General features: G+C 72.7%; 46 protein-coding genes and 5 pseudogenes. 26 read left to right on the top strand and 25 right to left on the bottom strand.

What is annotated here, in order from left to right; genetic code table 11:
* Positions 1-445: 445 nt before the first annotated feature.
* The 4 genes from QMZ92_RS21495 to QMZ92_RS21480 are packed head-to-tail and all read left to right on the top strand — an operon-like array spanning position 446 to position 6,678.
* Positions 446-1,030: an SseB family protein gene (locus QMZ92_RS21495; RefSeq protein ID WP_283299012.1), complete on the top strand. Its 585-nt coding sequence runs from the start codon at positions 446-448 to the stop codon at positions 1,028-1,030.
* Positions 1,011-1,658 (top strand): hypothetical protein, encoded by a 648-nt coding sequence (locus QMZ92_RS21490; protein ID WP_283299011.1) that lies wholly within the window; start codon positions 1,011-1,013, stop codon positions 1,656-1,658. Before QMZ92_RS21495 ends, QMZ92_RS21490 begins: the two co-directional genes overlap by 20 nt.
* Positions 1,658-6,295, top strand: coding sequence for a putative T7SS-secreted protein (locus tag QMZ92_RS21485; RefSeq protein ID WP_283299010.1), 4,638 nt, complete (start codon positions 1,658-1,660; stop codon positions 6,293-6,295). Before QMZ92_RS21490 ends, QMZ92_RS21485 begins: the two co-directional genes overlap by 1 nt.
* Positions 6,296-6,297: 2 nt before the next feature.
* Positions 6,298-6,678: a hypothetical protein gene (locus QMZ92_RS21480; protein ID WP_283299047.1), complete on the top strand. Its 381-nt coding sequence runs from the start codon at positions 6,298-6,300 to the stop codon at positions 6,676-6,678.
* Positions 6,679-6,760: 82 nt separating this feature from the next.
* Here QMZ92_RS21480 and QMZ92_RS21475 read toward each other — a convergent pair.
* Positions 6,761-7,066, bottom strand: a pseudogene (locus QMZ92_RS21475) (ATP-binding protein); the annotation flags it as partial.
* A 305-nt stretch (positions 7,067-7,371) separates the two neighbouring features.
* Here QMZ92_RS21475 and QMZ92_RS21470 point away from each other — a divergent pair.
* Both QMZ92_RS21470 and QMZ92_RS36465 read left to right on the top strand, forming a co-directional pair.
* Positions 7,372-7,593: pseudogene (locus QMZ92_RS21470) on the top strand (transcriptional regulator); the annotation flags it as partial.
* The gene (locus QMZ92_RS36465) at positions 7,509-7,769 is read left to right on the top strand and encodes a DUF397 domain-containing protein (RefSeq protein ID WP_502962105.1); all 261 of its coding nucleotides are present in this window, start codon (positions 7,509-7,511) and stop codon (positions 7,767-7,769) included. The pseudogene QMZ92_RS21470 and the gene QMZ92_RS36465, both read left to right, overlap by 85 nt.
* Before the next feature lie 107 nt (positions 7,770-7,876).
* On the opposite strand, the gene QMZ92_RS21460 is transcribed toward QMZ92_RS36465, so the two are convergent.
* On the bottom strand, positions 7,877-8,707 hold the full coding sequence (locus QMZ92_RS21460; protein ID WP_283299009.1) for an LLM class F420-dependent oxidoreductase: 831 nt from the start codon (positions 8,705-8,707) through the stop codon (positions 7,877-7,879).
* A 248-nt stretch (positions 8,708-8,955) separates the two neighbouring features.
* On the opposite strand from QMZ92_RS21460, the gene QMZ92_RS21455 reads away from it, so the two are divergent.
* The gene (locus tag QMZ92_RS21455) at positions 8,956-10,476 is read left to right on the top strand and encodes a CehA/McbA family metallohydrolase (protein WP_283299008.1); all 1,521 of its coding nucleotides are present in this window, start codon (positions 8,956-8,958) and stop codon (positions 10,474-10,476) included.
* Between the two features lie 51 nt (positions 10,477-10,527).
* Here QMZ92_RS21455 and QMZ92_RS21450 read toward each other — a convergent pair whose 3' ends face one another.
* Positions 10,528-11,379, bottom strand: coding sequence for an SDR family NAD(P)-dependent oxidoreductase (locus QMZ92_RS21450; protein ID WP_283299007.1), 852 nt, complete (start codon positions 11,377-11,379; stop codon positions 10,528-10,530).
* Positions 11,380-11,485: 106 nt separating this feature from the next.
* Here QMZ92_RS21450 and QMZ92_RS21445 point away from each other — a divergent pair, with 106 nt between their 5' ends.
* Positions 11,486-11,947: a MarR family winged helix-turn-helix transcriptional regulator gene (locus QMZ92_RS21445; RefSeq protein WP_283299006.1), complete on the top strand. Its 462-nt coding sequence runs from the start codon at positions 11,486-11,488 to the stop codon at positions 11,945-11,947.
* 178 nt (positions 11,948-12,125) lie between these two features.
* Entirely contained in the window at positions 12,126-13,142 is a 1,017-nt protein-coding gene (locus QMZ92_RS21440; RefSeq protein ID WP_283299005.1) for an alpha/beta fold hydrolase, read from the top strand.
* Positions 13,143-13,339: 197 nt separating this feature from the next.
* Here the strand turns inward: QMZ92_RS21440 and QMZ92_RS21435 are convergent.
* The 10 genes and pseudogenes from QMZ92_RS21435 to QMZ92_RS21390 all read right to left on the bottom strand — a co-directional run.
* A pseudogene (locus QMZ92_RS21435) lies at positions 13,340-13,495 on the bottom strand (amino acid transporter); the annotation flags it as partial.
* Positions 13,496-13,613: 118 nt separating this feature from the next.
* Positions 13,614-15,119, bottom strand: a complete 1,506-nt coding sequence (locus QMZ92_RS21430; protein WP_283299004.1) for an aldehyde dehydrogenase family protein — start codon at positions 15,117-15,119, stop codon at positions 13,614-13,616.
* A complete protein-coding gene (locus QMZ92_RS21425; protein ID WP_283299003.1) occupies positions 15,116-16,891 on the bottom strand; it encodes an N-acyl-D-amino-acid deacylase family protein in 1,776 nt (591 codons plus the stop codon). The genes QMZ92_RS21430 and QMZ92_RS21425 overlap by 4 nt, the downstream gene beginning before the upstream one ends.
* Before the next feature lie 568 nt (positions 16,892-17,459).
* Entirely contained in the window at positions 17,460-18,578 is a 1,119-nt protein-coding gene (locus QMZ92_RS21420) for an LLM class flavin-dependent oxidoreductase (protein ID WP_283299002.1), read from the bottom strand.
* A 116-nt stretch (positions 18,579-18,694) separates the two neighbouring features.
* The gene (locus QMZ92_RS21415; protein ID WP_283299001.1) at positions 18,695-19,447 is read right to left on the bottom strand and encodes an SDR family NAD(P)-dependent oxidoreductase; all 753 of its coding nucleotides are present in this window, start codon (positions 19,445-19,447) and stop codon (positions 18,695-18,697) included.
* A 9-nt stretch (positions 19,448-19,456) separates the two neighbouring features.
* Complete coding sequence (locus QMZ92_RS21410) at positions 19,457-20,380, bottom strand: LLM class F420-dependent oxidoreductase (protein WP_283299000.1); 924 nt, start codon at positions 20,378-20,380, stop codon at positions 19,457-19,459.
* A gap of 450 nt (positions 20,381-20,830) precedes the next feature.
* Positions 20,831-21,634, bottom strand: coding sequence for a helix-turn-helix domain-containing protein (locus QMZ92_RS21405; RefSeq protein WP_283298999.1), 804 nt, complete (start codon positions 21,632-21,634; stop codon positions 20,831-20,833).
* A gap of 53 nt (positions 21,635-21,687) precedes the next feature.
* Positions 21,688-22,284, bottom strand: coding sequence for a hypothetical protein (locus tag QMZ92_RS21400; protein ID WP_283298998.1), 597 nt, complete (start codon positions 22,282-22,284; stop codon positions 21,688-21,690).
* 303 nt (positions 22,285-22,587) lie between these two features.
* Positions 22,588-22,818 (bottom strand): annotated as a pseudogene (locus tag QMZ92_RS21395) (hotdog fold domain-containing protein); the annotation flags it as partial.
* Between the two features lie 79 nt (positions 22,819-22,897).
* Positions 22,898-24,118, bottom strand: a complete 1,221-nt coding sequence (locus tag QMZ92_RS21390) for an amidohydrolase family protein (RefSeq protein WP_283298997.1) — start codon at positions 24,116-24,118, stop codon at positions 22,898-22,900.
* Between the two features lie 183 nt (positions 24,119-24,301).
* Between QMZ92_RS21390 and afsR the strand changes: the two genes are divergently transcribed.
* Together afsR and QMZ92_RS21380 are read left to right on the top strand one after the other, a co-directional pair.
* Positions 24,302-27,265 carry an SARP-family global regulator AfsR gene (afsR, locus tag QMZ92_RS21385; protein ID WP_283298996.1) on the top strand — a complete coding sequence of 988 codons (2,964 nt, stop codon included), beginning with the start codon at positions 24,302-24,304 and terminating at the stop codon, positions 27,263-27,265.
* Between the two features lie 200 nt (positions 27,266-27,465).
* Positions 27,466-27,705, top strand: coding sequence for a hypothetical protein (locus QMZ92_RS21380; protein WP_283298995.1), 240 nt, complete (start codon positions 27,466-27,468; stop codon positions 27,703-27,705).
* Between the two features lie 64 nt (positions 27,706-27,769).
* Here QMZ92_RS21380 and QMZ92_RS21375 read toward each other — a convergent pair whose 3' ends face one another.
* Complete coding sequence (locus QMZ92_RS21375) at positions 27,770-29,341, bottom strand: FadD3 family acyl-CoA ligase (RefSeq protein ID WP_283298994.1); 1,572 nt, start codon at positions 29,339-29,341, stop codon at positions 27,770-27,772.
* Positions 29,342-29,413: 72 nt separating this feature from the next.
* Between QMZ92_RS21375 and QMZ92_RS21370 the strand changes: the two genes are divergently transcribed.
* The 5 genes from QMZ92_RS21370 (at position 29,414) to QMZ92_RS21350 (ending at position 33,638) form a co-directional block, all read left to right on the top strand.
* Positions 29,414-30,562 (top strand): lipid-transfer protein, encoded by a 1,149-nt coding sequence (locus tag QMZ92_RS21370; protein ID WP_283298993.1) that lies wholly within the window; start codon positions 29,414-29,416, stop codon positions 30,560-30,562.
* Positions 30,563-30,570: 8 nt separating this feature from the next.
* Positions 30,571-31,017, top strand: coding sequence for a Zn-ribbon domain-containing OB-fold protein (locus QMZ92_RS21365; protein WP_283298992.1), 447 nt, complete (start codon positions 30,571-30,573; stop codon positions 31,015-31,017).
* A complete protein-coding gene (locus QMZ92_RS21360; protein WP_283298991.1) occupies positions 31,017-31,796 on the top strand; it encodes an enoyl-CoA hydratase/isomerase family protein in 780 nt (259 codons plus the stop codon). Before QMZ92_RS21365 ends, QMZ92_RS21360 begins: the two co-directional genes overlap by 1 nt.
* 281 nt (positions 31,797-32,077) lie before the next feature.
* Entirely contained in the window at positions 32,078-32,536 is a 459-nt protein-coding gene (locus QMZ92_RS21355; protein ID WP_283298990.1) for a GNAT family N-acetyltransferase, read from the top strand.
* A 397-nt stretch (positions 32,537-32,933) separates the two neighbouring features.
* Entirely contained in the window at positions 32,934-33,638 is a 705-nt protein-coding gene (locus QMZ92_RS21350) for a hypothetical protein (protein WP_283298989.1), read from the top strand.
* A gap of 57 nt (positions 33,639-33,695) precedes the next feature.
* Here the strand turns inward: QMZ92_RS21350 and afsK are convergent, their stop codons facing one another.
* Together afsK and kbpA are read right to left on the bottom strand one after the other, a co-directional pair.
* The gene (gene afsK / locus QMZ92_RS21345; protein ID WP_283298988.1) at positions 33,696-36,086 is read right to left on the bottom strand and encodes a protein serine/threonine kinase AfsK; all 2,391 of its coding nucleotides are present in this window, start codon (positions 36,084-36,086) and stop codon (positions 33,696-33,698) included.
* A 345-nt stretch (positions 36,087-36,431) separates the two neighbouring features.
* Positions 36,432-37,220 (bottom strand): annotated as a pseudogene (kbpA, locus tag QMZ92_RS21340) (AfsK-binding protein KbpA); the annotation flags it as partial.
* A 271-nt stretch (positions 37,221-37,491) separates the two neighbouring features.
* Between kbpA and QMZ92_RS21335 the strand changes: the two are divergent.
* Positions 37,492-38,139: a TetR family transcriptional regulator gene (locus tag QMZ92_RS21335; protein ID WP_283298987.1), complete on the top strand. Its 648-nt coding sequence runs from the start codon at positions 37,492-37,494 to the stop codon at positions 38,137-38,139.
* Positions 38,140-38,539: 400 nt separating this feature from the next.
* Here QMZ92_RS21335 and QMZ92_RS21330 read toward each other — a convergent pair whose 3' ends face one another.
* Positions 38,540-39,031: a nitroreductase family deazaflavin-dependent oxidoreductase gene (locus tag QMZ92_RS21330; protein ID WP_283298986.1), complete on the bottom strand. Its 492-nt coding sequence runs from the start codon at positions 39,029-39,031 to the stop codon at positions 38,540-38,542.
* Entirely contained in the window at positions 39,031-40,317 is a 1,287-nt protein-coding gene (locus tag QMZ92_RS21325) for an acyl-CoA dehydrogenase family protein (protein WP_283299045.1), read from the bottom strand. Before QMZ92_RS21325 ends, QMZ92_RS21330 begins: the two co-directional genes overlap by 1 nt.
* 132 nt (positions 40,318-40,449) lie before the next feature.
* On the opposite strand from QMZ92_RS21325, the gene QMZ92_RS21320 reads away from it, so the two are divergent.
* The 4 genes from QMZ92_RS21320 to QMZ92_RS21305 all read left to right on the top strand — a co-directional run bounded on the left by QMZ92_RS21320 (position 40,450) and on the right by QMZ92_RS21305 (position 44,853).
* The gene (locus tag QMZ92_RS21320; RefSeq protein ID WP_283298985.1) at positions 40,450-41,625 is read left to right on the top strand and encodes a thiolase C-terminal domain-containing protein; all 1,176 of its coding nucleotides are present in this window, start codon (positions 40,450-40,452) and stop codon (positions 41,623-41,625) included.
* 170 nt (positions 41,626-41,795) lie between these two features.
* A complete protein-coding gene (locus tag QMZ92_RS21315; protein WP_283298984.1) occupies positions 41,796-42,224 on the top strand; it encodes a pyridoxamine 5'-phosphate oxidase family protein in 429 nt (142 codons plus the stop codon).
* 10 nt (positions 42,225-42,234) lie between these two features.
* The gene (locus QMZ92_RS21310) at positions 42,235-42,924 is read left to right on the top strand and encodes a pyridoxine/pyridoxamine 5'-phosphate oxidase (RefSeq protein WP_283298983.1); all 690 of its coding nucleotides are present in this window, start codon (positions 42,235-42,237) and stop codon (positions 42,922-42,924) included.
* Positions 42,925-43,245: 321 nt separating this feature from the next.
* Entirely contained in the window at positions 43,246-44,853 is a 1,608-nt protein-coding gene (locus QMZ92_RS21305; RefSeq protein WP_283298982.1) for an alpha/beta hydrolase, read from the top strand.
* Between the two features lie 105 nt (positions 44,854-44,958).
* Here QMZ92_RS21305 and QMZ92_RS21300 read toward each other — a convergent pair whose 3' ends face one another.
* Together QMZ92_RS21300 and QMZ92_RS21295 are read right to left on the bottom strand one after the other, a co-directional pair.
* Entirely contained in the window at positions 44,959-45,771 is an 813-nt protein-coding gene (locus QMZ92_RS21300; RefSeq protein WP_283298981.1) for an endonuclease/exonuclease/phosphatase family protein, read from the bottom strand.
* 8 nt (positions 45,772-45,779) lie between these two features.
* Complete coding sequence (locus tag QMZ92_RS21295) at positions 45,780-46,001, bottom strand: DUF397 domain-containing protein (protein WP_283299044.1); 222 nt, start codon at positions 45,999-46,001, stop codon at positions 45,780-45,782.
* 1,234 nt (positions 46,002-47,235) lie between these two features.
* On the opposite strand from QMZ92_RS21295, the gene QMZ92_RS21290 reads away from it, so the two are divergent.
* Positions 47,236-48,174, top strand: a complete 939-nt coding sequence (locus QMZ92_RS21290; protein ID WP_283298980.1) for a hypothetical protein — start codon at positions 47,236-47,238, stop codon at positions 48,172-48,174.
* Here the strand turns inward: QMZ92_RS21290 and QMZ92_RS21285 are convergent.
* Both QMZ92_RS21285 and QMZ92_RS21280 read right to left on the bottom strand, forming a co-directional pair.
* Positions 48,143-48,592 (bottom strand): Zn-ribbon domain-containing OB-fold protein, encoded by a 450-nt coding sequence (locus QMZ92_RS21285; protein ID WP_283298979.1) that lies wholly within the window; start codon positions 48,590-48,592, stop codon positions 48,143-48,145. The two genes, QMZ92_RS21290 and QMZ92_RS21285, sit on opposite strands and share 32 nt — an antisense overlap.
* Positions 48,593-48,801: 209 nt before the next feature.
* On the bottom strand, positions 48,802-49,254 hold the full coding sequence (locus QMZ92_RS21280) for a DoxX family protein (RefSeq protein WP_283298978.1): 453 nt from the start codon (positions 49,252-49,254) through the stop codon (positions 48,802-48,804).
* 118 nt (positions 49,255-49,372) lie between these two features.
* On the opposite strand from QMZ92_RS21280, the gene QMZ92_RS21275 reads away from it, so the two are divergent.
* The 3 genes from QMZ92_RS21275 (at position 49,373) to QMZ92_RS21265 (ending at position 54,034) form a co-directional block, all read left to right on the top strand.
* A complete protein-coding gene (locus tag QMZ92_RS21275; RefSeq protein ID WP_283298977.1) occupies positions 49,373-50,521 on the top strand; it encodes a flavin-containing monooxygenase in 1,149 nt (382 codons plus the stop codon).
* Between the two features lie 391 nt (positions 50,522-50,912).
* Positions 50,913-53,135 (top strand): acetate--CoA ligase family protein, encoded by a 2,223-nt coding sequence (locus tag QMZ92_RS21270; protein ID WP_283298976.1) that lies wholly within the window; start codon positions 50,913-50,915, stop codon positions 53,133-53,135.
* Between the two features lie 83 nt (positions 53,136-53,218).
* Entirely contained in the window at positions 53,219-54,034 is an 816-nt protein-coding gene (locus tag QMZ92_RS21265) for an enoyl-CoA hydratase/isomerase family protein (protein ID WP_283299043.1), read from the top strand.
* Positions 54,035-54,077: 43 nt separating this feature from the next.
* Here the strand turns inward: QMZ92_RS21265 and QMZ92_RS21260 are convergent, their stop codons facing one another.
* The 3 genes from QMZ92_RS21260 to QMZ92_RS21250 form a co-directional block, all read right to left on the bottom strand.
* The gene (locus QMZ92_RS21260; RefSeq protein WP_283298975.1) at positions 54,078-54,716 is read right to left on the bottom strand and encodes a LysE family translocator; all 639 of its coding nucleotides are present in this window, start codon (positions 54,714-54,716) and stop codon (positions 54,078-54,080) included.
* A 45-nt stretch (positions 54,717-54,761) separates the two neighbouring features.
* On the bottom strand, positions 54,762-55,355 hold the full coding sequence (locus QMZ92_RS21255) for a GNAT family N-acetyltransferase (RefSeq protein WP_283298974.1): 594 nt from the start codon (positions 55,353-55,355) through the stop codon (positions 54,762-54,764).
* A 135-nt stretch (positions 55,356-55,490) separates the two neighbouring features.
* Positions 55,491-56,111, bottom strand: a complete 621-nt coding sequence (locus tag QMZ92_RS21250) for a phosphoribosylanthranilate isomerase (protein ID WP_283298973.1) — start codon at positions 56,109-56,111, stop codon at positions 55,491-55,493.
* Between the two features lie 255 nt (positions 56,112-56,366).
* On the opposite strand from QMZ92_RS21250, the gene QMZ92_RS21245 reads away from it, so the two are divergent.
* Entirely contained in the window at positions 56,367-56,966 is a 600-nt protein-coding gene (locus QMZ92_RS21245; protein WP_283299042.1) for a flavin reductase family protein, read from the top strand.
* Positions 56,967-57,279: the final 313 nt, after the last annotated feature.

The raw sequence follows: 57,279 nt of genomic DNA, 5'->3' as shown, positions 1-57,279 counted from the left end.
GCCGACAGCGGAACGGGGGGTGGGTGCGTATGCACTGAAAAGGGTCGATGGTGAGGGGTGGGCGGGGGCACCGCCCGAAGGGGGTGCGTGCGGGGCGGACGTACCGTCCGGCGATGAACAGTGCACGTAGCCCGCAGCTGCGGGTACTGCGGGTCCGGACACGGCGGGGTCCGGGTGGGGTGATCGATGCCCGATGGCCTTCTCGGACAGGCATCTGCCGCCGGTCGCGGCGGAGGAGGAGTGCGAGTGCCCGGCCCTAGGGTCGACGGGCGCGGGCCGGGAGCTGCTCTCGACGGGAGGACCGGAGCTGCCGCCGACTCCGGTGCCGACACTCCCGCGCCCGCGTTCGCGCCCGCGTGAGGGAATCCCCACGCACCCGAATCACCCCGCTCTGAGCGGGAATTACGCGTTGCATTCGGGAACGAGCCCATGACAGCATTCCCCCGTGAGTCAGCACGGGGACGATGCCGCAGACGGCACCACAGAGCCCGACCGGATCTCGAAACTGGCCGAGTTGGCCAGTTGGACGGCACCCGAACCGTCGGTCGACGACTCCGGCGACCGCACCACGCCCGAACCGCCCGGAGGAATACCGGATCCGGCCGCGGGGGCCGCCACGGCCGTTCTGGCTGCGGACGGCGAACTGGAATTCGCTCGCCGGGAGTTTGCGCGGTTGCTCGGGGAATTCCGGCGCACCGCCGTGCTCGTACCGTTCGACGAGCACGACAGCCTGTGGACCGCCGACGGGAACGGCGTCCGCTGGATCTGCGCGTTCTCGAACGAGGAGGCCCTGGCGCGCTTCGCCCTGGCGCGGGGAGAGACGCGCCGCGAGTGGAAGTACCGGACGGTGCTCGGCGCCCGTCTGCTGGACGTGATGGTGCCCGGTCTGCCCGGACCGGGAGGTGTGGCCCTGGACGCGGGCAGCGCTGACGGCATGTTGTTCCCGCCGGTCAAGGGCATCGTGCCCGACGCAGTGGCGGTGGATCTCGGGGAGACGGGGGAGGGACGCGATGAGCGGGCAGAATCCTGATCTCGAGGCGCCGCCCGCGGCGCTCGCGGCCATCGTGAAGGGCATCGACCTCGCCCATTCCGAGCTCAAGGACCTCGGCATGATCGGCGAGGCGACCACGGGGCGCGGCTTCTCGGAACTCTCCCTGTCGGGAGTGGAGCTCGGCCACGGCGGTCTCGCGGACGAGTTCGGGACCTTCTGCGAGCGCTGGGAGTGGGGCGTCCGGGCGCTGACGCTGAAGGGCAACGGATTCGCGCAGGCCGTGGGCCTGTCGGCGGGCTCGTTCGCCGAGCAGGAGCAGTACGTCAAGGACTCCTTCAAGATCGGCGTGAACGCGCTGAACGGCAACCCGCACCTCAGCGAGGACGAGGTCAAGGGCAAGAGCTGGGACGAGATCAGCACCCAGTCCGCCACCGACGCCCCCGACTGGAGCGCCGAGTCGTTCTCCGAGGCGCACCAGGAGGTCGAGCAGACCTGGAAGAACACCGGCTACGACGTGATGGACGCGCAGCTGGACGCCTTCGAGCGGCAGGGGCTGATAGACCCCGAGCTTCGTGAGGCGACGGACGCCCGGCTGCGCGAGACGCTCGATCCGTCTCAGGAGACGGTCGCGCAGGCCGAGGAGCCGCGTTGGGGGGAGCGCCGCTGATGGTGGATCTGGGCGATCTGGGGAAGGCCCTCGACAAGGGCATCGACGTCGTCGACAGCGGCATCGACAAGGCCAAGGAGAAGGTCGGCGAGGGAGTCGACTGGACGACCGACCGGATCGGCGAGGGCCTGGAACAGGTCGGCGCGGAGGACTGGGCGGACAGCGTCGAGGACTGGGGCGACGAGACCGCCTCCTCGCTCGGCGCGGACGTGGGTGAGCAGCAGCTCGGGCAGACCGAGGAGGCCAACGAGCTCATCCACGGCAACCCGGAGGCGATCGCCTCGGCGGTGCAGAACCTCCGCGACTTCCAGAAGGCGTTCGACCTCGTCGGCGGCGGGATGAAGAAGCTCGACTCGGCCCACTGGAAGGGCGAGGCTGCGGACGCCTTCCGCATGAGGTTCGAGACGCTGCCGACGGACTGGCTGCACGCCGCCGACGCCTTCGAGGCCGCGGCCGAGGCGCTGGAGACCTACTCCAAGGCGGTCGTCGGTGCCCAGGGCAAGGCCCGTGAGGCCATCGCCCTCCACAAGGAGGGCGAAGCGGACTCCAGGACGGCGGCCGACGCTTACAACAAGAAGGTCGACGCCTACAACGCCGCCCGCAACAGCGACAGTCCCCCGCCCAGGCCCGGACCGTTCAGCGACCCCGGCAAGGCCAAGCGGCAGCGGGCCGAGGAGATCCTGAAGGAGGCCCGCAGGCACCGCAACGAGGCCGCGGACACCGCGAAGACGGCGATCACGGCGGCCATGGCCCATGCCCCGAAGGAGCCCACGGGCCGCGACAAGGTGAAGCTGGAGCTGGCTGACTACAGCCTGGCCCAGGGCGTGGAAGTGACCCATCTGGCCGGAGGCGTCGTCAAGGGGGCGGCCGGCCTCGTCAACTTCGTCCGTTCGGTCAACCCGCTCGATCCCTACAACCTGACGCACCCGGCCGAGTACTACAAGGGTCTCAACACGACCCTGGCCGGGCTCGTCTCCACCGCCGCGAACCCCGACCGCGCACTGAAGAACGCCTGGGAGGCGGCGAAGGGCGACCCGTCCGAGTTCCTGGGCCGACTCATCCCGGAGATCGTCGGCAGCAAGGGCGCCGGACTGGTCCGGGGCGGGATCAGGGCCGGGATGAAGGGCGTTCCCGACAGCCCGTCGAAGGTCCGTGACGGGCACACCAAGGATCCCGACGGCAAGGGCAAGCAGTGCAGTGAGACCAAGTGCGACGGGGACCCGGTCGACGTCGCTGGCGGCCGTGTACTGCTGCCGCAGACGGACATCGCCCTCCCCGGCTCGCTGCCGCTGGTGTTCCGGCGCACCTTCGACTCCTCGTACCGGGCGGGACGCTGGTTCGGCCCGACCTGGTCCAGCACCGTGGACCAGCGCCTGGAGATCGACTCCGAGGGCGTCGTCCTCGCCTGCGACGAAGGCAGCCTGCTCGCCTATCCGCACCCCGCGCCGGGGGTTCCCGTGCTGCCCACGCACGGCAGGCGCTGGCCCCTGGACCGTACGGACGACGGCTGGACGGTCACCGACCCCGACACCGGCCGCGTGTGGCACTTCACCGACCACACCGACGAACTGGCGCTGCTGGACCGGATCGACGACCGCAACGGCCGCTGGATCAGCTTCGACCACGACGAGTCCGGCGCACCGACGTCGATCGTGCACCACGGCGGCTACCACCTGAAGCTCACCACGGACGAGGGCAGGGTCACCGCCCTGCACCTCGCGGGCGCGGCCGCCGACGGCTCGGACCAGGAGATCCTCCGCTACGGCTACACGGACGGCCATCTGACCGAGGTCGTCGACTCCACGGGCCTGCCGGTGCGGTTCGGCTACGACGCCCTCGGCCGCATGACGTCGTGGACCGACGCCAACGGCAGCCACTACGACTACGTCTACGACGGCCTCGACCGGTGCGTGTACCAGTCCGGCACGAACGGCCACGTCGAGTCCCACTTCACCTGGGACGGCACGGACCCGGACACCGGTCTGCGCATGACGTCCATGACCGACGGCCTCGGCCACACCAAACGCCATGTGATCAACGAGCGGCAGCAGGTCGTCGCCGAGATCGACCCGAACGGCGCTGTCACACGCTTCGAGTACGACCCGTTCAACCGGCTCCTCGCCACCACCGACCCGCTCGGCCACGTCACGAGCACCACGTACGACGAGGGCGGTCGCCCGGTGACCGTGCGCCGCCCGGACGGCCGGGAACTGTCGGCCGAGTACGACGGCCTGGGACTGCCGGTGCGCGTCCGCGGCGCCGACGGGACGGTGGTGCGCCGGACGTACGACGAACGCGGCAACCGCACCTCCGCCACGGACGCCGCGGGTGCGACCACGCACGTCACGTACGACGGAGCGGGTCATCCGACATCGGTGACGGACGCCCTGGGACACACCACGCGGGTGCGCTGCGACCGGGCCGGGCTGCCGCTGGAGATCACCGACCCGCTGGGTGCGACCACACGTTGCGAACGGGACCCCTTCGGGCGGCCGGTCACGATCACCGACCCGCTCGGCGCGGTGACGCGACTGGAGTGGACGGTCGAGGGCAGGCTGGCACGGCGCGTCGAGGCGGACGGCGGCGTGCAGTCCTGGACGTACGACGGCGAGGGCAACTGCACCTCCCACACCGACGCCCTGGGGGGTGTCACCACCTTCGAGTACACCGACTTCGACCTCTTGGTGGCGCGGACCGGGCCGGACGGGGTGCGGTACGAGTTCGCCCACGACTCCAATCTGCGTCTGACCCGGGTGACCAACCCGCAGGGGCTGACCTGGGACTACGAGTACGACCCGGCCGGCCTGCTCCTGTCCGAGACCGACTTCGACGACCGGACCCTGGCGTACGAGTACGACGCGGCCGGCCGGCCGGTGTCCCGCAGCAACGGCCTCGGCCAGCGCGTGCGGTTCACGCGCAACGCCCTCGGCCAGGTCGTCCGCAAGGACACCGAGGGATCCGTCACCACGTACGAGTACGACGTCTTCGACGAACTCGCGGTGGCGGCGGGCCCGGACGCGACGCTGACGCGGCTGCGCGACCGCTACGGGCGGCTGAGGTCGGAGTCGGTGGACGGGCGCGAGACGACGTTCGCCTACGACGCCCTGGGCAGGCGGACCGGACGGACGACGCCGGGCGGCGCGGTCAGCTCCTGGTCGTACGACGCGGCGGGACGACCCTCGGAACTGACGACGTCGGGCCGCACGATCGGCTTCGACCGGGACGCGGCCGGCCGGGAACTCGCCCGCCGCATCGGCGGCACGGTCACGCTCCACCACACCTTCGACCCGATGGGCCGGCTCACGGACCAGCTCGTCACGGGCGCGAACGGCAGCCTCCAGCGGCGCGGCTACTCCTACCGCGCGGACGGTCACCTCGTCCGCATCGACGACCGGCTCTCCGGGACGAGGACGTTCGACCTGGACACCGACGGACGCGTCACCGCCGTCCACGCCGCGAACTGGACCGAGCGCTACGCCTACGACGCGGCGGGCAACCAGACCGACGCGTCCTGGCCCGCCACGCATCCGGGCCACGAGGCCACCGGCCCCCGCGCCTACACGGGCACCCGCATCACCCGCGCCGGCAACGTCCGCTACGAGCACGACGCCCAGGGCCGCATCGTGCTGCGCCGGAAGACCCGCCTGTCACGCAAGCCGGACACCTGGCGCTACGCATGGGACGCCGAGGACCGGCTCACATCGGTCACCACACCGGACGGCACGGTGTGGCGCTACCGCTACGACGCGTTGGGCCGCCGCATCGCGAAGCAGCGCCTGGGCGACGACGGCGAGACGGTGGCCGAGCAGGTCTCGTTCACATGGGACGGCGCGACGCTGTGCGAGCAGACCACGGAGTCCGTGGACCTGCCCCACCCCGTGGCGCTGACCTGGGACCACGACGGCCTGCACCCGCTCGCCCAGACGGAACGCATCCTCCCGGCGGGCGGGTCGCAGGGCCCGGGCACCCCGCGACTCCCCCAGGAGGTGGTCGACGAGCGCTTCTTCGCCATCGTCACGGACCTGGTGGGCACCCCGAGCGAACTCATCGACGAGTCGGGCGAGGTCGCCTGGCACACACGGAGCACGCTGTGGGGGACGACGGCCTGGGCGACGTCGAGCACGGCGTACACACCGCTGCGCTTCCCGGGGCAGTACTTCGACCCGGAGACGGGGCTGCACTACAACTTCCACCGGCACTACGACCCGGAGACGGCGCGGTACGTCAGCTCCGACCCTCTCGGGCTGGCGCCTGCCCCAAATTCGTTCACGTATGTCGACAACCCTCATGTCTGGGTCGACCCACTCGGCCTGTCACCATGCATTCCACCGGAAACGGTGATCAACACACCAGAGGTCGTCGCCCCGAAGCCCCTGAAGCCGCACCAAGCAATGAGCGAGTGGGAGAATTTCCTCGGCGATGGGCCGTACACAAACATTCACCCTCGCACTGGTCAGCCCGATCCCAACAGACTCGTTTCGGCAGACGGCACACGCAGCATCCGTCTCGGCGATCACGAAATGAATAGCAAGCCCACCAAATTCCATTTCCATAAGGAAACTTGGACCTTCATCGCCCCCTCGAACACTTGGATCGTGGATAACACAATGGTGCGAGTGCCGCTAGGATTGAAATAGACATGAGAATCACAATTACCGAGATCGTGGACGCCCGAGACAGGACTGTCGCATTCACCGGGCCGTGCGGGTCCGCATGGGGGCACTGGCACGGCGCAAGCGATCCAGAGACTGGGGTTTACAACATCGAGTTGGACATCCCAGAGCCTGTCACTGATTGGAGGCTCACCTCCGGACCGGATCGAATTTCGGGAGACTACGCCGAAGGGAAGGTCCGACTGCGCGGAACAGTCCAGTCGGTCGATGACGACGGAGTCGTAGCACTTCGGATCGATACAGACATCGTGCTGATCGAAGCAGGACGGGGTAGCTCAGGAGTGAACATCGGCGATTCAGTTGAGTTCGAAACTCCGGACATGCACCTCTACCCATATGCGCTTTGACGTATGTCCACCCGGGCGAGTCAAGAAACGATCCGAGGCGCCTAGTACTCCAGCCGGATTTTGGTGTCTGACCTGGTCTTTCGCTGGGTGGCGGGAGTGTAGCGGGACTTCGATCGGCGCGGGCGTCGGAGACCTCGATGCGGAGGATCGCCCCCGTGAGCAGCAGACGCAGTTCGAAGTCTCGGCCGAGGACGCGGCCGTGGGTGACCGCGTTCGCCGCGAGTTCGGCGACGATCAGTGCGGGGGAATCGGAGAGTTCGCTGCCGTACGGGATGCCCCAGTCGTCGAGGCGGTGCACGGCGAGGTGCCGGGCGAGGCGGGCGCCTCGACGGGTGGCGCTGAGGCGTTGGGCGAACTCGACCGTGAGGGTGGCGGTTTCGTCTTTCATGTCACTGAACGTGTCCGGTCGTGAGTACCCTGACCAGGAGTGACGACGCGACGGAGCATAGCCGTACGAGTACGGTCGGGGCACTGTACGGGGCGTCGACCGTGGCCAGTGCGGCAGGCGAGGGCGGTACGGGGTATGGCGGACGCGGGACGCGAGGAGCGGCCGGAGCGGCCAGTGGAGGAGGACGGGACCGCGCTGCTCTTCAACTCACGCGGCAGGCAGATCAAGGTGTTGCGCGAGGCACCCGGACTCAGTCAGCGGAGCTGGGGGCGTCGACGCACTGCGGCGAGGCGCTGGTCTCCTCCATGGAGCGCGGGGTACGAACGCCGCAACCGGCGTTCCTGCTGCTTGCGGACGAGGTGCTGGGGGCGCGGGGTGTACTGAAGGCCGCGATCCCGGATGTGGAGAAGGCGCTGGCGAAAGCGCGGACGCGGCATCCGGACTGGTTCCGGGACGACGCGAAGGCCGAGGCGGAGGCTCTCGCGGTGCACGACTACAGCAATCAGGCAGTTCCCGGTCTTCTCCAGACCGAGGAGTACGCGCGGGCCGTCGCATCGAAGTCGCCTACGCCTGGCGCAAGTCCAGCCACAGCGGCGGGGAAGGCGGCGCCTGCGTCGAGATCGCCGCTTGCCCCACCACCGTCCACGTCCGCGACTCCAAGAACACGGACGGCCCCATGCTCGCGTTCGCCCCCGCCTCCTGAGCCTCGTTCGTGTCGTTCACCCAGGACTGACCCGCAGCCGTACCACCCCGTACGCCCGCCCAGGGGGAGGGTGCGGAAGAAGAGGGCCTCGGCGGGCAGGGCCGGTCTCACACGTACTTCCCGTACTCGTCCAGCACCCTCATCACCTCCCCCTCCCCCGCCGGCGGCAACTGCAGGACGACCTCCTCGCAGCCCAGTTCCGCATAGCGCGCGAGCTTGCCCGCAGAGGGGAGGACCGCGTACGGGACGATCTGGAGGGTGCCGGGGTCGCGGCCCGCCTGCTCCCAGGTGTCGCGCAGGACCGGAACGGACTCCGTGAGGCCCCGGCCGCCGATGGGGAGCCAGCCGTCGGCGTAGTCGGCGATGTGGGAGAAGAGCTTCGGGCCGGCCGCGCCGCCGACGAGGGTGCGGGGCGCGGGGCCGCTCGCCGGCTTCGGGTAGGCGTAGGAGGCACGGACGGAGCCGAAGTCGCCCTCGTAGGCGGTTGGTTCCTTGGCCCACAAGGCGCGCATCAGGTGCATGCGGTCGCGGCTGAGGTCACGCCGCGTCGACCACTCCACGCCGTGGTCCGCCGCCTCCTCCCTGTTCCAGCCGAAGCCGACGCCGAGCGTGAAGCGGCCGCCGCTGAGGTGATCGAGGGTCGCGATCTGCTTGGCGAGGGCGATGGGGTCGTGCTGGGCGAGGAGCGTGATGCCCGTGCCGAGGCCGAGGGTGGTGGTGACGGCCGCGGCCTGCCCGAGGGCGACGAAGGGGTCGAGGGTGCGGCCGTACTCGGGCGGCAGGTCGCCGCCCGCCGGGTACGGGGAGGTCCGCTCGACCGGGATGTGGGTGTGCTCGGGCAGATACAGACCGGCGAAGCCGCGTTCCTCCAGTTCTCGCGCCAGCCGAGGCGGGGTGATCGTCTCGTCCGTCAGGAAGATCGTGGTCGAGATCCGCACAGCGGCTCCTCCGCCCTCGTCGGCTGTGGTGGTGGCGGGGCCCAAGCTACGCGCTGCGGCGCGGGATTCCGAGGGCCCGGGACCGGACGGGGGACGGCGCGCGTCCACCGCGGGCGTGAGGACGGAAGGCCATGTCCCGGTCATCGGTCGATCCCCGCCCCTTGCCGAGCCGTTCACGGCCGGGTACGAGGTTGGGGGCACCAGGCATGAGGCCACTCCTGTCCCTCTCACCACCCCGGGGAGCCGACATGGGCAACGAGGACGACGCGGACCTCAGCAGACGCGGACTGTTCGTGACGGGAGCCGCCGCCGCGCTTACGTTGGGCGGTGTGAGCTTCGCCGAGGCAGCGGACACCGCGGCCGGACAGACCACCGAGGTCGTGCGCGGCACCCTGCCGCCCGGCTCCCCCGACTTCGTGTACCTGCCGGTCGAGGTGCCGCGCGGGGTCGCGGAGATCAGGGTGTCGTACACGTACGAGAGGCCGCAGGTCCCGGCCGGGACGCAGGGCAACGCCCTCGACATCGGCATCTTCGACCAGCGCGGCACCGCGCTCGGCGGCGAGGGCTTCCGCGGCTGGTCGGGCGGGGCACGCGGCGAGTTCTTCATCCGGGGCGACGAGGCGACGCCCGGCTACGTCCCCGGGCCGGTCCGGGCGGGCACGTGGCACATCGCCCTCGGCCCGTACACGGTCGCGCCGCAGGGACTCGCGTACACCGTGACCGTCACGCTCACGTACGGAAAGCCGGCGCCCACGCCGAAGCCCGTGTACCCGCCGGAGCGGGCGAAGGGCCGGGGGCGTGACTGGTACCGGGGCGACTGCCATCTGCACTCCTGGTACTCGGACGGACGCCGCACCCCCGGCGAGATCGCGGCGCTCGCCCGCGCCGCCGGGCTGGACTTCGTCAACAGCAGCGAGCACAACACGCACGCGGCGCACGGGGCGTGGGCGGACGCCGCCGGGGACGACCTGCTGGTGCTCCTCGGGGAGGAGGTCACCACCCGCAACGGCCACGTCGTGGCCCTCGGCACCGACCCGGGCACGTTCGTCGACTGGCGCTACCGGGCTCGGGACAACCGTTTCGGCCACTACGCCCGCGTGATCCGCCGCGCCGGCGGCCTCGTCGTGCCCGCGCACCCGCACGCCACCTGTATCGGCTGCAACTGGAAGTTCGGCTTCGGCGATGTGGACGCGGTGGAGGTGTGGAACGGCCCGTACACCCCGGACGACGACGTGTCCCTCGCGGCCTGGGACGGCACCCTCGTGGCCGCCGTCCGCTCGGCCGGCCACTGGATCCCGGCGATGGGCAGCAGCGACGCGCACCGGGATCCGGACGCGGTGGGCACCCCGCAGACCGTGGTCCTCGCCGACGACCTGACGCGCGAGGCGATCCTGGACGGTCTGCGCGCGGGCCGCTCGTACGTCGCCGAGTCGTCGGCCCTGTCGCTGTCGTTCGCCGCGTACGGGGGCCGGGGCCGGCGCGCGGGCATCGGCGAGCGGCTCCGGGTCGGCGCCGACGACCCGGTGACGGTCCGTCTGGAGGTCACCGGCGCCCCGGGCCGCACCGCCCGCATCGTGACCGACCAGGGGGTGCTGCACACGGCGACGCTCCCGGCGGAGGGCGCGGGCACGGTGGAGTGGCGTACGACGGCGGCGTACGCGGCGTACGTCCGCGCGGAGGTGCGCCACCCGGCGGCCGTGCCGATCCCGGGCTTCCCGGGACCGCTGGCCGCGTTCACGAACCCGGTGTTCCTGGGGCATCCGGGGTAGCCCGGCGTGAGAGGGCGGGCCGCACGGCCGGCCGGACCGTCGCCGAGACCGTCACGCCACCCAGCCGCCCGTGGTTCCCAGCACCGCCGAGCCGTCCAGGTCGTTCAACTTCATGCCCGTGAAGTCGCGTGCCCAGTCGGAGGTCTGGAGGCGGAACGCGGGGCGGTCCGCCGTCAGTGCCTCCAGTACGGCCACGGCGGCCTCGTCCCGGGTCTGGGCACCGGTCAGGAACTGGGCGACGGTGCGGTTGACGTAGGCGCCGAGGGCCGGGGCGTAGGGGCCGGCCGCCGCGATCTCGGCCTCCAGGTCGAGGCCGACGTTGTTGACGAACTCGGTCGCCACGGCGCCCGGTTCGACGACGGACACGCTCACGCCGACGGACGCGACGACCGGCGCCAGGCTCTCCATGTAGCCCTCGACGGCGAACTTCGCCGCGCAGTAGGCCTCGTTGAACGGCTGGCCGACGACTCCGCCGACGCTGGTGACGGTGATCAGACGGCCGCCGGTGGCGCGCAGATGAGGGAGGGCCGCCTTGGAGACGTTGAGGACGCCGAAGAAGTTGACCTCCATGACCTTGCGGACGTCGGCGACGGTCTGGTTCTCCAGCGTGCCCAGCTGCCCGGCGCCCGCGTTGTTGATCACGGCGTCGAGCCGGCCGTGGTCGGCGATCACTCCTTCGACGGCGGCGGTGACGGACGCCTCGTCGACGACGTCGAGCTGCCGGATGTCGAGCTCGACCCCCGCCTCGGCGGCGGCCTTGCGGAGCGCGTCGGCGCGGCCCGGGTCGCGGAGGGTCGCGACGGTGCGCCAGCCGGCCCTGGCCGCTGCGACCGCGGCTGCCAAGCCGATGCCGGAGGAGGTGCCGGTGACGAGGACGACCTTGGGAGTGGTGGAGGGGGACATGAGGGCTCCTTGGAAGGTGGGCGGGAAGCACACTCGGTCATTCCGTGCGTGTGCACACACCTTAAGCATTGCGTGTGCACACACGCAAGCCGGTATGATCGGAGGCATGGCGACCAGGAAACTCACCCCTGCGGAGATGTCCGAGGCCGACCACGCCTTCTACGGCCTGGTCTGGGCCGGGACCGTGCTCACCGAGCGCGTCGACCGCGCCCTGTCCAAGGCCCACGACCTCCCCGTCTCCTGGTTCGAGGTGATGCTGTGGCTGGCAAGCAGCGACGAACCCGTCGCCGCATCCGTACTCGGCAACAGCACCATGCTGAGCCGCAGCCAGGTCTCGCGCGTCCTCGACGCGCTGCAGGCCCGCGGGCTGGTCTCCCGCACGCCGTCGGCCAGGGACGCCCGTTCCGTCGAGGTCGCGCTCACCCCGGAGGGGCGCCAGGTGTTCGAGGAGGCCGACGCGACCCGGCGCGCATGCCTGGCTCCCGTCTTCACCGACGTTCTGGACCAGCGGGACATGGCGGCCCTGGGCGCGGTCTGGCGCAAGCTCAAGGCACACAAGGACGCCTGACGGCACGATCACGGGCCGGGGCCCGCGCCGCCCGGGACCGGGCCGTCGGCGGGCACCCCGCCTCCCCACCGCACGTTCGAGGAGCGCCGCCGGGCGGTATGCCTGAGTCGTACCCATGATCGCGCACGGGCTGCCGTCCGGCTCCTCGCCGGGGCCCGAGGGCACTCCAGGAGGCCGGATGTCACACCCCGTCAGCTCTTCCGCCGCACCCGGGCGGCCGCCGCGGCACCGCCTGGTGGAAACCCCGGGCGGACGCATCCATCTGGTGGAACAGGGCTCGGGACCCCTCGTCCTGATGGTCCACGGATTTCCCGAGTCCTGGTACTCGTGGCGCAACCAGCTTCCGGTGATCGCCGCCGCGGGCTATCACGCGGTCGCGATCGACGTCCGCGGCTACGGACGGTCCTCGAAGCCGGTCGACCAGGACGCGTACGGGATGCTGGCGCACGTCGCCGACAACGTCGCGGTGGTGAAGGCTCTCGGCGCCGAGTCCGCGGTGATCGTGGGGCACGACTGGGGCTCGCCCATCGCGGCGAACACCGCCCTGCTGCGACCGGATCTCTTCACGGCCGTGGCGCTGCTCAGCGTGCCCTACGCGCCACGGGGCGGCGGGCTGCCTCCCACGGAGGCGATGGCGCTGCAAGGCGGTGCGGAGGAGTTCTACATCCAGTACTTCCAGAAGCCCGGCCGGGCGGAGGCCGAGATCGAGCCGGACGTCAGGTCCTGGCTGGCCGGGTTCTACGCCGGCGCCTCGGGCGATGCGAAGCCCTCCACCGACGGCCCGCGCTCCTTCGTCCCACCGGGGGGAAGGCTCTCCGACCGGTTCCCGAGCGGGCCGCTGCCGGCCTGGCTGACCGAGGACGATCTGGACTTCTACGCGGGCGAGTTCGAGCGGGGCGGCATGACCGGCCCGCTCAACCGCTATCGCAACATCGACCGGGACTGGGTGGATCTCGCGGCCTGGGACGGGGCGCCGATCACCCAGCCGTCCCTCTTCATCGGCGGGGAGCACGACGGGCCCACCCTGTGGATGGCGGACGCCATCAAGGCCTACCCGACCACGCTGCCCCGCCTGGTCTCCTCCCACATCCTGGAGGGCTGCGGTCACTGGGTCCAGCAGGAACGGGCGGACGAGGTCGGCACGCTGCTGGTGGACTGGCTGCGGTCCCTGCCGGGCGGCCCCGGGCGGCCCTGAGAGCCGGAAGGGCCCGGCCCCGGTGCTCTCCGGGGCCGGTGGGCAGGGCCCTTCGCGGACGTGCCGTCCGGTCCGGGAAAGGCCCGGCCCACCGGCGCCCCGTGGCCGATCCGGCCCCGGACCACCGCGACCCGATCCCGGGTCCGGGCCGGGACCACCGCGACCCGATCCCGGGTCCGGCCCCGGACCACCGCGACTCAGTCCGGGACCACCAGGGACGGGGCGTCCTTCGTCAGGACCTCTCCGCGGAAGAACGCCGGGCTGCGCCGCTGCATCGCCAGCATGACCGCTCCGCCGAGCAGCAGCAGGCCGACGCCGATCACGACGACCGAGCCGACGCCGAGGACCGCGGAGCTGCGATCCTCAGCATTCACAGGCAGCGGGTGGGGTGTTCCGGATTGCGAAAACCTCAGTGATGCCCGTTTTGCCCGAACGGAAAATTTCCCGTGCACTTCGTCGCCCGGCCCGCGGCTACCCACCGGGCCACACGATCGCCTGCAGTTCGCTGTAGGCGTGGAGCGCGTACGAGCCCACGTCCCGCCCCACCCCGCTCTTCTTGAAGCCGCCGAACGGCGCCTCCATGTTCCTGCCGACGGTGTTGACGCCGACCCCGCCGGCCCGCAGCCGCCGCGCCACCCGGAACGCGCGGGCGACATCGCCCGACCAGACGTAGTCGATCAGTCCGTAGTCGCTGTCGTTGGCCAGCGCCACGCCCTCCTCCTCGTCGCCGAAGGGCACCACGACCACCACCGGGCCGAAGATCTCCTCCCGGACGACACGCATGCCGTTGCCGCAGTCGGCCAGCAGCGCCGGCGCCACATAGAAGCCTCGCGCCGCATCGGGGCGCTCCCCGCCCACGATCAGACGCGCGCCCTCCTTCCTCCCCAGCTCGATGTACGACTCGACCCGCTCCCGGTGGGCGGCGGAGATCACCGGGCCGACCACCGTGTCCCGCTCCGCCGGGTCGCCGACCTTCAGCCGCCCGGCGAAGGCGCCGAGCCGCTCGACCAGCCGCTCGTACACCCCGCGCTGGGCGAGCACCCGGGTCGGCGCGGTGCAGATCTGTCCGCTGTAGAAGGCGAACGTCGTACCGATGCCCAGGACCGCGGAGTCGAGGTCGGCGTCGTCGAAGACCAGCGCGGCGCCCTTGCCGCCCAGCTCCATCAACTGCCGTTTCATGCTCCGCCCGCACACCTCGCCGATACGCTGCCCGACGGCCGTGGAGCCGGTGAAGCTGACCATGTCCACGTCGGGCGAGTCCACCGCGGCCTCCCCGACCTCCGTACGGGAACCGCTCACCACGTTGACCACCCCCGGCGGGGCGCCCGCCTCCGCCAGCGCCTCGGCCATCCGGTAGACCGACAGGGGGTCCTGCGGGGCCGGCTTCACCACGACGGTGTTGCCCATCGCGAGTGCCGGGGCGACCTTGCCCGCCGGGTTCGCCCACGGGTTGTTGTACGAGGTGATGCAGGTGACCACGCCGACCGGGCGGCGCGCGGCGAGCGCGCCGAGGACACCCGCCCGTCCCATCGGCCCGGCCTCGTTGACCTGGGGCGGCAGGCCCTGCTCGACCGGCTCCAGCGCGCCCCTCGCGTACCGGCGGAACCGGGACGCGCCGACCGCGACCTGCATGCCCCGCGCGGTGCCCGTGGTGGCGCCCGTCTCGGCGCGGGCCAGCTCCGCGTACGCGTCGAACTCGCGCTGGATGACGTCCGCGGCTCGGTCCAGGACCGCCGCCCGCTCCTCGGGGGCCGTGCGCGACCACTCCTCGAACGCGTCCCGGGCGGCCGCGGCCGCCTCGTACACCTGGTCGCGGCTCGCCTCGGGGGCGAGGCCGACGACCTCCTCGGTGGCCGGGTCGATCACCTCGTAGTGGCCCCGGTCCGGCTCGACCCACTCCCCGCCGATGAAGAGCCGCTGCCCGGGGACCGTCCGCGGCCCGGCGGACCGCCGGGTCACACGGTGCTCACCGGTCACTTGGTGCTCACCGTCCTGGTGTCCCGGCCCGAGCGCAGCACCCGGCCCGGCACGGCTCCGGTGACCCGGTCGTCGCGGATCGCCTCGACCCCGTTGACGCGCACGGACACGACGCCCAGCGCGCGAGAGTCCAGCCGCGGGCTGTCGCCGGGCAGGTCGTGCACGAGGGTCGCCGGGCCCGCGTCGATCAGCTCCGGGTCGAAGAGGACCAGGTCCGCGTGGTGGCCCTGGACGATCCGGCCGCGTTCGCGCAGCCCGAAGAGCTGCGCCGGGTCGTCGGTGAGCATCTTCACCGCGGCCTCCAGTCCCACGAGCTTCCGACCGCGCAGACAGTCGCCGAGGAACCTCGTCGTGTACGGCGCCCCGCACATCCGGTCCAGGTGCGCGCCCGCGTCGGAGCCGCCGAGCAGCACGTCCTCGTGCTGCCAGGTCTCCGCCCGAAGCGCCCAGCTGGCCGGGTCGTTGTCGGTGGGCATCGGCCACAGGACCGTGCGCAGACCGTCGTCGGCGCAGATCTCCACCAGGCACTGGAAGGGGTCCTGGCCCCGCTCGGCGGCGATGTCGCGCACGACCCGCCCGGTGAGGCCCTCGTTCCCGGCGGAGTAGGTGTCGCCGATGACGTACCGCTCGAAGTCGGCGAGCCTGCGGAAGACACCGGCCTCCTTGGAGGCGGCGTGACGCAGCATCTCCGAACGGACGTCGGGGTCGCGGAGCTTCGCGACCCGCTCCGGGACGGGCAGACCCAGGATCCCGCCCCAGCCGGGGATGAGGTTGAGGGCGCAGAAGGTGCCCAGCGACATGTTCATGGGGGTGAGGATCGGCATGGTGAGGGCGACGATCCGGCCGCCCGCGCGGCGGGCCCGTTCGCTCGGCACGAGCTGGCGGGGGACGCGTTCGGGTACGGCGGCGTCGACGGTGAGCACGTTCCAGTTGAGCGGCCGGCCCGCGGCGACGCTCATCTCGACGAGCAGGTCGATCTCCTCCTCCGCGAACCGGTCGAGGCAGCCCGCGACGATCGCCTCCAGCTGGGTGCCCTCGTGCTCGCCGACGGCGCGGGAGAGGGCGAGGAGTTCGGCGGGCTCCGCGTGGCGGGAGGCCACGGGATTGCCGTCGCCGTCGGAGTGGGTGGACGACTGGGTGGTGGACAGTCCCCAGGCGCCGGCGTCCATGGCGTCGTGGAGAAGCGTGAGCAGCTGCCGGAGCTGCTCCCCGGTGGGCCGGCCGCCGATCGCGTCCGGGCCCATGACGTGCCGGCGCAGGGCGCAGTGACCCACCATGAAGCCGGCGTTGACGGCGATGCGGCCGTCGAGCGCGTCCAGGTACTCACCGAAGGTGTGCCAGTTCCACGGCGCTCCCTCTTCGAGGGCGACCAGGGACATGCCCTCGACCTTGGACATCATCCGACGCGTGTAGTCGGCGTCCTCGGGGCGCTCCGGGTTCAGCGGCGCGAGGGTGAACCCGCAGTTGCCACCGGCGACCGTCGTCACGCCGTGGTTCAGGGACGGGGTGGCGTACGGGTCCCAGAACAGCTGGGCGTCGTAGTGCGTGTGCGGGTCGACGAAGCCGGGGGTGAGGACGAGCCCGGTCGCGTCCTCGGTGGTCCGGGCCTCCTCGGTGACGGTGCCGGGTTCGGCGATGACGGCGATGCGGCCGTCGCGGATGCCGACGTCGGCGGTGAAGGCGGGGGCGCCGGTGCCGTCGACGACGGTCGCGCGCGTGATGAGGTGGTCGAGCATGGTCGTCCCTTCGCGTGCGGGGCGCTGCGCCGGCATCGGGGTGCGGGCCTCGGTGCCATCGGCGTCGGGCGCCGGTGCGGTCGGCTGGGGGCGGTACGGTCCGGTGCGGTCGGCCGGGGACGCGGTGGGCGGGGGCGCCGTCCGCGGGTGGTGCCGTCCGCGGGGCGCCGGAGGACGGGTGCGGTGGGTACGGGCGTGGCCCGGTCGGGGGCACCGCAGCCGGCCGCGGCCGCGTGGCCCTCCGACCGGGCCGGATGCGGGAGGCGGCCCGGGATGCCACCGCCCGCGGTCCTCGGTGCACGGGCCGCGCCACGAGCCCCGCTCGGGACGCGGCCCCTGCGTCGGTCACGAGCGCCACGGGCGCCCGCCGACGGTCCGCGGCAGCCGCCGGGTGGAGGGTCCGGTCGGCAGCGGCCGGTCAGGCCGGTACGGTCCTCGGTACCGGCCGGTCGGGGCCCGTCCGTTCACGGGGGTCAGGGCAGCCGGACGGCGGGGCGGGCACACGGACGGCTGGTCCTGCGGACCGTCCGGGCCGGTCGTCCCGCACGGGCGGGGCCTCCGCCGGGCCGTCCGGGCAGGTCGGGGGCGGACCGTCGGTCCCCGCTCACGCGGACTCGCGGAAGCGGGTCGTGCGGTGGACCGGGTCCGTGTCGATCTTCGGGATGACGTGCTCGCCGACCAGCCGGATCGTCTGGAGGGTGTCCTCCTTGGAGATCCCGATCGGCAGGCCGAACGAGAGCTGGTCCGCCCCCGCCTGCTCCCACCGCTTGCACTGTGCCAGCACCTCGTCCGGGTCGCCGCAGATCAGCAGCTCCTCCTGGATGAGGAGTTCGATGAGCTCCTCGTTGAACTCGGGCAGGGTCTCCGGCCACACGGGGAATCCCTCGGGCCGCGGGAAGGTGTCGTGGTAGCGGAACACCAGCGACTGGAGGTAGTGCAGTCCGCCGCCCGCCGCTATCCGCACCGCCTCCTGGTGCGTGGGGGCGCAGACGGCGGTCGAGGTCACCATCACGTTGTCGTTGACGTAGTCACCGATGGGGTCGGCCTCGCGGATCGCGGTCTTGTACTGCTCCAGCACCCACTCCATGTCGGAGACCTTCTGGACGCTGAAGCCCAGCACGCCGAGCCCCTTGCGGGCCGCCATGGCGTAGGAGGGCGGGGATCCGGCCGCGTACCACATGGGCGGGTGGGACTTCCCGTACGGCTTGGGCAGCACCTTGCGCGGGGGCAGTGACCAGTGCTTCCCCCGGAAGCCCTCGTACTCCTCCTGGAGCCACATCTTGGGGAACTCGGCGATGGTCTCCTCCCAGATCTCCTTGGTGTGGTTCATGTCGGTGATGCCCGGGAGGAAGCCGAGGATCTCGTGCGAGCCGGCGCCGCGTCCGGAGCCGAACTCGTGGCGGCCCTCGCTGAGGTGGTCGAGCATGGCGACCTTCTCGGCGACCTTGACCGGGTGGTTGACCTGGGCAAGCGGGTTGAAGATGCCCGAGCCGAGATGGATTCGCTCGGTGGCGTGGGCGAGGTAGCCGAGGAAGACGTCGTTCGCGGAGAGGTGGGAGTACTCCTCCAGGAAGTGGTGCTCGGAGGCCCAGGCGTACTTGAAGCCGGACTCGTCCGCCTGGATGACGTACTCGGTCTCCTCCATGAGCGCCTTGTGCTCGGCGAGCGGGTCGGTCTCGGCGCGCTTGCCGACGTAACCCTGAACGAAGAGGCCGAATTCCAAGGGGGTTCACCGTCCCGTCCCTACTTTTCTGACGCATCGTCAGATTTGACTCCGTCGACTGTTCCACCGCGCGTCCGGGGCGTCAATAGAGGGAGGGCAGCATGTCTGATGAATCGTCAGATCACGCTGACACCGGCCAGCCAGCCACCGTCGACGACGAACGGCTGCCCGGTGATGTAGGAGGAGTCGTCGCAGGACAGGAACAGCGCGAGCCGCGCCACCTCCTCCGGCTGCCCGACCCTCCCGAGCGGCACGAGCTGCCGGTACAGCCCGTCCAGCGCGTCCGGGTCCGCGCCGTCCGGGTTGCTCATCGGTGTGTCCACCGCCCCCGGGCACACCGCGTTGACCCGGATCCCCTTCGCGGCGAGCTCGATCGCGGCGACCCGGGTCAGACCCAGGACCGCGTGCTTGGTCGCGGCGTACGCCCCGACGTACGACATGCCCGTGAGCGCCGTGTACGAGGCCGTGTTGACGATCGTGCCGCCGCCCGCCGCCTCGATCTCGGGCGCGACTGTCTTGATCCCCAGGAACGCGCCGACCTGGTTGACCCGGACGATCTGCTGGAACTCCTCCAGGGGGGTGCTGACCAGCTCGTTGAAGCGCAGGATACCCGCGTTGTTGACCAGGCCGTCGACCCGGCCGAAGGCGGCCTTGGCGGCGGCGACGGCGGCCGCCCAGCCTGCCTCGTCACCGACGTCGAGATGGACGTACAGGCCCCCGACCTCCTCGGCCACCGCCTCGCCCCGGTCGTCGAGCACGTCCGCGAGAACCACCCGGGCACCCTCCGCGCTGAAGAGCCGCGCCTCCTGCTCGCCCTGCCCGCGCGCCGCGCCCGTGACGACGACGACGCGCCCGTCCAGCTTTCCCATGCCGTACTCCTATCGGTCGAGATGCGGAGCCACGTCGGCGGCGAAGGCCGCCATCTGGTCGGTGAGTTCGCCGCGGCTCCGGCTGCGGAACCGCACCTGGATCTGGTCCACGCCCATGGCGCCGTACTCGCGCAGCGACTCGGCGAGCACGTCGGGCTTGCCGGTCAGCGTGCGCCGGCCCGTGTCCCAGCCGGCGTCGCCGACGTACAGGGGCTCGGTGATCGCGCCGATCACGAGGGGGCCCTCGACACCGGCCTCCTCGCGCAGCGTCCGGAGCCGGGCGATCTGCCGCGGTAGGCGGTCACGTGGATCGCCCTGGGGGAGCCAGCCGTCACCCTTGAGGGCGGCCCGTCGCACGGCGGCGGGCGAGGAGCCGCCGACCCACAGCGGCACCCGGGTCTGGACGGGCCGCGGCCTCTGGCCGAGCCCCTCGAAGGCGAACCGCTCCCCCGCGAAGCTCGGGAACTCCTCCGGCCCGAGCGCCGCCCGGAGCGCGTCGATCGTCTCGTCGAGCACGGCGCCGCGCCCCTCGAAGTCGGCGCCGACCGCCTCGAACTCCTCGCGCACGTGCCCCGCGCCGACCCCGAGGAGCAGCCGGCCGCCGGACAGGTGGTCGAGCGTCGCGTACTGCTTGGCGGTGACCAGCGGGTGGCGCAGCCCGACGACGGCGACATGACTGAGCAGCCGCACCCGCTCGGTCGCCGCGGCCAGGAAGGACAGCGTGGCGACGGGGTCGTACCAGATCGTGGACATCGCCCCGGCGAGCCGCAGCGGGATGGCGACGTGGTCGCAGACGGCGACGTACGCGAACCCGGCACGGTCGGCGGTGCGCGCGATCGCCACGAGATCGTCCGGGCCCGCGGCCGCCTCCCAGGACTCGGCGTAGATGGTGCTCTGCGACTGAACCGGGAGCTGCATCCCGTAGACCACCATGGTTCGGCCCCTTCGCCGTTGGATCCGACGTCGTCCGGCGGTCGCCCGGGCAACGAACTGACGATCCGTCACATCTGTTGGGCCTCCATGGTCTTGGCAGGTGCCTGATCGGGCAAGGGGGCTGCGGGGCACGCTCGGACGGCGCGGGCCCGGGCCGTACGCGTACGGGCGGGCGGGCTGCGGGCGGACGACAGAGGACTCCGGGGTCGGGCCGGAACCGGGAGGGTCGGGCCGGGACCGGAGGGTCGGGCCGGGACCGGAGGGTCGGGCCGGGACCGGGCCCGGCGCCGGAGACGGCGCCGGGGGCCGGCCGGTGACCGCGGGCGAACCGTGCACGGGCCGGAGAGCGTTCGGACGTGCGCGTACCCCCGTAACGCGGACGCCGTCACCCCGCGGCGGCACATGCCCGCGGCCGCGCGGAAGGCAGTAAACCCCCGCGCCATCAGCACGTTAGGAGGCGACCCGGCCCCCGGGCCACCGTGCACGGTGATCAGATCCGGCGGCGGGCCGTGCACGCTGCCCACCCGCCACCTCCAGCGCGTGGACGAGGTCGTGGATCCCCGAACCGGTCGTCAGCAGATCGCGGTTGAGGAGCCGCTCGGCGGCGCGCAGCCGCGCCCGGACCGTGTTCCGGCTCAACCCCAGCCGCGCGGCCGCAGCCCGGGCGTCCGTACCGGCGTCGATCCATGCCTCCGCGGTGCGGTGCAGATCACCGTGCCGGCTGCAGCGCAGCGGACCCACGAAGCTCTCCGCCCAGGTCACGGCGGGTACGGTGCGCAGCAGTTCGGACAGCGTCGGCGCGGCCCGGCGGTCGTCGGCGGGGCCGGGGTGGACGGCGGTCAGCGACAGGGCCAGATCGAGCGCGGCACGGGTGCGCACATCGCCGAGGTCGACGCCCAGCGCCTCTTCCGCCCGGCGGCAGTGCGCCGCCACGGTGGTGCGGCTGATCTGCAGCAGCCGCGCCACGGCGGCGCGGGGGAACGTCACCGCCAGGCGGGTGACGTCCACGGTCGGCTTGGGCACGGCGGCCAGCGGCTCCAGGAAGGCGGCGGCCCAGGCGGCGGCGGGCCGCCGGTCGAGCACCTGCACCAACGACGGCCGGCCCCGGTAGACGGCGAGCCGGTCCGGGGAGTTGCGGGCGACCGTGAGGGCGTGCAGCGCCTCTCCGTAGGCGTCGGCCGTCGCGGCGAGCGGGTGCGGCCTGCTGACGCCCAGCGCGTATCCGGGGTTCTCCCGGACCAGCCGGCACAGCACCTCACCCTGCCGCAGCCGGCCCCCGGGCTCGGTGCCCTCGGCGATGGGGCAGATCAGATGGTCCGGGTCAACCGGTCGCGGTCGGCCGGCGTGCAGTGCAGCAGATGGACCCGTACGCGCTCCGCGCCCAGCAGCGGCGGCACGTCGCCCGTCGTCATGCGCCGGGCCAGGGTGACATCGCCGCTCATCAGCGCGGTGAGCACCGCGAACCGCAGCTGGCGGGACTTCGCCTCGTAGCCGCGGGCGTTCTCGTCGGCCTCCCCCACCCGGTCGAGCAGCTCGAGGAGGCCGCCGGCGTGCGAGGCGAGCACCGCCGAGTCGCGCGGCAGCGGTGCGGACGCGGCCGTCACGAGCACCGGGCGCGGCGCCCGGCCGCCGAACGCCTCCAGGCGCACCTCCCGGCCGTCCAGGTGCGTGGTGGCCGCGGCCAGCCCACCGCCGGCGAGGGGTGCGGTGTGCTCGGGCAGTACGCGGGCGACCCCGGGCGGGAAGCCGGGTGTCGCCGCGTCGACCGAGCCCGTCCTGCCGACCCATGCGACGTCGGCCCCGATTCTGCCGCCCAGCCAGGCCAGTACGGAGGCCGGGCTCCGGCGCCGCACCAGACGCAGCAGTTCGTCGAGCCCCGTACCGTGCGTTCCCGCCTGCGCCACCGCTCCCACTCTCCCGCGGCCGTCCCGCCGCGTCCCGCACCACCGCGGACGGGGGCCGTCCACGGGCCGGGCGACCCTGGAACGCCGGTCCGGCCCGCTCCCGGCGGTGCCCGTCTCCCCGTGGAGCCGCGCACCGCCGCGACGGGCTTCCACGGACAGCCGGGACCGGCCGGCCCGGAACCCACGGCAGAGCCGACGGCGGACCCCACAGCGGAACCCTAGACGGCCCACCCGAGCGGCCACGTGGCCCCACCCCTAGGTGCTGTGGCCGGTGTGGCCCCACCCCTAGGTGCTGTGGCCGGTAACGAAACCGCCCCGGGCCGAGGACACGGCGATCACCGTGGCGGTGTCGGCCGCCGCCATCAGCGCCTGGCCGGACAGGGCGCCGCCCTCCCGGGCCAGCCGATCCGCCCACGGCAGGCGGAGGATCGCGTGCAGTTCGCCCGTTCCGACCACGGTCAGACCGAGGTCGAGCACCCAGGGGGCGAAGTTGTCGGCGAGGATCTTGTCGGCTTCGGCCGGAGTGAGCGTCATGTCCCGATGGTGGCGACGGCCGCGGGCCGATGTCCACGCCATCGACCGCGACGGCCGCGCGCCCGTCCGCGCCGGGGGATCACGGACCGGCCCAGAGCCCGTCCTCCGTCAGCCCCAGCAGCTCGATCGCGTTGCCGCGCACGATCCGCTCCACCACGTCGGGCGCCAGATGCCCCATCTGGGCCTCGCCGACCTCGCGGGACTTGGGCCAGGTGGAGTCCGAGTGCGGGTAGTCCGTCTCGTACAGGACGTTGCCGACGCCGATCGCGTCCAGGTTCCGCAGGCCGAAGGCGTCGTCGAAGAAGCAGCCGTAGACGTGCTCCGCGAAGAGTTCCGACGGCGGGCGCAGCACCTTGTCCGCGACACCCCCCCAGCCGCGGTTCTCCTCCCACACCACGTCCGCGCGCTCCAGGATGTACGGGATCCACCCGATCTGCCCCTCGGCGTACATGACGCGGAGATTCGGGAAGCGTTCGAACTTGCCGCTCATCAGCCAGTCGACCATCGAGAAGCAGCAGTTGGCGAAGGTGATGGTGGAACCGACGGCGGGCGGGGCGTCCGCGGACGTCGACGGCATCCGGGAGGAGGAGCCGATGTGCATGGCCACGACCGTGCCGGTCTCGTCGCACGCCGCCAGGAACGGGTCCCACGCGTCGGTGTGGACGGACGGCAGCCCGAGGTGCGGCGGAATCTCCGAGAACGCCACCGCCCGCACCCCGCGTGCCGCGTTGCGCCGCACCTCGGCAGCGGCGAGCTCCGCGTCCCACAGCGGGATCAGGGTGAGCGGGATCAGCCGTCCCCGCGCCTCGGGCCCGCACCACTCCTCCACCATCCAGTCGTTGTAGGCGCGCACCCCGAGCAGCCCCAGCTCACGGTCCTTCGCCTCGGTGAACGTCTGACCGCAGAAGCGGGGGAAGGTGGGGAAGCACAGGGCGGACTGGACGTGGTTGACGTCCATGTCGGCCAGCCGGTCCGGCACGCTGTACGAACCGGGCCGCATCTGCTCGTACGTGATGACCTCGAGCCTGATCTCGTCGCGGTCGTAGCCGACGGCGGTGTCGAGCCTGGTCAGCGGCCGGTGCAGATCCTCGTACACCCACCAGTCCCCCACGGGCCCCTCGTCGCCCGGCGCCCCCATGACGGGGGCGAACCTGCCGCCGAGGAACGTCATCTCCTTCAGCGGCGCGCGGACGACACGGGGGCCGCTGTCCCGGTACTTCGAAGGGAGCCGGTCCCGCCAGACGCCGGGAGGCTCCACCGTGTGGTCGTCCACCGAGATGATCTTCGGGAAGGTCTCCATGCCTCCCACGGTAGCGCCGATCTGACGGATCGTCAGCTCCGCGGTGGGCGGGATCCGGCAGATCCTGTGCAGAGCATCACCCCTTGCTGACGAGGCAGGCCCCCACAAGGCAGACTGTCGGGGGCGAACCCGCGACACGAGCGACACGAAGCGGGACGAAGGCGGTACCGGCAGGGGGTAGCGATGCACCGCGAAGACGGGCCCTCCGCACAGCCAGACATTCCGGAGCCGCGGACTCCGGACCCGTCGGACGGCGACGGGCACCTGCGCTTCAGCGTGCTCGGACCCGTCCGCGCCTGGCGGTCCGGACAGGCACTCCCCTCCGGATCACCCCAGCAGCGCGCCCTCCTCGCCGCCCTCCTCCTCCGCGAGGGCCGCACCGCCACCGCCGCCGAACTCATCGACGCGATCTGGGGCGAGGACCCGCCCTCCCAGGCCCTCGCAGCCGTACGCACCTACGCCTCACGCCTGCGCAAAGTCCTCGACCCCGGCGTCCTCGTCAGCGAATCCGGCGGATACGCCGTCCGCATCCCCGCCGACACCCTCGACCTCCAGGTCGCCCAGGAACTCGTCGCCGAAGCCGAGAAGTCACGCGCCGGCGGCGACCGCTCCCAGGCCCGCGTCCTCATCAGCAAGTCCCTCGGCCTCTGGGACGGCGAACCCCTTGCCTCCGTCCCCGGCCCCTACGCCGAGACCCAGCGCGCCCGCCTCGAGGAATGGCGCCTCCAACTCCTGGAGACCCGCCTCGAACTCGACCTCGACGTCGGCTGCCACGCCGAAGCCGTCTCCGAACTCACCGCCCTCACCGCCGCACACCCCCTGCGCGAACGCCTGCGCGAGCTCCTCATGCTCGCCCTCTACCGCAGCGGACGCCAGGCCGAGGCACTCGCCGTCTACGCCGACACCCGACGACTCCTCGCCGACGAACTCGGCGTCGACCCCCGCCCCGAACTCGCCACCCTCCAGCAGCGCATCCTCCAGGCCGACGCCGAACTCGCGCGGCCCGCCGAACAACCCGCCCCCGCCACCCCCCAACCCGCACGGCCCGCCCAACTCCCCGCCACGGTCCCCGACTTCACCGGCCGCGCCTCCTTCGTCCTCGAACTCGGCCGACACCTCGCCTCCGCCGAAGGCTCCGTCATGGCCGTCTCCGCCCTCGCCGGCATCGGCGGCGTCGGCAAGACCACCCTCGCCGTCCACGTCGCCCACGAAGCCAAACCCCACTTCCCCGACGGACAGCTCTACGTCGACCTCCAGGGCGCCGGCGCCCGCGCCGCCGAACCCGACACCGTCCTCGGCGCCTTCCTCCGCGCCCTCGGCACCGCCGACACCGCCATCCCCGACACCCTCGACGAACGCGCCGCCCTCTTCCGCTCCCTCCTCGACGGCCGCCGCGTCCTCGTCCTCCTCGACAACGCACGCGACGCCGCCCAGATCCGGCCCCTGCTGCCCGGCACCGCCGGCTGCGCCGCCCTCGTCACCAGCCGCGTCCGCATGGTCGACCTCGCCGGAGCCCACCTCGTCGACCTCGACGTCATGTCCCCCGACGAAGCCCTCCAGCTCTTCACCCGCATCGTCGGCGAAGAACGCGTCACCGCCGAACGCGAAGCCGCCCTCGACGTCGTCGCCGCCTGCGGCTTCCTCCCCCTCGCCATCCGCATCGCCGCATCCCGCCTCGCCGCCCGCCGCACCTGGACCGTGTCCGTCCTCGCCGCCAAACTCGCCGACGAACGCTGCCGCCTCGACGAACTCCAGGCCGGCGACCTCGCCGTCAAGGCCACCTTCGAACTCGGCTACGGCCAGCTCGAACCCGCCCAGGCCCGCGCCTTCCGCCTCCTCGGCCTCGCCGACGGCCCCGACATCTCCCTCACCGCCGCCGCGGCCACCCTCGGGCTCCCCGAACACGACACCGAAGACCTCCTCGAAGCCCTCGTCGACACCTCACTCCTCGAATCCGCCGCCCCCGGCCGCTACCGCTTCCACGACCTCGTCCGCCTCTACGCGCGTGCCTGCGCCGAACGAGACGAACAACCCCCGGCGGAACGCGAAGCCGCCCTGTCCAGGCTGCTGGACTTCTACCTCGCCACCACGGCCCGCGTCTTCGCCCTCGAACGGCCCGGCGACCGGCTCGTCGACCACCTCGCCTCCACCGTGTACGCCGGACTCGCCTTCACCGACCGCCACGAAGCCCTCGACTGGCTCTACCGCGAGGCCAACTCCCTCCTCGCCTGCGCCCGCCAGTCCTTCGTCGGCACCCGGCTGCGCCGCGCCGTCGACCTGCTGTGGGCCGCCAAGGACCTCGCCGAGTCCGGCGCCAACAGCAAGCAGTACGAATCCACGGCACTCGCGGCACGCGACGCCACCCTCGCCGCGGACGACCCCCACGCCGCAGGGCGCGTACGCACCGCCCTGACCAACGTCCACCTCGTCGCCGGACGATACGAACAGGCCGACGAAGAAGCCCGCACCGCACGGGAGCTGGCCACCCGCGCCCAGGACCCGGCGCCCCTCTACTGGGCCGACAACGACCAGGGCATCGCCGCCGCCGCCACCGGCCGCTACGAAGAAGCCGAACAGCACCTCGTGAACGCCGCCGAACGCGCCCGCGCCGACGGCCACCTTCCCGGCGCGGCGAGCGCCCTGTGCAACCTCTCCCGCGTACACCTCTTCCTCGGACGCACCGGCGAGGCAATCGACCTCGCCCAGCAAGGTGTGGCTATCTACGACAAACTCGGACTCACCGTCCGGCTCGCCAACGGCCGCTACGCCCTCGGAGTCGCCCTCACGGAGGCGAACCGCACCGCCGAGGCACTGGAGCAACTCGCCGCGGCACTCCAGATCTTCATCAAAGACCGCCAGCGGCTCTGGGAAGGGACGACACACTTCCGCATCGCCCAGGCCCACCTCAACGTCCGCAAGCCGGCCCAGGCAGCGCAGCACGCCGAACAAGCCCTTGCCAGCGGCTACATGGGCGGTGAACGCATGCGCGCCAGCATTCTCACCACCCTCGGCGAAGCCCTCCACGCGCTCGGACAGACCGACCGCGCCCGCGCCTGCTGGCGGGAGGCACTCGCCTACTACGAGCAGACCGGCGCCCGCGACGCCGAACGGCTCAAGGCCCTCCTGACACCGGCGACAGCCGCCTGAACTGCACGAATCGGGTCGTTCAGCATTCGTTTATGCCCGTCCGGCAGTCTCTAGCCAACGGTCCGTCGCAACGGGGGGCAGACGGGTCGCGAGAGGCTCACCACTAAGGTGAGCAGTCCCGAAACGCCCGTTCGGCGACCCACGGGGGAGTCGCCGAACGGGGGTTTCAACTGGCTCGAACAAACGGGGAGCTGAGCACCATGAGCGCCGAGAAGAAGATCGAAGAGATCGTCACGATGGACAACCACCTGCCGGCCCCGCCCAAGGACGGCGGCGCCACCAAGCAGGACAACCACCTGCCCACCCCGCCCAAGGACGGCGGCGCCACCACGCAGGACAGCACCACCGTGACGACCATGGACAACCACCTGCCGGCCCCGCCCATGGACGGCGGCATCACCACCATGGACAACCACCTGCCGGCGCCCCCCAAGCCCTGAGACCGCACACGACGGGGAGCGGCCGCGGCGGCGCGGAGGGGGAGCCGCCGCGGCCGCGGTGCGTTCAGCGGGCGTGCGCCTCGGCGCGCGCCCGCAGTTCCGTCTTCAGCACCTTCCCGCCCGCGTTCCTCGGCAGCTCCGTCACGAACTCCACCGACCGCGGCACCTTGTAGTTCGCCATCTCCCGCCGCGCCCAGGCGATCAGATCGTCCGCCGTCAGCGTCGAACCCGCCCGGCGCACCGCGTACGCCTTCCCCACCTCGCCCAGCCGCCCGTCCGGCACGCCGATCACCGCCACGTCCGCCACATCCGGGTGCACGCCCAGGAGTTGCTCGATCTCCGCCGGATACGCGTTGAAGCCGCCCACGACGAACATGTCCTTGATCCGGTCGGTGATCCGCAGGTTCCCCGCCGCGTCGAGGACCCCCACATCGCCCGTGTGCAGCCAGCCGTCCGCGTCCACCGCCTCCGCCGTGGCCACCGGATCCTCGAAGTACCCCTGCATCACGTTGTGCCCGCGCACCAGGATCTCCCCCGGCTCCCCCGGCCCGGCCCCGACCCGCACCTCGGTGCCCGGAATGGCCCGCCCCGACGTCGACGCGATCGTGGCCGGGTCGTCGCCGCGCCGGCACATCGTCACGATGCCCGACGCCTCCGACAGCCCGTACGCCGTGAGCACCGTCCCGATGCGCAGCTCCTCCCGCAGCCGCTCCACCAGACGCAGCGGCACCACGGCCGCCCCCGTGACCACCAGCCGCAGCGCCGACAGGTCGTACGCGTCCCGGGCCGGATGGTCCAGCAGGGACTGGTGGAGCGTCGGCGGGCCCGGCAGGACCGAGATCCGCTCGGACGCGATGTTCGCCAGCACCGTGTCCACGCCGAACACCGGCTGCGGCACCATCGTCGCACCCCGCATCAGACACGCGACGATCCCCGCCTTGTAGCCGAAGGTGTGGAAGAACGGGTTCACGATCAGATAGCGGTCCCCCTGGCGCAGGCCCGCCAGCTCCGCCCAGATGGCATAGCAGCGCAGCGTCTGCGCGTGAGTGATCACCGCTCCCTTCGGCGCCCCCGTCGTGCCCGAGGTGAAGACGATGTCCGACGGATCCGACGGCACCACCGCGTCGGCCCGGGCACGCACCCGGGACACCGGCACCGCGTCCCCGCCCGCGAGGAAGTCCTTCCAGGTGCGGTATTCCTCCGGCGCGCTGTCCGAGAACACCACCACCTGCTCCAGGTGCGGCAGTTCGACCTCGGCACGCCGTAACGAGGCCACGTAGGAGGTTCCGAGGAATGTGCCGGTGACGAACAGCAGCCTCGCCCGGGAACGGGCCAGGACGTACGCCGCCTCCGTGCCCTTGAACCGGGTGTTGAGGGGCACGAGCACCGCGCCGGCCGACACCGCGCCCAGGGCGGAGACGATCCACTCCAGCGTGTTCGGCGCCCAGACGGCCACCCGGTCGCCCGGTTCCACGCCCGCGGCGACACAGGCGGCGGCCGCACGTTCGACGCGTTCGCCCAACTCGGCGTAGCTCACCCGGGTACGGCCCTCGACCACCGCCTCCCGGCCTCCATGGCGTTCCGCGGCACTCCGCACCAGCCTCGGGATGGAGCCCCACTCCAGGTCGCCGCGCATAGCCCGAACCTCCCGCCGTCGACTGCGCCCCAGTAGCTGACTACCCGTCAGATTACCTGTACGCTCCCCCGCATGGCGACCCTCAAGGACGCGACCGCGATAGCCGGAATCGGGCAGACCGCCTTCGCGAAACACCTCCCCGCATCCGAGAAGACCCTGGCCTGCCGGGCCATCCTCGCCGCCCTCGACGACGCCGGCGTGAGCCCCGCCGAGGTCGACGCCTTCGCCTCCTACACCATGGAGGAGACCGACGAGGTCGAAATCGCCAAGACGATCGGCGCGGGGGACGTCACCTTCTTCAGCAAGGTCGGATACGGCGGCGGCGGTTCCTGCGCGACCGTCGCCCACCTCGCCGCGGCCATCGCCACCGGGCAGGCAGGCGTAGGCGTCGCCTGGCGCTCCCGGAAGCGCGGCTCCGGACCCCGCCCCTGGAAGAACACCTCCGTACAGCTGCCCACCCCCGGGCAGTGGACCCGGCCCTTCGGGCTGCTGCGGCCGGCGGACGAGATCGGCATGCTCACCCGGCGCTACATGCACGAGTACGGCGCCACCCGCGACCACCTCTTCAACGTCGCCCTCGCCTGCCGCAACCGCGCCAACCAGAACCCGGCCGCGATCATGTACGAGCGGCCGCTGACCCGCGAGATGTACATGACGGCACGCTGGATCAGCGAACCGCTGTGCCTCTTCGACAACTGCCTCGAGACGGACGGGGCGCTGGCCTGCGTCGTCGTCAGCGCCGAGCGCGCCCGCGACTGCCGCCACCGGCCCGTCTACATCCACTCCGTCGCCCAGGGCCTGCCCGCCCAGCACCACGGCATGGTCAACTACTGGAACGACGACCCGCTGACCGGGCCCGCCTGGACCGCGGCCCGGCAGCTGTGGAAGACCGCCGACCTCGCACCGCGGGACGTCGACGTCGCCCAGATCTACGACGCGTTCACCCCGTTGATCCCGCTGTCACTGGAGGGCTACGGCTTCTGCGGGCGCGGGGAGGGCGGGCCGTTCACCGAGGGAGGCGCCCTGGAGATCGGCGGCCGACTCCCACTCAACACCGGGGGCGGCGGGCTCAGCGAGGCGTACGTCCACGGATTCAACCTGATCAACGAGGGCGTGAAGCAGTTGCGCGGCGTCTCCACGGCGCAGGTGCCGGATGCGTCGACGTGTCTGGTGACGGCGGGCGAGGGTGTCCCGACTTCGGCGCTGCTTCTGAGGAGTTGAACTGACAGATGACAGATTCTGATTCCGGGTATCTGACACCCGTCATCGACGAGGACGGCGCTCCCTTCTGGGAGTACGCCGCGCAAGGACAGCTCCGCGTCCAGGCCTGCTCCTCCTGCGACGAGCTGCGCTTCCCTCCGCGTCCCTGCTGCCCCCGCTGCCAGTCCTTCGACAGCGACTGGCGGCGCATGAGCGGCCGCGGCCGGATCTGGTCGTACGTCCTGCCGCACCCCCCGCTACTCCCCGGCTACGCCGAGCAGGCCCCGTACAACACGGTCGTCGTCGAACTCGCGGACGCCCCCCACATCCGGCTGGTCGGGAACGTCGTGGCCTCCGCGGACGCCCCGCTGAACTCGGTCGACCCGGCTCGGCTGCGCGTCGGGGCCCCGGTGCGGGTGGCGTTCACGGTGGCGGGTGGCGGGGTGGCCGTGCCGCGCTGGCTGCTGGAGCGGTGATGCCGGGGTCCGGCGTGCGGGTGGAGCGGGACGAGGAGTCCGGGGTCGCCGTCGTCACCCTCGACCGGCCGGATCGGCACAACGCCGTCGACCTGGCCATGGCCGAGGAACTGTCCGGCGTCTGGCACGGGTTCCGCTTCGACGACTCCGTGCGCGCGGTTGTGGTCACCGGCGCCGGCGGGAAGGCGTTCTGCACCGGCGTCGACCGGTCCGCCGTCGTGCCCCAGCCGGCGTCGCCGTACTCGGTGGACGATCCGCTGGTGCGGATCGGGCCGAAGGCGAACGACCTGTGGAAACCGGTGGTCGCCGCGGTGCGCGGGCTGGCGTGCGGCGGCGCGTTCTATCTGCTCGGTGAGGCGGAGTTCCTGGTCGCCGCCGAGGACGCCGTGTTCTTCGACCCGCACACCACGTACGGCATGGTCAGCGCGTACGAGTCGGTGTACATGGCGATGCGGATGCCGTTCGGGGAGGTGGCCAGGACGGCGCTGATGGGCACGGCCGAGCGGCTGTCGGCCCGGCGGGCGTACGAGACCGGGCTGGTCAGCGAGTTGGCCCCGCCCGGCGAGGAGGTGGAGGCAGCGGTGCGCTGCGCGGCGGTGATCGCCTCGTATCCGACGGAGGCGGTACAGGGGACGGTCCGTGCGGTGTGGTCGGCGAAGGAGGCGGTCCGCGCGCAGGCGCTGGCGCACGCGCCGCAGTTGGTGACGCTGGGGAACCTGCCGCCGGAGCGGCAGGCGGAGCTGTTCGCCGCGCGCCGGGCGGGGTTCCGGTTGCGCTGACGCCATGGCTCGCGGTCGGTGGGCGCGCGTCTGCCGGGCCTTCCGGGGCCGGCGGAAGCTGCGTTTCCCATCGCCTGGTCGCAGGACCCCGGGAAGCGCTGGTCCCGGGACCGCGTGCCTGGGCGCCCTGCGTCATGGAGGTCCGGCAGTTGCCTCGTCGACGGGGCCGCCGCCCGCGCCGTGAGCGAGGTGGTCGGCGACTGGGCGTCCAGTCTGCGCGGCAGAGGCATGGCCCCGTATCGCTGTTGACGAGGACTGCCACCTGCGGGTTTGCTGGCCCGATGTCCCGCCTTCGCATCGAAAAGGTGGACGGCGACGCCACGGTCCACGACTGGCAGTACGTCCACAACCTCGTCATCCCCACGCACCACCGGTCGCTCGACGAGGTGCGCGAACGTTCTCAGCACAACGTTCTGGAGGTCGCCTATCTCGACAAGACCCTGATCGGATGCACGACGGTTCGCCCACCCACAAGCGAGACACCCGTGGCGACCGTCATCGCTCGTGTCCTCCCCAACCACCGCGGCCGGGGTCTCGGTGCAGAACTCTATGAGCGTGGTCTCGCGCAGGCGAGGGAACTCGGCGCCGAGGCCATCGAGACAGTGGTACTGGCATCCAACACAGACGGCCTCCGCTTCGCACAGCAGCGCGGATTCGTGGAGATCGACGAGTACCTGTTGCCGGGCGAGACGATCCCCTGGCTCGATCTCCGGCTGCAGGCCGACGAGGTCACCCGCTGAATCACCGGCACCTTGCCGACGAAAACGACACCTCACCGACGACCGCCCCGCCCGCACCCCCGCTGGCGGGGCGTCGCCATCACACGTCGTCGGCACCGTGAACGCCGCCTTCGTCGGCATTTTCAACGCCGGGCAACACGGGCGGGCACGGGCTTCTCCTCGGTGGGGCGGTCACCAATGTGGCGACGGGGTGCGGTGGGGCGGGTGGGGGTGATTGCGGCGGCTGGTGGTGAGTGCGGGACGCCCGGTCGGCCGTATGGAAGGTGAGCACCGTGTGCCGGTACTGCCCGTGGCGGGCCCCGTCCCCGGGTGGGGCGGGTGCGGGGCGGGGGCCGGTTCAAGGGTCGCGATCGGGGTACCACGGGCGTAGCGTCGTGCTGCGGAGAGGAGGCCGGCCATGGTCCGCAACGTCGTCGGGTCGGTCCTGGCTCTCGCCGGAGCGGCGGTCGCCGTATGCGGCCCCTTCCGTGTCTGGTTCGACGGCCGTCTCGGCATCGACTACCGGATCCAGGATCTGTTCGGCGGTATCACGGACGCGCAGACGGAGGTCATGTCGTCGATCGCGCTGCCGTATGCGTTCTCCGCGCTGGTGGCGTTGCTCGGTGTGGTGCTGCGGTCGCGGTTGCTGGTGGCGCTGGCGGGGCTGGTGGTGCTGGGGTTCACGGTCCTGTGGATGGTGCGCCAGGGTCAGGCGGCGGGCTATCTGTCGGTGGGGGGTGATCTGCCGGGGCTGGGTGACGGGGTCGCGGCGGCGCTGGGCGGCGGTCTTCTGCTCTTGCTGGCGGCGGTCGTGATGCGGGGGCGTGCGCCGAGGGTCGTGGGGTTCGAGGAACCGGGCTACGACGGTCCGCCGGAGGATCCGGCCGGTTATCCGCCGGGGGATCCGGGGGCGTATCCGGCCGGCTACCCGGGGGATCCGGGTGCGTACCCGCCGGAGGAGACGGGTCCGTACGCGTGGTCGCCGGAGCCGGACGACACGCAGCGGTTGCCGACGTACCCGCCTCCTCCGCCGTACGGGTCGGGGCCGCGGCAGCCTCGGCGGGACCCGTACGGTGCGGGTCCGGCTCAGGATCCGTTCCGTGACGAGGGTCGCGGGCCGTAGTTCTGGCGTCCGTCCCGGCCGGGGGCCGGGTGGCTTCCGGCCGCGGATCCGCCGAGGTTACCGGGGTGCGGTGGTGCGACCGGTGGCGGTTCCCTTGGCGGCGTCGAGGGCGTAGACGCAGCGGTCCTTGGAGCAGGCGTAGACGACGCCGTTGCGGGCGACGGGTGAGCCGGTGATCTCGCCGCCGGTGGCGAGTTTCCAGCGGAGTTGTCCGCCGGCCGCGTCGAGGGTGTAGAGCACGTGGTCGGCTGACCCGAAGTGGATCCGGCCGTCGGCGACGACGGGGCTGCCGGTGACCTCGCCGCCGGCGGCGAACCTCCATCTGGGGGTGCCGGTGACGGTGTCGAGGGTGTAGAGGGCGCTGCCGCTGCCGACGTGGACGCTGCCGTCGGCGACGAGGACGGGTTCGACGGACTGGCGGGCCTCGGTGGCGATGCGCCAGCGGTCCTTTCCGGTGGTGGCGTCGAGGGCGTAGACGGTGCCCAGGTAGTCGGCGAGGTAGACGCCGCCGCCGGTGACGGCGGGGCCGGGGGCGAAGGCGGGTGGGGAGAGGAAGACCGCCGGGGCTTCGAAGTGCCAGCGCACGTGGCCGGTGATGGTGTCGACGCACAGGACGCGGGTGCCGGCGGCGAGGTAGGTGCAGCCGTCGGGGGCCTGGGTGACGCGTACGGGTGCGCCGCCGCAGGAGGCGGCGTCGCCGACGGGGTAGGACCAGCGTTCGGTGCCGGTGCGGGCGTCGAGGGCCTGGAGGCGGGCGTTGCGCCACACGTAGACGGTGTCGTCGCGGAGTGCGGGTCCGGCTTCTGGGGTTTCGAAGTCGCTCTGGGCTCCGGTGATCTCCCAGAGTTTTTCGCCGTTGGAGGCTTCCCAGCCCTGGACGCCGCCGCCGCGGGTGGCGGTGACGACGGTGCCGCGGGCGGCTTTGAGGGAGTAGACCCAGGCGTCGGTCTGGGCGCGCCAGCGTTCGCCGCCGTCGTTGGCGTCGAGGGCGTAGAGGGTGGGTCCGTCGGAGGCGTGGATGCGTCCGCCGTGGACGGTCATGGCCCAGGCGACGTCGCGGGTCTTGAACTGGCGGCGGCCGCTGGCGACGTCGAGGGCGTGTACCTCGAAGGAGGTGACGTAGAGGAGGTCGCCGTCGACGACGGGGGTGCCCCAGACGTCGTTGGACATGCGGAAGCGCCAGGGGCGCCAGCGTGCGGGGCCGGTGTCCGGGGGTGTGGTGGGTGCGGGTACGGGCGGGGCGGCGGTCATGGCGTTGGTGGCGGCTTCTCCGCCGGGCGGGCGGACCCAGCCGGTGGCGGGGCCGGCGTCGACGGCGTCGGGGCGGGCGTCGGCCGCGGCGCGGGGGCCGGGGCCGATGGGGACCTTGGCGCCGGGCAGCCGGACGGGGCCGTGGTCGGGGCCGGGCGGGGCGTGCTGGGGGCGGACGGGCGCGGTGTTGCGGGGGTCGGGTCCGCGGGTGTGCCGGGCGGCGACGGGGGCGTGTTCGGGCCTGGGGGGTGCGGGGGGTGTGTGGGGGCGGGGCCGGGCTGCGGGGCCGCCGGTGCCGGGCAGTCGTCCGCCGCGGCGGTCCTCGATGAGGGAGACGGCGCGGCCGGGCAGCCAGGCGGAGGCGGTGCCGCTGTCGTCGCCGCCGGAGGAGAACAGGTGCGGTGCGAGTTGTGCCTGGAGGTCCTCGGGGCTGGGCCGGAGGGCGGCGTCCATCTGCATGCAGGATTCGATGAGGGGGCGCAGTTCGTCGGGGAGTCCGGCCAGGTCGGGGCCTTCGCGCAGGAGCATGAAGACGGTTTCGACGGGGTTGGCGCCGTGGAAGGGGGCGTGTCCGGTGGCGGCGAAGACGAGGGTGGAGCCGAGGGAGAAGACGTCGCTGGCGCCGGTGACGCTGCGGGAGTCGCGGGCCTGCTCGGGCGACATGTAGGCGGGGGTGCCGACGGCGACGTTGGTCATGGTGAGGCGGGTGTTGGAGACGCCTGACGCGATACCGAAGTCGATCACACGGGGGCCGTCCTCGACGACGAGGACGTTGGACGGCTTGAGGTCGCGGTGGACCAGGCCCGCGCCGTGGATGGACTGGAGGGCCTCGGCGATTCCGGCTGCCAGCCAGCGGACCGCCTGGGCGGGCAGGGGTCCGCACTCGTTCACTATTTCCTCGAGGGAGGGGGCGGGGACGTAGGCGGTGGCGAGCCAGGGCACGGCGGCGCGCGGGTCGGCGTCCACGACGGCCGCGGTGTAGAAGCCGGAGACCGCTCGTGCCGCTTCGACCTCGCGGGTGAAGCGGACGCGGAACAGTTGGTCCTCGGCGAGCTCCGTGCGCACCGTTTTGATCGCCACGCGCCGGCCGGACGCCGACCGTGCGAGATAGACCAGCCCCATGCCGCCGGCTCCGAGCCGTCCCAGCACCTCGAAGGGGCCGATCCGCCTCGGGTCGTGCTGCGTCAGCTGCTCCACTTCGCCTGCCACCTCCCCGTAGGGGCCATGTAGGTACGGCCCCGTCGCCACCTGATTGTTCCTGCCGGAGGGCGCGGTTGCGAACCCGGGGCGGTATCGGGGTGTCTCGGGCTATTTTGCCGGGCTGCCGGGGTGTGGCGGGCGGGTTCGGTGGGTTCGGCGGCTTCAGTCGGTGGGCGGGCCGGGGGTGTCGGGCCCGCGTTCGGGGGCGGGGCCGTCCGGGTGTTCGGTTCGCGGTCCGGCCTGGCCGCCTCCGGGCGGTTCCGCGTCGGGTCCGGCCGTCCGCCCGGACGGCCGGACGAGCTTTTGTTCGATGATGCCCCCGGATGCCCGTCCGAGGGGCCGCCCGGGCCCGGGCTCCGCCAGCACGGCGAAGGCGGCTCCCTGGTCGTCGGCGAGGACGGCCATACGTCCGTAGGGGATGTCGAACGGCGGTGCGGTGACGCGGGCGCCGAGCCGGGCGGCGTGTTCGACGGTGGCGTCGGTGTCGTCGACGGCGAAGTAGACGAGGAAGTGGCCCGGCATCTCCACGGGGAACGCGTCGGTGATGACGCTGCGGGCCCCGACGGCGGCGTCCCCGCCGGGTTCGGCCCCGGCGGGCGACCACATCAGGTAGTCGACGGTGTCGTCGGGCAGCGGGGTGCCCTGGAAGCCGAATACTTCCCGGTAGAAGGGGTCGACGGCGTTCTTGTCGCGGGTGTAGACCTCGGTCCAGCAGAACGAGCCGGGCTCGCCCCGGAGGGCGAAGCCGTCGCGTTCACCCTTCTGCCAGAGGCCGAACACGGCGCCCGCGGGGTCGGCGGCGAGGACGACGGTGCCGAGGCCGTCGACGGGCGTGGGGGCGGTGATCACCTGGCCGCCGGCGTCCCTGATCCGCCGGGCGGTGGCGGCGGCGTCGCCGGTGGCGAAGTAGACGCCCCAGGTGGTGGGCATGCGGCCGTCGCTCTTGGAGGCGAGGGCGGCGACGGCCTTTCCGTCGCGGAGGGCGTCGGTGTAGTGCGGGTAGGGGCCGTGATCAGCGCTTTTCTCGCTGTACGTCCAGCCGAACAGTTCGCCGTAGAAGCGCTTGCCCGCTTCGAGGTCGGGCAGTTGGGCGTCCACCCAGCAGGGCGTGCCCTCGGTGAATGCGGCCATGGTCCGGCCCCTTCCTCGGCGCGGGTTCCGCGGGGCGGGTTCCTGGTGCGGATTCCGCGGCGCAGAGCCCTCGACACGGGGTGTGACGTCAGTCACAGTCAATCGGATTGCGGCATGCACCGCACGCAGAGGAGCCCGTTCGTTGAGTTGTCCACCGAAATTATCCACAGGCTGTTGATAACACTGTTGGCCCACCCGGGGGACGAGGCGGGAGCACCCCATTTGCAGTCGGCCGAATCGCGCGCCGATCACCCCTCGGTAAGCTGACGGCATGACAGGACAAGTACGCACTGTCGACGGCCGGGTCGCCGGCCGTCGCGGACAGGCAACGCGGCAGAAGCTGCTCGACTGTCTCAGCGAGATGCTCAGCTCCTCGCCGTACCGGGACGTCAAGGTCATCGATGTGGCCCGGAAGGCGGGGACCTCGCCCGCGACCTTCTACCAGTACTTCCCCGACGTCGAGGGCGCGGTCCTCGAACTCGCGGAGGAAATGGCCACGGAGGGGGCCGCGTTGACGGACCTGGTCGCGGGCCGGTCCTGGGTCGGCAAGGCGGGCTGGCAGACCGCGGAGCAACTCGTCGAGGGATTCCTCGACTTCTGGCGCAAGCACGACGCGATCCTCCGCGTGGTGGACCTCGGCGCTGCCGAGGGCGACAAACGTTTCTACAAGCTCCGCATGAAGATCCTGAACTCGGTCACCAACTCCCTTGCGGACGGGGTGAAGGAGCTCCAGTCCAAGGGCAAGGTCGACAAGGACGTCAGCCCGATGGCGGTGTCGGGTTCGCTGGTCGCGATGCTGGCCTCGGTGGCCTCGCACCAGAAGGGCTTCCAGACCTGGGGCGTCAAGCAGGCCGAACTGAGGCCGAACCTGGCGCTGTTGGTGCACCTGGGCATCACGGGCAGGAAGCCGACGAAGTAGCGGACGGGCCGCGATGACGGGCGCGCTCGCGCCAAGTCCTTTCACAGGAAAGCCCGTTCACTTCCGGCCACGCGGCCGTCGGCAGCGGAAGCTCGGTCGCCGTCATGACCGTGCCTCGCGGCACGCCCTTCGCCGCCACACCTTCCCCCCGGCACGGCGCGCCCGCGTCGGCCCGCGCTGCACCGGCACGCCCTTCGCCGTCGCACCTTTCGCCCGTACGCCCTGACCGGCCAGCCCGCAGGACCGCGGACGCCCGCACCGGCCGGGGACGCCCCTCCGCCGATCCGCACGCGCCCCTTCACGGACCCACGTCCCTCCGCCGGTACGTCCCGGCAGGTCCGTCGCGGCCGCTCCGCACGGTCGGGTGCGCGCCCGCACCGTCCCGCGCCGTCCTGTGGCGTCAGTCGCCCTCCGCGGTGTTCCGCCGCGTCAGCCGGAACAGCCGGATCTCCCTGTCGATCCTCGCCTGGTACGTCGCGTACGGGGGCCAGAACGTGAGCGCCGCGCCCCAGGCGGCGGCGCGTTCCTCGCCGGTCAGCAGTTCCGCCCGGACCGGCACGTCCCCGCCCCGCCAGCTGATCTCCGCTTCGGGGTGCGCGAGCAGGTTGCCCGTCCATGCCGGGTGGCCCGGCCGGCCGAAGTTGGAGCCGACGAGGATCCAGGTGCCGGTCGCCTCCTCCGGCATGCACGCGAGTGGTGTGCGGCGCGGGAGCCCGGTCCTCGCGCCGTGCGCGGTCAGCACGAGCCCGGGCAGCATCCGTGCGCTGGGCAGCACCCTGCCCCCGGTGATCCGGTGGACGGCCCGGTCCATGGCCGGGATGACGTGCGGGGCGAGCCGTGCGAAGGCGCGGGTCGAGGAGATCTTCCGGACCATGCGGATCCCGGTGCGCATCAGACGCCCGCCGCCTCTCGCGCGCCCGGCCGGGGTCCCGCCCCGACCCCGCCCCGGGGCCCGTCGGCGAACCCGGCCGCCGGGGCTGCGGGGACAGCGGCCGCCGGGGCGAACAGGCCCGCCGCCTCCGCCGCCCGTGCGCGCAGCCGGTGGACGGGCCCGAAGAGCAGTTCGTCGGAGGCGGCCCGCTTGAAGTACCGGTGGGCCGCGTGCTCCCAGGTGAAGCCGATGCCGCCGTGCAGCTGGATCGCCTCACCGGCGACGGTCCGGAGCGCCTCCAGGCACTGCGCGAGGGCGAGCGTGCCCTCGCCGGGGTCCCAGGCGGCGTAGTACGCGGCGGACCTGGCCGCCTGGACGCTCACGTACAGGTCGGCGAGGCGGTGCTTGACCGCCTGGAAGGAGCCGACGGCCCGGCCGAACTGCTGCCGGTCCTTCACGTGCCCCACGGTGCGGTCCAGAACGGCCGCGGCCGCGCCGACGGCCTCCGCCGCGAGCAGCGCCGCGGCGGTGCGGCCGGTGGCGGCGAGCGCGGCGGGCACGTCCGCGCCGGGATCGTCGCCGAGCAGCTCGGCCCTGGTGTCGCGGAGCTGGACGCGGGCCTGCGGCCGGGTCTCGTCGAGCGCGGTCCACCGGGTACGGCGCAGCCCGTCGGCGTCCCGGGCCCGAACGAGGAAGAGGAGGGTGCGGCCTCGGGTGAAGCCGCCGGTGTGTGCGGCGACGAGGAGGAGTCCGGCGCTGTGTCCGTCGAGGACCTGTTCGGCCTCGCCGTAGAGCCGCCAGCCGCCGTGGCCGTCGGGCCGCGCCTGGATGCCGCCGGCGCGGCCGCCGCCGGCCCAGGTCCCGTGCGCGTCACCGCCGGTGAGGGCGAGGGCGGTGGCGAGCGCGGTGCCGGGTACGCAGAGGGCGGCGGTGAGGGAGCCGCCGGCGATGCCGGGCAGGAGCTCGGCACGCTGCCGTTCGGTGCCGAGCGCGGTGATCAGGGGGGCGGCGAGTCCGGAGGTCGCGAACAGCGGCAGCGGTACGAGCGCCCGGCCGGTCTCCTCGGAGGCGAGGGCGAGCTCCGTGGTGCCGCAGCCGGCACCGCCGTACTTCTCGTCGAGGGCGAGTCCGGGCAGGCCGAGAGGGTCGGCGAGCCGTGCCCACAGGCCGGGGTCGTAACCGGGCCCCGCCCCGGCGGCGGAGCCGGTGCCGTCGCGTTCGGGCGGTCCCGGCGGTCCGCCCTTGGAGAGGGCGGCGCGCAGGGTGCGGCGGATCTCGGACTGCTCCGGGGTGAACGCGGCGTCCATCGGGTCTCCCCTCGACTTCTGACGGGTCGTCATGTTAGGGGTGGTGGCGACAGAAGCCCAGAGTGGAGCGAGCGGCGGCCTCGTGCGACGAGCCGTACCGCCGCCCCGCATATCTGATGTACCGTCAGATCCATGCCATGGAGTCAGCGCCGCCCCCGCAAGGTCGCCGTCGTCGGCATATCCCTCTCGGACTGCGGCCGCGTCGACGGCCCCACCCCGTACGCACTGCACGCCCAGGCCGCACGGCGCGCCCTCGCCGACTCGGGGCTCGGCCGCGACGTCGTCGACGGCCTGGCCTCGGCCGGGCTGGGCACCCTCGCCCCGGCCGAGGTCGCCGAGTACCTGGGACTCAGGCCGCGATGGGTGGACTCCACCTCCGTCGGCGGCGCCACCTGGGAGGTCATGGCCGCACACGCCGCGGACGCCATCGCCGCGGGCCACGCCAACGCCGTGCTCCTCGTCTACGGTTCGACGGCCCGCGCCGACGTCCGCGCGGGGCGGCGCACCTCCAACCTCTCCTTCGGGGCCCGCGGGCCGCTCCAGTTCGAGGTGCCGTACGGGCACACGCTGATCGCCAAGTACGCCATGGCCGCCCGGCGCCACATGCACGAGTACGGGACGACGGCCGAGCAACTGGCCGAAGTCGCCGTCCAGGCACGGGCGAACGCCTCCCGCAACCCGGACGCGATGTTCCGCGACCCGATCACCGTGGACGACGTGCTGTCCGGGCCCGTCATCGCCGACCCGTTCACCAGACTGCACTGCTGCGTCCGCAGCGACGGCGGCTGCGCGGTGCTGATCGTCGCGGAGGAGTACGTCCCGGACGCCGCCAAGGCTCCGGTGTGGGTCCTCGGCAGCGGGGAGCACGTGTCCCACACGACGATGTCGGAGTGGGACGACTTCACGGTCTCCCCGGCCGCGGTGAGCGGGCGGCTGGCGTTCGAGCGGGCGGGCGTGCGGCCGGGGGACGTCGACATCGCCGAGGTCTACGACGCCTTCACCTACATGACCCTCGTGACGCTGGAGGACCTGGGCTTCTGCGCCAAGGGAGAGGGAGGGGCGTTCGTGGAGAAGGGGCGGCTGCGGCTGGACGGGGAGCTGCCCGTGAACACCGACGGCGGTGGGCTGTCCGCCTGCCATCCGGGCATGCGCGGGCTATTCCTGCTGGTCGAAGCGGTACGCCAACTACGCGGGGAGGCGGGCGGCCACCAGGTGCGGCGGGCCGACGGCAGCGTCCCGGAACTGGCCGTGGCCTCGGGTACGGGCGGCTGGTTCTGCTCGTCGGGGACGGTGGTACTGGGCCGCTGAACGGCACGGGGCGGGTACGGGCCCGGTCCGGGGGGCACGAACGGCCCCGCTCGTCCGGCCGGTTCCCGCGCGTCCGGGGCGGGCGCGGGCGGCGGTTGCGGCACAGTGGGACGAGGACGGGAGGGCGACGCCCTTCCCCAGACCGTTCACGAGCCCGTGAGGAGATTCCGGTGGCCCTCAGTCGCGAAGAGCGTGAGCAGTTCCTGGCAGAGCCCCATGTCGCGGCGATCGCGATCGACTCCGGTGAGGACGGCCGGGCGCCGCTGAGCGTGCCGATCTGGTACCAGTACGAACCCGGCGGGGAAGTCTGGATCCTGACGGGGCGCGACTCGCGCAAGCACCGGCTGATCGGCGCGGCGGGGCGGTTCTCGCTGATGGTCGACCGGCTGCAGCCCACGGTCCGCTACGTCCAGGTCGAGGGGCCCGTCACGTCGACGGAGCCCGGCACCGAGACGGCGCTGCGGGAGCTCGCCGCCCGCTATCTTCCGCCGGGCAAGGTCGACGGGTACGTCGAGTTCGCGCTGAAGGAGCACGGCGAGACGGTCGTGCTGCGGATGCGGCCGCAGCGGTGGCTGTCGTCCGACCTGGGCCAGGTGTGATGATCGGGGCATGACGCACGATCCCGGCGGCGACGGCACCGCCCGAGAGTTCCGTGAGCTGCTCAGGTCGCTGAAGGTCTGGGACACGGACCTGCCGTCCTTCGACCCGGACGGCGCCCCGGCGGAGCCGCTGCCGCTGTTCCACCGCTGGTTCACGGAGGCCGCGGCCGCCGGCCAGCCCGAACCGCACACCATGACCCTCGCCACCGTGGACGGGGACTCCCGGCCCGACCTGCGGACGCTGATGCTGCACGACGCGGACGCCCACGGCTGGCACTTCGCCACCCACGCGACGAGCGCGAAGGGCCGCCAGCTCGCGGCCCGCCCGGAGGCGGCGCTCGGCTTCTACTGGTCCCTGCACGGCCGGCAGGTACGCGTCCGCGGCCGGGTCGTGCCGGGCACCCCGGAGGAGGCGTACGCCGATCTGCACGCCCGGTCGACCGGGGCGCTGGCGGCGGCGCTCGTCGGCCGGCAGAGCGAGGTCCTCGGCTCGCAGGAGGAGTTGCGGCGGGCGAACGCGGCCGCGTGGGAGCGCGCCGAGACCGATCCGGAGGCGACGGCGGAGACCTGGACGGTGTACGTGCTCGTCCCGTCCGAGGTCGAGTTCTTCCAGGGGGACGCGCGACGCCGGCACGTCCGGCTGCGCTACCGGCGAGAGGACGACGCGGACGCGTGGGTCCGGGAAATGCTCTGGCCGTAGCGGGGCGGGCCGCGAGACGAACAGGGCGGTCGGGAGGATTCCGTCCTGACGCCGACGGGTTCGCGCCGCCGCCGCGTCGCCTCTCGTCCGATCCCCCGGAGACGCCGTCGGGCCCCGCCCGCCGGCGGTTGTCCGTCCGACGCCTGCGGACCCCCGACGGGAAATCGGCCGCTTCCGTTCTCAGCCAGGGGGACCATTCGTCGTGGCGCGCCCTCCTCCTGCGGTCGGACCGACCCCGGGCCCGGCGAGTGATTCGCGCAACTCCGTTCTGCGAAAGGGTGGATGACGTTCGACCACCCCCCTCACAAGGACCGCATCATTGTGCGAAGCAGACGAATAGCCCCCGTTCTGGCCGTCAGCGCCGTCGCGACCCTCGTCCCCGCGCTCACCCCCGCCGTCGCCTCGGCGGCCGCCCCGGCGCCCAAGATCCCCGCCGCGGCCGACCCCTTGAAGCAGTACACGCAGCAGAAGCCGCGCTGGAAGCGCTGCGACGCGCAGAGTCCGGCGGGCTTCCAGTGCGCGACGGTCAAGGTGCCGCTCGACTACAGCCGTCCCGGCGGCAAGAAGATCGACGTCGCCGTGTCGCGGATGAAGGCCACCAGCGCCAAGGAGCGGCGCGGAGTGCTGCTGCTCAACCCCGGCGGCCCCGGCGGCGAGGGCCTGAGCATGCCGCTGTTCCTGGCGAGCGAACTGCCCGCGTCCGTGAAGAAGAAGTACGACCTCATCGGGTTCGACCCGCGGGGCGTCGGCCAGAGCTCCCCCGTGAGCTGCGGGCTGAAGGACGGCGAACGCAACTGGGAGCGCCCGTACAAGGCCGCCACGTTCGCCAAGGACGTGAAGTGGGCCCGTACGGTGGCCGAGAAGTGCCGGGCCAAGGGCGGTGACGCGCTGCTCCGGTTCACCACCCGCAACACCGCGCGCGACATGGACGTCGTCCGCGCCGTACTGGGCGAGAAGAAGATCTCCTACCTGGGGTACTCCTACGGCACCTACCTCGGCGCCGTCTACACGCAGATGTTCCCCAAGCGGGCCGACCGGTTCGTGCTGGACAGCGCCGTCGACCCGCAGCGGATCTGGCGGGGGATGATCCAGGTGTGGGCGGAGGGCGCCGAGCCCGCGTTCACGCACTGGAGCGAGTGGACCGCCGAGCGGCACGCGAAGTACAAGCTGGGCAACACCCCGGCCAAGGTCCGCAAGACCTTCTGGGACCTCGTCGCCCGGGCCGACCGCAAGCCCGTCGACATGGACGGGACGCGCGTCACCGGCGACGACATCCGTTCCGGACGGGCGATCTTCTTCGACGTGGCCGGCGCCGCCCAGACGGTCGCCGACCTGAAGAAGGCCGCGGCGGGCAAGAAGCCGGCGCCGTCCCGCGAGCGCAGCGGGTCGCAGAGCCCCGTCCCGCCGTCGTTCGCCCGCGCCGTGCCCTCGGACAACGGGGACGCGAGCTTCTGGGCCGTGGTGTGCGCCGACACCCGCTCCTGGCCGCGCGACCCCGAGCAGTACCGCCGTGACGCGATCCGCGACAAGGCCAGGTACCCGCTGTACGGCGACTTCGCGTCCAACATCAAGCCGTGTGCGTTCTGGAAGAACGGCCCCGAACAGGCCACCAGGATCGACAACAGGGTCGGCGCGCTCGTCCTGCAGAACGAGTGGGACTCCCAGACGCCGCTGACCAGCGGTCAGGGCCTGCGCCGGGCCATGAAGGGCTCCCGTATGGTCACGGTACTGGGCGGCGTGGGCCACGGCATCTACGGCTCCAAGTCCTGCGCCGACAAGACGGCGACCGCGTATCTGACGACGGGCAGGCTGCCGGCGAAGGACCTGACCTGCCGGACCCCGGCCGGCCAGCGCAAGGACCGGCTGCAGCTTCCGCTGCCGACACCTCCGGGAGTCCCGGGGCTGTCCGGGACGCGCGACCGCTTCTGACGCACGGCGACACCACCCGGTCGAACGACGTGGGGCCTTCCGCCACGGGAGGCCCCACTGTCACGTCCGCGGCCGGGCGCCGACTGCGGGTTCGGCGCCCGGCGCTCAGCGCCTGCGCGCGCCCCGCACCGCGCGGTCCCGCCAACCGCAGTAGACAGCGGCCGGGTCGGTCCAGTAGCGCCACGGCAGTGCGTCGACGTACCCGTCGACGATCCGGAACTGCTCCAGCGCCGCGTCGTACCGGCCCTGCCGGGTCAGGAAGTACGCCAGGAGATGCCGCACGTCGGCCGTGTCCGGATGGTCGGGCCGGGCCGCCGCCACGTCCACCAGCGCGGCGTCGACCAGGGGCACGACCTCCGGCCTAGGGAAGTCGGCGGCCTTCGCGTCGCTGTCGCGGTGCTCGTACCAGGCGAAGTCCCCCGTGATCACGGCCGGGTACGGGCCGTCACCCCGGTGCCGGGCGACGAAACCGACCAGCTCGCGCACCTGGGCGCAACGCACGGCCGAGGCGTCGATGTCGGACGTCAGACGCGTGGTGAAGAACGGCACGGGCGGGCCGCCGGGCACGTCCAGCCGGGTGTGCAGCACGAGGCGGCCGTCCTCGTACCTCGCGGCCGACGGCAGCCGCAGCACCTCCCGGTCCGCGATCGGCCACCGGCTGAGCACGGCGTTGCCGAAGTCGACGTCCGTCTCGCCGTTCCTCCGCTGCCACCGCTGCGGCGCGTCGGAGGCCGCCCATGTCCAGTGCAGCCCCAGTTCCTCGGCGAGCCACCGCGCCAGGTTCTCGTCACCCGTCGCCCACACCTCCTGGAGGCCGACGACATCGGGCCGCAGCTCGCGCAGGACGGCCAGGATCGCGTGCCGCCGCTTCTCCCAGGGCCCGAAGCGCCACCACACGTTCCACGTCACCACACGCATGGCGCGAGCTACCGGGCCGGGCGCGGGGCGGCGGTCGTGGCGACGAACGCCGCCCAGGAGGCCGGCGCGACGCTGAGCATCCGGCCGTCCGGCACCTTGGAGTCGCGGACGTGGACGGTGTGGGGGCAGGCGGCGACCTCGACGCACGCATCGCCCTCGTTGCCGCTGTAGCTGGAGGTGCGCCAGGCGTAGGCGATCTCGACGCAGCTTCCGCCCTCGTTGAGGAGCATCCCTGGCCGCCCGGTGCCGCCTGCTTCGGCCCGTGCGCCCGGGACCAGTACGTCGGCGTCCCGGCCGCCGACGGCAACGCCCATCCGCTGTCCTGGCGCGCGGGGCCGCCGGCCGCCGGGGAGTTCGTGGACCCGGAGCTGCTGTTCGCGGTGGTCACCGCGCAGCTGTGCCTGTCGCCCGAGGGCTGAGCCGGGGGATCATGGCCGGTATGACGGGGTGGGGAGAAGAGTTCGCCGGACTGATGGCACGCGCCGGGCTGGAGTTCGTGGGGGACCGGCCCCGGGACGAGGACGTCCTTCCGGCGCGGGCCGTGTGGCGGCCCCTCGCCGCGATGGGCATGGAACCGACCGCGCGCGTCCGGTACGACCGGCCGGACCTCGTCTCCGCGGTCAACGCGCAGTGGCACCGGCTCGCGGTCGAGTACGGCGTGATCGGGACGGACGGCGTGTTCCTCGTCGACGTCGCCGATTCCCGCAGTGGTCCGAGGCGTTGGGTCCGGGTGCGGCTCGGCGCCGAGTGGGATCTCGCGGGCGTCCTCGGCGAACGGCCGGGGCGGCCCGAGTTCGTGACCGCGGCGGTCGACGGCGGGTCGCTGCTCGGCGTCACCTGCGAGGAGTACGACGTCCGGCTGGTCGCCGTGGACCGGATCCGGGAGCGGCAGGAGGAGGCCGCGCGGGCGGAGGCCCGGGAGACGCCCGAGGAGCGTGAGGCCGCGTGGGCGTGGCTCTTCGAGGGGCCGATGCGGCCCCCGGAGCTGCCTGCGGGCTGGCGCGAGTGGCTCGGGTTCAACCGGGCGGTGCCCGGGGACGTGCTGGTGCGGCTGCTGGACTCGGCGGCCGATCTCCTGTGGCGCAAGGACCTGCCGCCGGGGGTGGTGGACGCCGCCGTCGACCACCCGGACCGGAACGTGCGGTCGCAACTCGTCGAACGACGGCACCCGTTGACCGCCGGACAGTGGACGCGGCTGATCCTGGCCGAGCCGGGTTCCGCGCGCCGGGCGCTGCTCGCCGAGGACGCCGCGCGGACGGGCGCGGAGTTGACCGCGGAGGGGTACGAGCGGCTCGCCGGGGACGCTTCGGCGCTCGTGCGCGCCGCGGCTGCCCGCTTCCCGGCGCGCTGCGCGCCGCGCTCGCGGCCGACCCCGACGCGCGGGTCCGCGCCGCCGCGTGCACGGGGTGGGAGGACCTGGCGCTCTCGGCGCGGGAGGCGCTGCGTGGCGACGCCGACTCCGGTGTGCGTGCCGCGGCCCTGCTGCGGCACCACGCGACGCACCCGCTGCCCAGGTCGGTGTTCGAGGAACAGGGCTTCACCGACGAGGCCGTGGAGACGTGCCGTCTGGAGCGGGGGTTCGCGGAGTACCTGTGCGGGCACGGGGACGCCGCGCGGCGGCGGTCCGTGGCGCGCAATCCCCATCTGGACCCGGATCTGGTGGCCGTGCTCGCCGAGGACGACGACGACAACGTCCGCTTCCAGGTGTCCGTACGGCCCGAACTTACCGAGGAACAGCGGGCGGCGGTCCGGGCGGAGGTCGATCCGGACGGTATGCGGCTGACGCTGCCCTGGGTCCATGCGCTCCACGACGATCCGGAGGCCATGCGCCGCTGCGCGGCCTCGTCCCATCTGCTCCTGCGCAGCAGCGCCGCCCGGGCGAAGCGCCTACCGCCGGACGTCGTCGAGCGTCTCGCCCGGGACGAGGACCAGGTCGTTCGGCTGTTCCTCGCCGAGTCCTGCGACGACGCGCCCGCGTCCATGCTGCTGGAGGTGTGGCTGTGGTGGAACGGCAGCTTGAGCTGCCCGGGGAGGCCGCGCTCGCATCCGAACTTCCCGCGCCGGGATCTGCTCCGGTACGCGGACGACCCGCATCACCGGCTGCGTCAACTTGCGCTGGACGACCCGGACTCGACGGCGGACTTGGTGGAGCGCTTCAGCCGGGATCCCCACTGGGAGGTGCGGCGCCGGGCCGCTGAGGATCCTCGGCTGCCGACGGCGTCGGCGGTGCGGTTGCTCGACGACCCGCACGAAGCGGTGCGCGTGACGGCGGTGAGGCACGGACGGCTGCCCGCGCGCATGCTGGTGCGGCTGCTGCGGGACCGGAGGACGTTCCGCGACGCCCTGGTGAACCCGACGATCCCCGTCGCCGTCATGCGCCGGATGGCCGAGCCCGCCGGCTGACCTCAGCCGCCGGGCGGAACACCGGGACCACCACTCCCCCGCCCTCCTCCCGGAAGGCGACCTCCAACTCCATCCCGATCCGCAGCTCCGCCTCCGGGCACTCGACGATCTCGGTCATCATCCGCGGGCCCTCCGCGAGGTCGACGACGGCGGCGGTGTAGGGCGTGCGGGCGCCGAAGGGCGGCAGGTCGTTGCGGTGGACGACGGACCAGGTGTAGAGGGTCGCCCGGCCGCTCGCCGGCTCCCAGACGGCGGCCTCGCTCCAGCAGTACGGGCAGAACTCGCGCGGATAGTGGTGGGCACGGCCGCACGCGCCGCAGCGGCGGACCAGCAGACGCCCCTCGGCCGCGGCGTCCCACCACGGGCGGGTGAAGTCGTCGACGTCCGGGGTCGCCGCGGTCCGGTCCGCGGGGGACACCGTCCGGGCAGCCGAAGACACGGTCCGGGCGGGAGCCGCCGCGGTCCGGTCCGCGGGGGACGCTGTTCGGCCGGGAGCGGCAGCCGTCCGGTCCGCGGACGGGGCGGTCCGGGCAGCCGGGGACACGGTCGGGTCCGCGTGAGACGCGGCCCGGGCGGGCGCCGCGGCCGTCAGGTCGGTGCCGCTCCCGTCGCCGTTCGCTCCCGCGCTCACAGGAAGAGCCCCAGTGCGCTGTCGAGGGACCATGCCTGCCACGACACGGCGAGCAGCGCGACGAGCGAGATCAGCGCCATCATCGCGTTCTGCCCCTGCTCGGCCCAGTCGTGGATCATCAGTACCAGGTAGAGGAGGTTGAGGGTCAGCCCTCCGATCAGGGCGACCGGGGTGACGAAGCCGGTGATCAGCCCGAGCCCGAGGGCGAGTTCGGCGTAGACGACGATGTACGCCATCGCCCTGGGGCGCGGGGCCACGATCCGGTCGAAGCCGGACCTGACCGCCGCCCAGCGGTGCTTCGCTGCGACCTCGGCGGCCCAGGCGATGCCGGTGCCCCGCTCGAACCAGCCCTTCCTGTCCTTGTGCCGCCAGCTCTCCAGCCACCACAGGCCGAGGCCGATGCGCAGGACGGCGAGCCATTCGGCGCCGGTGAGCAAGATCGTCCGCATTGCCGGTCCCCTCCCCACAGATTCTGACGGTACGTCAGTTCACCGGAAGCGGTCCGTGTGCGCAAGAGGTAGCCGGCCGTGACCGTTTCGCAACCGCGCGCCACTACAGTGAGCACTCATGCCCGACCACAGAGCCATCGACCTCACCAACGACCGCCCCGTGTACGTCATCGGGGCCGGACCCGGCGGACTCGCCGTCGCCGCAGCCCTGCGGGAGCGCGGGGTGAGAGCGGTCGTCCTGGAGAAGTCGGACACCGTCGGGGCATCCTGGCGCGGGCACTACGACCGGCTGCACCTGCACACGACCCGGCGCCTGTCGGGACTGCCCGGCCTGCCCATGCCGCGCCGCTTCGGGCGCTGGGTCGCCCGGGACGACGTGGTCCGCTACCTCGAGAAGTACGCCGAGTTCCACGAGCTGGAGCTGATGACGGGCGTGGAGGTGTCCAGGATCGAGCCCGAGGGCCCGGACTGGGTGCTCCACGCGAGCGGCGGACGGCGGCTCACCGGGCGCGCCGTCGTCGTGGCGACCGGGTTCAACCACACCCCCCGGATGCCGGACTGGCCCGGCCGGGACACGTACACGGGCGAACTGCTGCACGCCTCCGCGTACCGCAGCCCTTCCCCCTACACGGGCAAGGACGTGCTCGTCGTCGGGGTCGGCAACACGGGCGCGGAGATAGCGGCGGACCTGGCCGAGGCGGGAGCCTCACGGGTGCGTCTGGCCGTGCGGACCGCGCCGCACATCGTCCGCCGTTCGACCGCCGGCTGGCCGGCACAGCGCACGGGGATCCTCGTCCGGCGGCTGCCGGTGCGGCTGGTGGACGCGGTGGGTCGGCTGCTGGCCCGGATCGCCGTGCCGGATCTGTCCGAGCACGGCCTGCCGCGCCCGGAGGCGGGCCTGTACACACGGGTCCGGCAGGGCGCCATCCCGGTACAGGACGTGGGCCTGATCGACGCGGTCCGCAGCGGGACGGTGGAGCCGGTCGCCGCCGTCGAGTCGTTCGACGACGGCAAGGTGGTCCTGGCGGACGGCTCCCGCATATCGCCGGACGCGGTCATCGCGGCCACCGGCTACCACCGCGCACTGGAACCGCTGCTGGGGCACCTCGGCGTACTGGACGACCGTGGTCGGCCGGCCGTCCACGGCGGCCGGACCCCGCGCGAGGCCCCGGGCCTGTACTTCACGGGCTTCACCAACCCGATCAGCGGGATGCTCCGCGAAATGGCTCTGGACGCGCGGAAGATAGCCAAGGCCCTGTCGAAGTGACCCCCCGCCCCCCGGGGCGGGGATCCCCCGCGGGGACGGACCCGGCGCCGACTGACGGCCGCCTTGACGTCGACACCGGCACCGGCACCGGCACAGGCACCGGCCTCCAGGGCGCCCGCGGGAGGTCCCGGGGCGGCGCGGGCGAGACCCCCGCAACCCCACCGGTACCGGTGATCCGGCCAGCCCCTCCCGCACATCCGGCCATCCCGGGGTCCGATCGCCGGGAGACGGGTTCCTTCCGGGTGGCCCCGGGCAGCATCCCCGCGCGCCCCGTCCGGCCGGGCTCGCTCCCAGGCACTTCCCCGCGCACGGACCATTCCTGACATGCCGTCAGTTCTGTAATCTGACTATGCGTCAGTAACATGGCCGACGAGCAAGGAGCGGCGGAACGATGCTTGGATCAACCCACGGCACCTTGACCACCGACCTCCGCGCCCGAGTGGTGGCCTGCGGGCAGCAGACCGGGGCGGCCGTCCACGGCGTCACCGCGGCCGAGGGCGACCTCGACGTCAGCGGCCGTCCGCTGTACGCGCCCGTACCCGAACTCGACCGCTTCTTCCGGCCCGAGGCGGTCGCCGTCGTCGGCGCCTCCGACGCCGACGGCCGGCCCAACACCGGGATCACCCGCCAGCTGATCGCCTGGGCCGAACGGGTCGGGGCGAGACTGCACCCGGTCCATCCGACCCGTACCGCCGTCTTCGGACTGCCCTGTGTACCGTCCGTCGCCGAACTGCCCGAGCCCGTGGACCTCGCCGTGCTCCTCGTCGGCGACCCGCTGCCCGTCATCGAGGAACTCGGCCAGGCGAAGGTGAAGTTCGCCGTGGCCTTCGCGTCCGGGTTCGCCGAGACCGGCGAGGCCGGCGCCGACGCCCAGCGACGGCTCGCCGCCGCCGTGGAACGGTCCGGGCTGCGGCTGCTCGGACCGAACACCAACCTCAACGCCTTCGAGCGGTTCCGCGACGACCTCGAGGGCCCCGCCATCGCGCTGATCACCCAGTCCGGCCACCAGGGCCGCCCCGTCTTCACCATGCAGGAACTCGGTGTACGGCTCTCCCACTGGGCGCCGACGGGCAACGAGGCCGACCTGGAGACCGCGGACTTCATCTCGTACTTCTCCGGACGGCCCGAGGTCGGGGCCATCGCCTGCTACGTGGAGGGCCTCAAGGACGGCCGCTCGTTCCTGCTCGCCGCGGACCGGGCCGCCCGCAACCGTGTCCCGGTCGTCGCGGTCAAGGTGGGCCGTACCGAGGCAGGCGCCCGGACGGCCGCCTCGCACACCGGCAAGCTCACCGGCGCGGACCGGGTCGTGGACGCGGCGATGCGCCAGTACGGGGTGATCCGCGTCGACGGCCTCGACGAGCTCCAGGACACCGCGGCCCTCCTGGCCCGGGCCCGCAGGCCCGCCGCCGACGGGGTCGTCGTCTACTCGATCTCCGGCGGCACGGGCGCGCACTTCGCTGACCTCGCCACCGCGGCCGGGCTGCGACTGCCCCAGCTGTCCGCGGACCGCCAGGCCGAACTGCACCAGTGGATACCGGAGTACCTGAGCGTCGCCAACCCGGTCGACAACGGCGGGCATCCCGTCGGCGACTGGCGCGGCCGGAGGATCATCGACGCGATCCTCGCCGACCCCGGCGTCGGTGTGCTGATCTGCCCGATCACCGGACCCTTCCCGCCCATGAGCGACAGGCTCGCACAGGACCTGGTGGACGCGGCGGAGGCCACGGACAAGCTGGTGTGCGTGGTGTGGGGTTCACCGGTCGGGACGGAGGACGCGTACCGGACGACACTGCTCGGCTCGTCCCGGGTCGCGACCTTCCGCACGTTCGGCAACTGCATCACGGCCGTCAAGGCGTACTTCGACCACCACCGCTTCACCAGCGGCTACCGCTCCCCCTTCGACGAGGCGCCCCGCACCCTCTCCCCCTCCTTCCGCAAGGCGCAGGCGCTGCTCCGAGCCGGCCACCGGCTCAGCGAGCACGCGGCGAAGCAGCTGCTGCGCGCGTACGGGATCCGGGTGCCGCGCGAGCAGTTGGTGACCAGCGCGGCGGCCGCCGTGAGGGCGGCGGGGCTGGTCGGCTACCCGGTGGTGATGAAGGCGTCCGCGCCGCAGCTCGCGCACAAGACGGAGCTGGGCCTGGTGAAGATCGGGCTGACCTCGGCCAGCCAGGTCCGCGACTCGTACCGCGAACTGACCGACATCGCCCGGTACGAGGGCGTGGACCTGGACGGCGTCCTCGTCTGCCAGATGGTCGAGCGCGGGATCGAGATGGTCGTCGGCGTGACGCGGGACGAGCTGTTCGGGCCGACGGTGACGGTCGGCCTCGGCGGGGTGCTCGTGGAAGTGCTGCGGGACGTGGCGGTGCGGGTCCCGCCGTTCGGCGAGGACCAGGCCCGCTCGATGCTCGCCGAACTGCGCGGACGAGCCCTGCTCGACGGGGTCAGGGGCGGGCCTCCCGTCGACGTGGACGCGCTCGTCGAAGTCGTCCTGCGGGTCCAGCGGATGGCGCTGGAGCTCGGCGGGGACCTCTCGGAGCTGGACATCAATCCCCTGATGGTCCTGCCCCGCGGCCAGGGCGCGGTGGCACTGGACGCGCTGGCGGTGTGCCGGTGAGCGAGGAGGGACCGGTGACGCGGGGCGTGCTGCACCGCACGGAGAACGGCGTCTCGTGGATCACACTCGACCGGCCCGAGGCGATGAACGCCGTCACCCGGGACCAGCGCGAGCGGATCATCACGCTCCTCGCGGACGCCTCCGCCGATCCCGACGTCCGGGCGGTCGTGATCACCGCGACGGGCAAGGGCTTCTGCGCCGGCGCGGACCTGCGCGGCGAGCGGCCCGAAGCAGGCGAGCGTCCCCATGCATCTGCGACCGGGAACCCCGCGTCCGGGAGTTCCGAGCCCGGCAGTGCCGCGCCCGGTTCGTCCTCGGCGGGCGCGCGGGAGCGCGTGCCCGGCGACGTGGCCCGGATGATCCGGCTCGGCGCACAGCGGTTCATCGCCGCCGTCCTGGACTGCGAGAAGCCGGTGATCGCCGCGGTGAACGGCACGGCGGCCGGCATCGGCGCGCATCTGGCCTTCGCCTGCGACCTGGTCCTGGCCGCCGAATCCGCGCGCTTCATCGAGGTGTTCGTACGGCGCGGACTCGTCCCGGACGGGGGCGGGGCGTATCTGCTGCCGCGACTGGTCGGACCGCACCGCGCGAAGGAGCTGATGTTCTTCGGGGACGCGCTGTCCGCGGCCGACGCCGAGCGGATGGGGCTGGTCAACCGGGTCGTCGCGGCGGACGAGCTGGAGAGGACCACCCGCACGTGGGCCGAGCGCCTGGCACACGGCCCGACCCGCGCCCTCGCGCTCACCAAGCAGCTGGTGAACGCCTCGCTCGACGTCGACCGCGCCTCCGCCTTCGCGGCGGAGGCGTCGGCGGTGGAGATCGCCATGACGACGCGGGACGCGAACGAGGGCGTCGCGGGCTTCGTGGAACGCCGGACGCCGCAGTACCGGGGACGGTAGGGGCGCGTCGCCGCCTCCAGCGGGGCTCCCGGTCCTCGCGCGTTCAGTCCTCGCGGCCCGTCGCCGCGACGGTGACGCCGAGGCCGATCATCGCGAGTCCGCCGGCCCCACCGATCACGGCGAGCCGCCGCGGCGACCGGGCGAACCAGCTTCGCGTGGTCGCCGCGGCCAGGCCCCAGACGCTGTCGGAGACCAGCGCGATGACGTTGAAGACCAGGCCCAGCAGCAGCATCTGCACTACGACGTGCCCGTCCTCGCGGTCGACGAACTGCGGCAGCACGGCGGCGAAGAACACGACCGTCTTCGGGTTCGCCGCCCCGACCGCGAACCCCTCCCACAGCGTCCGCGCACTCCCGTGCCCGGGGCCGCCTGCCGTGATCGCGGACTGCAGGGACCGCCGCTGCCGTACCGCCTTGACCCCGAGGTACACGAGGTACGCGGCGCCCGCGAGCTTCAGCGTCGTGAACACGAGGACGGACCGCTCCACGACGGTGCCGATCCCGAGGGCGACGGTCACGACGAGCAGACAGGCCCCCAGCGTGTTCCCGACGACCGTGGTCAGCGCGGCGCGGCGCCCCTGCGCCAGTGCGCGCCCGATCACGAACAGCACGCTGGGGCCGGGGATCACGATCAGCAGGAACGACATGGCCGCGAAGGCCGAAAGACGGTCGATGGACACCATGGGGTCATGGAACCCGGGGACGGCCGCCCCCGCGACCCGTTTTCCTCAGCCGTCCCGGGCTGCTCCGCGCCCCGCACCTGCCGGGCGGACGGCAGCCCGGACCTGCGGGTCCCGCTGCCAGTCCCGGACGAGGAGGCCGAGCAGCACCTCGTCCAGGAACTCGCCCATCACCCAGGCCGAGGAGCGCAGTACGCCCTCGCGGACGAAGCCGTTGCGCTCGGCGGAGCGGAGCATCGCCTCGTTGTCCGACAGCGTCTCGATCTGCAGCCGCTGCAGGCCGCGCACGACGAATCCGTAGTGACAGAGCACCGCGACCACGTCGGTGCCGTAGCCCTTGCCGCGGGCGGACGGCCGCAGCCCCAGCCCGATGTGCGCGGACCGGTTGTGGTTGTCGATGCCCCACAGCGTCGCGGCGCCGACCAGTGTGCCGCCGTCCAGCTCCACCACGGAGAACGGGACGCTCCCCTGCTCCTCGTCGTCCACCACGAGCCGCGGGTCCTTCGAGCCGGGCGTGATCGGCCGCCACGGCCCGCTTTCGGCCCGCGAGGCGTTGACCACGTCGTCGTAGAGCTCGGCCCGCAGGATCGGGATGTCGTCCTCGTGCCGGGCCCTGAGCCCGACCATGCCGCCTCTTAGCATGCAGGCTTCCTATCCGGCCGGACCGGCCAGCGGCAAACGGATTAGCGGTTCCTCGGTCGGTGCGGAGTGCGGTGCCGGACGAGGGCGCGGGCGACGCCGGGGAGGCCGGGGAGGCGCTCGGTACGCTGCCGCCGGTCAGGACACCGTCGAGGCGCCGCGGGCGGCCGCGATGAACGCATCGATCAGTTCGGGGCTCTTCACTCCGCGGCTGATCTCGACGCCGCTGGAGACGTCCACGCCCCAGGGGCGGGCCGTGCGGACCGCGTCCGCGACGTTGTGCGGGTCGAGTCCACCGGCGAGCAGCCAGCGCCGGCCGGGGGCCGGGAGCTGCTTGCCGCTGCGGTCCCAGGTCTCGCCCGCGCCGGGCACGGGCGCGTCGAGCAGGAGGACGTCCTCGCCGCGCTCGCCGTACCGCGGAACCTCGCCCCTGACGGCGACCCCCCGGATCAGGGTGCGGGCGTCCGGACGCAGGGCGTCGAAGTACGCGAGGTCCTCCTGGCCGTGCAGTTGCACGGCACGCATGCCGGTCTCGCCCAGCAGGGCGCGGACGGAATCGAGCGGCTGGTCGCGGAAGACGCCGACCGTCAGGACGCCGTCGGGCACTCGGGCGGCGAGGCGCCGCGCGGTACCGGCGTCGATACGGCGCGGGCTCTCGGCGAAGACGAAGCCGATGGCGTCGGCCCCGGCCTCGACGGCGGTGTCCACGTCCCGTTCCGTGCGCAGACCGCAGACCTTGACGAACAGGGGTGTGCCCATGTCGGTGCTTCTCCGTGACGGCGGCGACTGGTCGGCTCCACGCTACCGGGCGCGGACCACTGCCGGGTGGGGACCGCCTCCTTGTGGAAACCGCTGCCGCACGCGGAGCGCAGGCGCGCGCGGACCGAAGGCGCGCGGACCGGTGCGGGGTGGGTTCACCGGGGCGGCCCATCACGACAGGAGGGCGGGCGGGGCGGAGGGTTCCCATCTGACGCACCCTCAGGTTCAATGGACGGTGTGATGGGACACGCCGGGATGGCCGCGACCGCCGTCCGCTACCTCCGCTCCGCCGGCGCCGCCCCGCCGGGCGAGCCGTCCTTCGACCCGCTGCCGCGTCCCGCGCTGCGCACCGTCGGGGAGGACGAACGGCTGCCGGTCGCCCCCGCCGAGTTCCGGCGCGTGCTCGGGCACTTCGCGAGCGGGGTCACGGTCGTCACGGCCCACGACGCGGAGGGCGGCGGCCCTGCGGGCTTCGCCTGCCAGTCCTTCGCGTCGCTGTCGCTCGACCCGCCCCTGGTGGTGTTCATGGTCGCCCGTACGTCGACGACCTGGCCGCGCATCGCCCGCGCCGGGGCGTTCTGCGTCAACGTCCTCGGAGCGGACCAGGGTGGCCTCTGCCGCGCGTTCGCGGTGAGCGGCGCCGACAAGTTCGAGGGCGTCGCCCACACCCCCGCCCCGGTGACCGGCTCCCCCCGCCTCGCCTCCGTACCCGCCTGGATCGACTGCACGATCAGCACGGTCCACACCGGCGGCGACCATCTGATCGTGGTGGGACGGGTGGAGGCCCTGGGCGCGGAGGACGACGGCGATCCGCTGCTGTTCCATCGGGGGCGGTTCGGGCGCTTCGAGGCCTAGTCCAGTTGCGGTGGCTGACCCGTGACTGACCCCGGGGCGTGCCGGCCCGCGGGTTCAGCTGGGCGCGACCGTCTCCATGGCCCGGCACTCACCGACCAAGATCAGTCGCAGGTAGGCCCTCTAGACCCGTACTTCGCGGGTCGTTGATTCGTATGGTGTGACCGGCCTGGGGGTGTCCTGGGCCGGGGGTGTGGCGTTGGATCGGGTGTGTCGATGACTTCCCGGTCCCCGCGGCCACGGTCTCAGCGTCAGCGTCTTGAAGTGGCGGTGACGTCCGTGGTGGAGAAGCGTCTGGGTGCTCTGCCTGTCGCTG

Source organism: Streptomyces sp. HNM0645, from assembly GCF_030056615.1.
Lineage (GTDB): Bacteria > Actinomycetota > Actinomycetes > Streptomycetales > Streptomycetaceae > Streptomyces > Streptomyces marianii.
Note: the sequence above shows the minus strand (reverse complement) of the source record. Positions and strands in the feature narration are given on the sequence as shown.

Coding starts and splice junctions, on each gene's coding strand:
- QMZ92_RS21485 (WP_283299010.1), top strand. CDS start 1,658: ATGGTGGATCTGGGCGATCTGGGGAAGGCCCTCGACAAGGGCATCGAC.
- QMZ92_RS21440 (WP_283299005.1), top strand. CDS start 12,126: ATGTCACACCCCGTCAGCTCTTCCGCCGCACCCGGGCGGCCGCCGCGG.
- QMZ92_RS21280 (WP_283298978.1), bottom strand. CDS start 49,254: ATGCGGACGATCTTGCTCACCGGCGCCGAATGGCTCGCCGTCCTGCGC.
- QMZ92_RS21370 (WP_283298993.1), top strand. CDS start 29,414: ATGGCGACCCTCAAGGACGCGACCGCGATAGCCGGAATCGGGCAGACC.
- QMZ92_RS21255 (WP_283298974.1), bottom strand. CDS start 55,355: ATGCTAAGAGGCGGCATGGTCGGGCTCAGGGCCCGGCACGAGGACGAC.
- QMZ92_RS21245 (WP_283299042.1), top strand. CDS start 56,367: ATGGCCGCGACCGCCGTCCGCTACCTCCGCTCCGCCGGCGCCGCCCCG.
- QMZ92_RS21450 (WP_283299007.1), bottom strand. CDS start 11,379: ATGTCCCCCTCCACCACTCCCAAGGTCGTCCTCGTCACCGGCACCTCC.
- QMZ92_RS21490 (WP_283299011.1), top strand. CDS start 1,011: ATGAGCGGGCAGAATCCTGATCTCGAGGCGCCGCCCGCGGCGCTCGCG.
- QMZ92_RS21300 (WP_283298981.1), bottom strand. CDS start 45,771: ATGCGTGTGGTGACGTGGAACGTGTGGTGGCGCTTCGGGCCCTGGGAG.
- QMZ92_RS21445 (WP_283299006.1), top strand. CDS start 11,486: ATGGCGACCAGGAAACTCACCCCTGCGGAGATGTCCGAGGCCGACCAC.
- QMZ92_RS21355 (WP_283298990.1), top strand. CDS start 32,078: ATGTCCCGCCTTCGCATCGAAAAGGTGGACGGCGACGCCACGGTCCAC.
- QMZ92_RS21360 (WP_283298991.1), top strand. CDS start 31,017: ATGCCGGGGTCCGGCGTGCGGGTGGAGCGGGACGAGGAGTCCGGGGTC.
- QMZ92_RS21455 (WP_283299008.1), top strand. CDS start 8,956: ATGGGCAACGAGGACGACGCGGACCTCAGCAGACGCGGACTGTTCGTG.
- QMZ92_RS21335 (WP_283298987.1), top strand. CDS start 37,492: ATGACAGGACAAGTACGCACTGTCGACGGCCGGGTCGCCGGCCGTCGC.
- QMZ92_RS21415 (WP_283299001.1), bottom strand. CDS start 19,447: ATGGGAAAGCTGGACGGGCGCGTCGTCGTCGTCACGGGCGCGGCGCGC.
- QMZ92_RS21310 (WP_283298983.1), top strand. CDS start 42,235: ATGACGCACGATCCCGGCGGCGACGGCACCGCCCGAGAGTTCCGTGAG.
- QMZ92_RS21480 (WP_283299047.1), top strand. CDS start 6,298: ATGAGAATCACAATTACCGAGATCGTGGACGCCCGAGACAGGACTGTC.
- QMZ92_RS21320 (WP_283298985.1), top strand. CDS start 40,450: ATGCCATGGAGTCAGCGCCGCCCCCGCAAGGTCGCCGTCGTCGGCATA.
- QMZ92_RS21325 (WP_283299045.1), bottom strand. CDS start 40,317: ATGGACGCCGCGTTCACCCCGGAGCAGTCCGAGATCCGCCGCACCCTG.
- QMZ92_RS21270 (WP_283298976.1), top strand. CDS start 50,913: ATGCTTGGATCAACCCACGGCACCTTGACCACCGACCTCCGCGCCCGA.
- QMZ92_RS21330 (WP_283298986.1), bottom strand. CDS start 39,031: ATGCGCACCGGGATCCGCATGGTCCGGAAGATCTCCTCGACCCGCGCC.
- QMZ92_RS21365 (WP_283298992.1), top strand. CDS start 30,571: ATGACAGATTCTGATTCCGGGTATCTGACACCCGTCATCGACGAGGAC.
- QMZ92_RS21390 (WP_283298997.1), bottom strand. CDS start 24,118: ATGGAGACCTTCCCGAAGATCATCTCGGTGGACGACCACACGGTGGAG.
- QMZ92_RS21425 (WP_283299003.1), bottom strand. CDS start 16,891: ATGCCGGCGCAGCGCCCCGCACGCGAAGGGACGACCATGCTCGACCAC.
- QMZ92_RS21375 (WP_283298994.1), bottom strand. CDS start 29,341: ATGCGCGGCGACCTGGAGTGGGGCTCCATCCCGAGGCTGGTGCGGAGT.
- QMZ92_RS21250 (WP_283298973.1), bottom strand. CDS start 56,111: ATGGGCACACCCCTGTTCGTCAAGGTCTGCGGTCTGCGCACGGAACGG.
- QMZ92_RS21410 (WP_283299000.1), bottom strand. CDS start 20,380: ATGGTGGTCTACGGGATGCAGCTCCCGGTTCAGTCGCAGAGCACCATC.
- QMZ92_RS21350 (WP_283298989.1), top strand. CDS start 32,934: ATGGTCCGCAACGTCGTCGGGTCGGTCCTGGCTCTCGCCGGAGCGGCG.
- QMZ92_RS21265 (WP_283299043.1), top strand. CDS start 53,219: ATGAACGCCGTCACCCGGGACCAGCGCGAGCGGATCATCACGCTCCTC.
- QMZ92_RS21380 (WP_283298995.1), top strand. CDS start 27,466: ATGAGCGCCGAGAAGAAGATCGAAGAGATCGTCACGATGGACAACCAC.
- QMZ92_RS21275 (WP_283298977.1), top strand. CDS start 49,373: ATGCCCGACCACAGAGCCATCGACCTCACCAACGACCGCCCCGTGTAC.
- afsR (WP_283298996.1), top strand. CDS start 24,302: ATGCACCGCGAAGACGGGCCCTCCGCACAGCCAGACATTCCGGAGCCG.
- QMZ92_RS21295 (WP_283299044.1), bottom strand. CDS start 46,001: ATGCTCCTCAACGAGGGCGGAAGCTGCGTCGAGATCGCCTACGCCTGG.
- QMZ92_RS21260 (WP_283298975.1), bottom strand. CDS start 54,716: ATGGTGTCCATCGACCGTCTTTCGGCCTTCGCGGCCATGTCGTTCCTG.